Below are 56,815 nucleotides of genomic sequence, written 5' to 3' on the forward strand. Positions count from 1 at the left end.
GTTGGGGGTGTGTACTCGGGGGGTGCCCGGGTTTTTGTCCCCCTGTGTTTTCGTGGGTGAAAACCGGGGGGCCCGGCCCCCCCAACGCCCCGGGGCCCCGCTTCGAGTCGAGATCAGTCGTCGATCGCGCCCGGGGCAGTCTTCGAGACCTGCATGAGGAACTCGATGTTGCTCTTGCTCTTCTTGAGGCGGTCGATCAGCAGATCGATGGCCTGGTGCGAGTCGAGACCCGAGAGCACACGCCGGAGCTTGTGCAGCACCGCGGCCTCATCCGGACTGAGCAGCAGCTCATCCTTACGCGTACCCGAGGGGTTCACGTCCACGGCCGGGAACACACGACGTTCCGCGATCTTGCGGTCGAGCTTCAGCTCGGCGTTACCGGTGCCCTTGAACTCCTCGAAGATCACGGTGTCGCCGGTGGAACCGGTCTCGACCATGGCCGTCGCGATGATCGTGAGCGAACCGCCGTTCTCGATGTTGCGCGCAGCACCGAGGAAACGCTTCGGCGGGTAGAGCGCGGTCGAGTCGACACCACCGGAGAGGATGCGTCCCGAGGCCGGCGACGAGTTGTTGTACGCACGGCCGAGGCGGGTGATCGAGTCGAGGAGGACGACGACGTCCTTGCCCGCCTCCACCAGACGCTTCGCACGCTCGATGGCCAGCTCGGCGACCGAGGTGTGGTCTCCCGGCGGGCGGTCGAAGGTCGAGGAGATGACCTCGCCCTTCACCGAACGCTGCATGTCGGTGACCTCTTCGGGACGCTCGTCGACCAGCACGACCATGAGGTAGCACTCGGGGTTGTTGGTCGCGATGGCGTTCGCGATGGCCTGCAGAACGCTGGTCTTACCGGCCTTCGGCGGGCTCACGATCAGCGCACGCTGTCCCTTGCCGATCGGCATCACCAGGTCGATGACACGGGTCGTCAAGATGTTCGGCGTCGTCTCCAGACGCAGCCGCTGATTCGGGTACAGCGGGGTGAGCTTGCCGAACTCGGGGCGCTTCTTGGCCGCTTCCACGTCGCCACCGTTGACGGTGTCGATGCGGACCAGCGGGTTGAACTTCTGGCGCTGGTTGCCCTGTTCGCCCTCGCGTCCGATCCGGACGGCGCCGGTGATGGCGTCGCCGCGACGGAGACCGTTCTTGCGGATCAGGTTCATCGACACGTAGACGTCGTTCGGTCCGGCCAGGTAGCCGGAGGTCCGCACGAACGCGTAATTGTCGAGGACGTCCAGGATGCCGGCGACCGGCTGCAGGACGTCGTCCTCGCGGATCTCGGTCTCGCGGACGTCACCGCCACCGCCTTCGCCGCGGTCGCGTCCACGACGACGTTCGCGGAAGCGACGTCCGCGGCGTCCGCGACCGCCTTCCTCGTCGTCGCCCGGGCGGTTGTCGTTGTTGCGCGGGCCGTTGTTGCCCTGGCTGCGGTCGCCACGGTTGTCGCGATCGCCCCGGTCACCGCGTTCGCCGCGGTCGCCACGGGTGTCGCCACGGTCACCACGAGTGTCGGCACGGTCGCCGCCCCGCTCACGTCGGTTGCGGTCGCCGCCCTGTTCGCCGGAGCCGTCCTGTTTGGCCGGCTTCTCGGCGGAATCCTGACGGTCGTCGGCCTGCTTGCGCTCGGCCTGCTGCGTGTCGGTGGCATTCGCCGCGGCGGTGTCCTGAGCGTTGCTGCCCTGGTCACCCTGCTCGGGTGCGCCTGCCCGGCGCGCGGATCCGCGGCGCTGACGCCCGCGGCGGCCGCCTTCGGCGGTGTCGGTGTCGGCGGCTGCGCCGTCGCCCGTCGCGGGTTCGGCGGTCTTGGGCTCGGCGGCCTTCTCGGTGGTCTCCGTCTGGGGAGTCACCTCGAGTTCGGTCTGAGCGGACTGTTCGCGCTTCGCGCGCGTCGCCCGGGTCCGGGGAGCGGCTTCGGTCGCGGCAGCGGCCGGGGCGGAAGAGCCGCCCTGACGCTCCTTGATCGCGGCGATGAGGTCGCCCTTGCGCATCCCCGAGATGCCCTTGATGCCCAGCTCACCTGCGAGAGTGCGGAGCTCGGTGAGCACCATTCCGGACAGCCCGGCACCTCGGCGCGCCTCGGCGCGCTTGGTGGAGGCCGTCACTGCACCGGTGCCGGGTGCGGTCGATGACGCCTGTGAAGAGTCGCCTGCCTGCGCGCCAACGGTATCCACCGAGGAGGCGCGCACAGGAGCGGCGATGAGGTCCGTATCGGTCACGGAGGTCCTTTCCTTCCCTCACTCGCGCTGCGCAGAGTCGAGGGTTCGTCCCGTAATTCGGTTTCGAATACCGAATTCGGATGTGCCGTACGTAGTTGCATGTGAAGAACTGCCGGCTTGCCCGCCATCACATCACCTTTGAAACAGGCGCGTACTCGCAATCCCTACACGACAGATAGTGCGGAGGATCGTGCCAGGAGCCGTCAACCCCGATTGACCTGGAGTAATTGCCCTGGTGAAGCACCGGCGTCTGATGCGCACGATGTACGGACATTGCCCAGGATAGCTGTGAACGACCGTAGGGGCAAGGAGACGCCCCTACGGCGTGTCAGCTGGTCCGGACGCCGTCCGCCACGTCCAGTTCGAGAACCTGCAACCCCTCGGCCTCGGCCTGTGCTCGAAGATCCACGGGGAAAGGCTCCGTGGTCAATGCGAGTACGGTCGGTCCGGCTCCCGAGACGGCGGCGGCGATACCCGCCTTCCGGAGGACGGCGATCCATCGCGTCGTGAGTGGAAGGGCCGGAGCGCGCTGTGTCTGATGCAGTCGATCCTCGGTGGCCGCCATCAGGAGGTCGGGACGCTCTGTGAGCGCCACCACAGCGAGGGCCCCGCGGCTGACGTTGAATGCCGCGTCCCGGTGGGGAACCGTCTCGGGCAACAGACCCCGCGTGTGGGCGGTCGACGAGCGCTCGCCCGGCACCAGAGCGACGACGCGGATCGCGGGATGGACCTTCAGCGCGACGGCCGAGTAGATGTCGGTGGCCGCAGGCGCTCCGTCGGTCTGCTCGCCCGCGCAGCTCCACGACACCACGGCGCCGCCGAGCACGCTCGCCGACGCGTTGTCGGGGTGCCCTTCGAATTCGGACGACAGCTGGACGAGCTGATCGAGCGACAGCCCGAGTTCGGGGTCGAGCTTGATCGCCAGACCGTTGGCGGCCGCCAGTCCCCCGACGACGGCGGAGGCCGACGAACCCAGGCCCCGCGAATGGGGTATCGCGTTGCGGCACACCACGTCCAGGCCGTCGGCCCACACGCCCGCCGATTCCAGGCCGCGTTCGATGGCCCGGACCACGAGATGCGACGGACCCCACGGCACGTCGTCGGCACCCTCGCCCTCGACCCGGATGTTCAGCCCCGAAGCCGTGGTCGTCACGGTGATCTCGTCGTACAGCCCGAGCGCGATGCCCAGCGTGTCGAAGCCCGGGCCGAGGTTGGCGCTCGACGCAGGCACGCGGGCGGTCACGGTGAGGCCCGTGGGGAGGGTCTGTGTCATGGCAGCGGTGTGGTCCTGCGGCGCAGTGGGCGTGGGCGCCACCACTACGCCAGCTCGAGGGCCGACGCGACAGCGACAGGATCGACCGGGATCGGTTGAACCTCAGGCATACCCGCCAACGCCGTGTCGGGGTCCTTGAGGCCGTTACCGGTGACCGTGCAGACGACGGTCAGCCCCGAGTCCAGCCAGCCCTCCTTGCGGGCGGCGAGCAGACCCGCGACGCTCGCGGCCGAGGCGGGCTCGACGAACACCCCTTCGGTCCTGGCGATCAGCCGGTACGCCTCGAGGATCTCGTCGTCGGTCGCGGCCCGGAAGGCGCCGTGCGACTCTTCCTTGGCGTTGACCGCACCGTTCCAGGACGCGGGCGAGCCGATGCGGATCGCGGTCGCGATCGTCTCGGGGTGCTTCACCGGTGCGCCGAGGACGAGCGGTGCGGCGCCGGCGGCCTGGACGCCGAGCATGCGGGGCTTCACGCTGGTGAGTCCGTCCGCGTAGTACTCGGAATACCCACGCCAGTACGCGGTGATGTTGCCTGCGTTGCCGACCGGGAGCGCGTGCACGTCGGGGGCCTTGCCCAGCGCGTCGCAGATCTCGAATGCCGCGGTCTTCTGGCCCTCGATGCGGACCGGGTTGACCGAGTTCACGAGCCCGATCGTGGGGAACTCCGCGGTGGTCTTGCGGGCCAGTTCGAGACAGTCGTCGAAGTTGCCCTGCACCTGGATGATCCGCGCGCCGTGCATGACGGCCTGCGCGAGCTTGCCCATCGCGATCTTGCCCTGCGGCACCAGCACGGCGCAGGTCATCTTCGCCTTGGCGGCGTACGCGGCGGCGGAAGCGGACGTATTACCGGTGGACGCGCACAGGACGGCCTGCTGACCGCGGGCCAGCGCGTCGGTGACGGCCATCGTCATGCCGCGGTCCTTGAACGAACCGGTCGGGTTGAGCCCCTCGACCTTCAGGTAGACGTCGCAACCGGTGAGCTCCGAGAGGTGCCCGGCAGGCAGCAGCGGGGTGCCGCCCTCGCGCAGGGTGATCGTCTTCCAGTTCGGTCCGATCGCGAGGCGGTCGCGGTAAGCCTCGATCAGCCCCGGCCAGGGGGTGTGAACGGGGTTACGGGTGCCGGTCATTGTTCGGTGCCTTCCAGTCGCAGCACGCTGGTCACAGCGGTGACGAATTCGAGTTTGCTCAGTGCTTCAACGGTTTCCGACAGAGCAGAATCCGTCGCGACGTGGGTCACGACGACGAGGCGGGCACCGTCGCCGGCGCCTTCCTGCCGCACGGTGGAGATGCTGACGCCGTGCTGCGAGAATTCGGCAGCCACCGCCGACAGGACCCCGGCCTTGTCCGTCACCTGCATGTTGACGTAGTAGCGCGTGGGGATGTCCCCGATCGGCGCGATCTTCAGCTTGGCGTACTTGGACTCGCGGGGTCCGCGGCCACCGTTCACCTTGTTGCGCGCGGCCATCACCAGGTCGCCCATCACGGCCGACGCGGTGGGGGCGCCGCCTGCGCCCTGACCGTAGAACATGAGGCGCCCGGCGTTCTCCGCCTCGACGACGACGGCGTTGAACGCACCGTTGACCGAGGCCAGCGGATGTTCCAGCGGCACGAGCGCCGGGTAGACCCGCGCGGAGATCCGCTCCTTGCCCTCGGGGGTGGTGATCCGCTCGCAGATGGACAGCAGCTTGATCGTGCAGTCGAGTGCGCGAGCCGACGTCAGGTCGGCCGCGGTGATCTTGGAGATCCCCTCGCGGTACACGTCGGCGGCGGTGACCCGGGTATGGAACGCGATCGACGCGAGGATGGCCGCCTTGGCCGCGGCGTCGTAGCCCTCCACGTCGGCGGTCGGGTCGGCCTCGGCGTATCCCAGGCGGCCGGCCTCGGCGAGGGTCGCGGCGTAGTCCGCGCCGGTCTCGTCCATCGCCGACAGGATGAAGTTCGTGGTTCCGTTCACGATCCCGGCGACCTTGTTCACCCGGTCACCCGCGAGGGACTGGATGAGCGGGCGGATCACGGGGATCGCGCCGGCCACGGCGGCCTCGAAGTAGAGGTCGACGTTGTGCAGTTCCGCCGCCTCGGCCAGTTCACCGGTGTGATCGGCGAGCAGCGCCTTGTTGGCGGTGACGACGGACTTGCCGGAGTTCAGCGCCGAGAGGATCAGCTTGCGGGGCAGATCCATGCCCCCGATCACCTCGACGACGAGGTCGACGTCGTCGCGGGCCACGAGTGACTCCGCGTCGGTGGTCTGCAACTCCTCGGGAATTCCGCGGTCCTTACCGGGGCGGCGCACGGCCACTCCACGCAGTTCCAGCGGGGCACCGACGCGAGCCTCGAGGTCTTCGCTGTGCTCCCGCAGGATGCGCACCACCTCGCTCCCGACGTTGCCGAGGCCGAGGACGGCCACACCGATAGCGCGATGCGCCGATTCGCTCGTCACTCCTGTACCTCCAAGCTCAGCAGGTCTTCCACGGTTTCCCTCCGGAGGATCACGCGCGACTGTCCGTCGCGCACCGCCACCACGGCAGGGCGGGCGAGCAGGTTGTACCTGCTCGACATCGAATAGCAGTATGCACCGGTCGCCGCCACGGCGAGCAAATCGCCGGCGTCGATGTCCTCGGGCATCCAGGTGTCGCGGATCACGACGTCGCCGGACTCGCAGTGCTTACCGACGACGCGGGACACCACCGGTGCCGCGTCACTGACCCGCGAGACCAGTTTGGCCTCGTACTCCGCCTGATACAGCGCGGTACGGATGTTGTCGCTCATTCCGCCGTCGACGCTGACGTACCGGCGGGTGAGGTTGCTGCCCACGGTGACGTCCTTGATGGTCCCGACCTCGTACAGCGTCACCGTGCCGGGTCCGGCGATCGCGCGTCCGGGTTCGACGGCCAGCGTCGGCTCCGGCAGCCCGGCGAGCGCCGACTCGTTGCGCACGATGTCGCCGAGTTTGGCGGCGAGCTGATCGACCGGCGGCGGGTCGTCGGTGGGGACGTAGGAGATTCCCATGCCGCCGCCGAGGTCGATGATCGAGATCTGAGCGGTCTTGTCCACACCGAACTCCGCGACGACGTCCCGCAGGAGCCCGATCACGCGGTGCGCGGCCACTTCGAAGCCGTCGACGTCGAAGATCTGCGAGCCGATGTGGCTGTGGAGGCCCACCAGCCGCAGATTGCCGGCGGCGAAGACCCGGCGGACCGCGTCGATCGCCTTTCCGCCCGCGAGCGAGAACCCGAACTTCTGGTCCTCGTGGGCCGTGGAGATGAACTCGTGGGTGTGCGCCTCGACTCCGACCGTCACGCGGATCAGAACGTCCTGCACCACACCGGCTTCGGCGGCCACCTTGTCGAGGCGGTCGATCTCCGTCGCGGAGTCGAGCACGATGTGCCCGACCCCGGCCGATACGGCGGCGTTCAGCTCGGCGACCGATTTGTTGTTGCCGTGCATGGCAATTCGCTCGGCCGGGAAGCCGGCGTGCAGGGCAACCGCCAGTTCGCCGCCCGACGCGACGTCCAGGGAAAGGCCCTCGTCGGCGACCCAGCGGGCGATCTCGCCGCACAGGAACGCCTTGGACGCGTAGTGCACCTTGGCCGTGGGCCCGAACGCACGGGACATGTCGCGGCAGCGGGACCGGAAATCGTCCTCGTCGACCACGAACAGTGGGGTGCCGTACTTCTCGGCCAGTTCGGTGACCGGGATACCTGCCAGGCTGACGACCCCGTCCGCGGCGCGGCGCGCGTTGCGGGGCCACACCTCGGGAGACAGTGCGGCGAACGCGGCCGCGTCGGCGGGACGTTCGGGCAGACCGGGTGCGTGCAGCTGTTCGGCGTGCTTGGGACCTGCGGGGTGCGCGTTCACATCTGCTCCGGAGCGCCGACGCCGAGCAGGGCCAGTCCGTTGGAGAGGACCTGACGGGACGCGTCGCAGAGCGCCAGTCGCGCGATGTGCAGCGGGCCGACCTCTTCGTCACCCTGAGGCAGGATCCGGCAGGCGCCGTAGAACCGGTGGTAGGCGCCGGCCAGCTCCTCGAGATACCGCGCAATGCGGTGCGGCTCACGCAGATTCGCGGCACTGGTGACGACGCGCGGGTACTCGCCGAGGGTGCGGATCAAATCGCCCTCCTGCTCCGAGACGAGCAGCGAGAAGTCGGGATCCGTGACGGCGATACCGAGATCGGCGGCGTTGCGGGCGATGGCCGACAGGCGGGCGTGCGCGTATTGCACGTAGTACACCGGGTTCTCGTTGCCGGTGCTCGTCCACAGTTCGAGGTCGATGTCGATGCTCGAATCCACCGACGACCGGATCATCGCGTACCGCGACGCGTCGACGCCGATCGCCTCGACCAGGTCGTCGAGGGTGATGACCGTCCCGGCGCGCTTGCTCATCTTCACGGCCACGCCGTCGCGGACGAGGTTCACCATCTGGCCGATCAGCACCTCGACGGTGTCCGGGTCGTCGCCGAACGCGGCCGCGGCCGCCTTGAGCCGGCCGATGTACCCGTGGTGGTCGGCACCGAGCATGTAGATGCACAGGTCGAAGCCGCGGGAGCGCTTGTCCTGGAAGTAGGCGATGTCACCGGCGATGTACGCCGCGTTGCCGTCGCTCTTGATGACGACGCGGTCCTTGTCGTCGCCGAAGTCGGTGCTCTTGAGCCACCAGGCGCCGTCTTCCTGGAAGAGGTTGCCGGAGTCCTTGAGCGTCTCGACGGCCTTCTCCACCGCACCGGACTCGAACAACGAGTTCTCGTGGAAGTAGACGTCGAAGTCCACGCCGAACTCGTGCAGGGTGCCCTTGATGTGGGCGAACATCAGGTCGACGCCGATGGCGCGGAAGACTTCCTGCTGCTCGCCCGTCGGCAGTTCCAGCACGTCGGGACGCTGCTGTTGCACCTGGGCGGCGATGTCGGCGATGTAGGCGCCCGCGTAGCCGTCCTCGGGGGCGGGTTCGCCCTTGGCGGCCGCGATCAGCGAGCGGGAGAACCGGTCGATCTGGGCGCCGTGGTCATTGAAGTAGTACTCGCGGGTGACCGCCGCGCCCTGGGTGGACAGGATCCGGCCCAGCGCGTCGCCCACCGCGGCCCAGCGCGTTCCACCGAGGTGGATGGGCCCGGTGGGGTTGGCGGAAACGAACTCGAGGTTGATCTTCTTGCCGGCGAGCGTGTGGCCGGACCCGAAGGCGGCACCCTCTTCGAGAATCTTCGCGACGATCGCGCCCTGCGCGTCGGCGGCCAGGCGGATGTTGAGGAAGCCCGGGCCCGCGATGTCGGCGCTGTCGATGCCCTCGGCCGCGGTCAGCGCCTCGGCGAGCCAGCCGGCCAGCTCACGCGGGTTGGTACCGACCTTCTTGGCCACCTGCATCGCCACGTTGGTGGCGTAATCGCCGTGCTCGGGATTGCGCGGACGCTCGACCGTGAGAGTTTCGGGAAGCACGGACACGTCGAGTCCGCGTTCGGCGAGCACTTTCGCGGCGGTTCCGCGGAGCAGTTCGGCAAGGTCAGCTGGAGTCACAGGTATCTATCCTATGGCCAACGCGTCCCGAGCGGTGATCCGCCTTGCCGCGAGTCCCGCCGCGGGCCCGGCGACCGCGGGCGAGCGTGGCCGCGGCCACTCTCCCAGGTTGCGCTCAGGGTGGGAAAGTACAGTGGTGTCGCCCTGAGTCCCGGCCCTCAGCTTCCGGTTACCGGGGGTCGAGCGCCCGTAACCCACACACCGAAAGATCACAATCGATGCCAAGCGGTTCGGAAAGTCGCGGTCCCGATAAGAACTCGGGCGCGAAGTCGGCGAAGGCCATCAAGGCCGCCAAGAAGAAGAGCGGCGGCGCGAAAGTCTCGGGCGGCGTATCCGCTCCGCGGAACATTCCGTGGCTGACGATCGGCGCCGGAGCGGCCGTTCTCGCACTCGTGGCGATCCTCGCGATCAACCTGGTCCCCAAGTACCAGGCCAAGGAAGAAGCCGCGAAGTACGCGCCGAGCGCCGAGAATCCCGACCCGTCGGTCAACATCGACGGCGTCCTCAAGGTCGACTACCCGGCCGGCATCCACATCCAGCCGACGCAGCGCGTCGCGTACGACCAGTCGCCTCCGTTCGGCGGCCCGCACGACGCCATCTGGGCGACGTGCACCGGCACGGTCTACCCGAACGCGATCCGCACCGAGAACGCCGTCCACTCGCTCGAGCACGGCGCCGTGTGGATCGCCTACAACCCGGACGAGCTGTCCGCCGACCAGGTCGAGACGCTGAAGAACAAGGTGGACGGCGAGACGTACACGCTGCTGTCGCCGTACCCGGGCCTCGACAGCCTGGTCTCGCTGCAGTCGTGGGGCCACCAGCTGAAGCTGGACAGCGTCGACGACGAGCGCATCGACCAGTTCATCACCGCGCTGCGGATCAACAAGAACACCTACCCGGAGGTCGGCGCGAGCTGCTCGTCCATCCCGGGCTCCGGTTTCGACCCCGACAACCCGCCGCCGTTCGACCCGAGCGCACCCGGCGCGGACGCGGTCCCGATGGACGGCGGCGGCATCAGCCCCGACCAGTCGGAATCCGGTGGTGCGGGAGCGCAGCTGCCCAGCGGCATGCAGCTCCCGAGCGACCTGCAGCTGCCGTCCGATCTGCAGCAGGCGCCGGCCGAGGGCGGCAATGGCTAGTTCTGCCGAACCCGCAGACGAACCAGCCCCCTCCCGGCCCAGTCAGCGCACAGCGCTCCTGGTCATCGGGTTGATCGGTGCCATCGCCCTCGGATTCGCGCTCGGGTTCCTCGCCCGGCTCCCGCTCGAGGACTCCGGCGCGCCGGTTCCCGAGGCCGGTTCCGTCGATGTCGGTTTCGCGCAGGACATGAGCGTGCACCACAGCCAGGCGGTGGAGATGTCGGCGATCGCGCTGGCGGGCGCTACCGACCCGGCGGTGCGCGGCCTCGCGTACGACATCCTCACCACACAGCAGAATCAGCTCGGGCAGATGCAGGGCTGGCTCGCGCTGTGGGATCAGCCGGCGCTGCCGTCCGGCGGCTACATGGGCTGGATGGAATCCGAGCACTCCGACGGTCACGACCACGGGTCCGCCGACAGCGGGCACATGGGTTCGATGTCGAAGATGCCGGGCATGGCGTCCTCGGAGGACATGGCCGCGTTGCGTCAGGCCACCGGTCCGGCCGTCGACGTCCTGTACCTCCAGCTGATGCTGCGTCACCACCAGGGCGGACTCCCGATGATGGAGTACGCGGCCCAGCACGCGTCGGAAGACGCGGTCCGCTCTCTCGCGCAGACGATGGTGGACACTCAGCAGAGCGAGTCGACGGTGATGACGAACATGCTCACCGCGAAGGGTGCCGCTCCCCTCCCGATGAACTGACCTCCGGCCTCACGACCACGTCCAGTCGCGCACCTCGGGCATGTCCTCGAGGTGCGCGACGACGTATTCGCCGTGCCTTTCGAGTTGCCGGAGGCAGAAGTCGGCCAGTTCGCCGGCACCGGACGGTTCTCTGCGTGTGCGTCGCAGCGCCTCGAGGACCAGGTGATATCGGCTCATCCGGTTGAGCACGACCATGTCGAACGGTGTGGTCGTGGTGCCCTGTTCGCTGAAGCCGCGAACGTGGAACCGGTCCGGGGCGGGACGTCCGTGGATCAGCTCGTGGACGGCGCGCGAGTATCCGTGGAACGCGAACACCACATCCCTGTCCGCCGTGAACAGGTCCAGGAACGTGCGTGCCTCGAATCCGTGAGGATGTTCGGTGGGTGTGAGCAACCCCATCAGGTCGACGACGTTGACCACCCGCGTGACCAGGTCCGGGGTGTGTTCGCGCAGCAACTGCGCCGCGGCGAGGATTTCCTGGGTCGGGACGTCCCCGGCGGCCGCGAGCACGACGTCCGGGTCGGCGCCCGCCGCGGCTTCCGTCCCCGCCCACTCCCACACCGACGCCCCGGCCGCACAGTGCGCGTGTGCCTCCGCCAGGGTCAGGTACTGCAGGTGCGGCTGCTTGTCGACCACGATGAGATTGACGTGGTCGGTGCTGCGGAGGCAGTGGTCGGCGATCGACAGCAGGGTGTTCGAGTCCGGTGGAAGCCAGATCCGGACGACGTCCGGCGCGAGTGGGATGACGGCATCGATCATGCCCGGCCCCTGATGAGAGAACCCGTTGTGGTCGTTGCGCCAGCAGGTGCTGGTCAGCAGGACGTTCAGCGACGCCACCGGCGCCCGCCACGGCAGATCCACCGCGTGCTGCAGCCACTTCGTGTGCTGGACGAGCATCGACACACTCACCATCGCGAACGCCTCGTAGCTGGCGAACAGCCCGTGCCGCCCCGACAACAGGTACCCCTCGAGCCATCCCTCGCAGAGGTGCTCGCTGAGCACTTCCATCACCCGGCCGCGGGCCGAGAGTCCGTCGTCGTAGTCGGTGACCGGCAGCTGCCAGCAGCGGTCGGTCACCTCGAACACGGCGCCCAACCGGTTGCTGGACGTTTCGTCCGGACAGAACAGCCGGAAGTAGCCACCGCCGTCGGGCGTGGTGGTGGCGGCGTACAGGTCGCGGAGCAGTTCCCCGAGCACCCGGGTGGTCTCGTGGTGGGTGGTGCCGGGCTTCTCGATCGCGAGCGCGTACTTCTCCAGCGGCGGCACGGGAAGATCCGCACGCAGGCGGCCGCCGTTCGCGTACGGCGACGAACCCATCCGCTTGTCGCCCTGCGGCGCCAGCCGCTCGAGGTCCGGGACGAGTGCGCCGGCCGAGTCGAACAGTTCGCCCGGGCCGTACGACCGCATCCACTCCTCGAGTTGACGCAGATGCGCCTCGTTGGTCCGCACCCCCGACAGCGGAACCTGATGGGCCCGGTGCGTGCCCTCGACGAGCACGCCGTCGACGGTGCGCGGACCGGTCCAGCCCTTCGGGGTCCGCAGGACGATCGCGGGCCACTTGGCGGCGCCCCGCCGGCCGGCCCGCGCCTCCCGCCGAAGGTCGGAGATCGCGGTGTGCGCGTCGGTGAGGGCGTGATGCAGCGCCGGGAAGACCTGCCGCGGGTCGTCGCCGGAGACGACGACCGGCGCCCACCCCTGACCGCCGAGGAACGCCTCGATGTCCGCGTCGCTGCTGCGACCGTAGACGGTGGGTCCGGCGATCTTCGCTCCGTTGACGTGCAGGATCGGCAACACCGCTCCGTCTCGTTCCGGATTGAGGAACGCGGGGAGCTTCCACGAACCGGACAGGGGTCCCGTCTCGGCCTCGCCGTCTCCGATTACGCACGCCACCAACAGATTCGGGTGATCGAACGCCGCCCCGGCGGCATGCGCGAGGGCGTACCCGAGCTCGCCGCCCTCGTGGATGCTGCCCGGTGTCTGCACGCTGACGTGACTCGGGATGCCACCCGGCGTCGAGAACTGCCGGCAGAGCCGGTGGATACCCGCGGCGTCGCGGGACACGCCCGGATACACCTCCGAGTACGTCCCCTCCAGGTATGTGGCGGCAACGAGCGCGGGACCACCGTGCCCGGGACCCGTCACGTAGAGACAGTCGGCGTCGGTCCGGCGGACGAGACGGTTCAGCAGCGCGTAGATCATCGACAGACCGGGACTCGTCCCCCAATGCCCGAGCAGCCGGGGTTTGATGTGCTCGGGGCGCAGCGGCTCACGCAGAAGCGTGTTGTCCTGCAGGTAGATCTGCGCGACCGTCAGATAGTTGGCAGCCGCCCACCACCGCAGGTCCAGATCGAGGTCGGACTCGGAATAGTGCCCGTCGGAGTCCTTCGACCCAATCTGCCGTCCATCGGTCATTCTCGACCCCTCCCCGAGAGTTCGCGAGCGTCCACGTCCTCCCGACAGTAGGCGTGTCCGGGCCGCTACCGGGGCGAGTCCAGGAAGTAGGGGGACCGATTTGGTCGATCCCACTACCCATGCGCTACGATTGGCCAGCCCAATCGGCACACCGGTTTTCCGGTGCGCCCCCGTAGCTCAGGGGATAGAGCGTTCGCCTCCGGAGCGAAAGGTCGCAGGTTCGAATCCTGCCGGGGGCACCACGAGAAACTGCGTCGCCTGTCGCGGCGCAGCCTTTCTCTCTGGTGCTACCAGTCTTCCCCGAGTGATCTCCTCGGGCTTTGTCGAGAGCTGCAGCCGCGCCGGCCGATGCCGCGCCCATCGATCGAACGCTGGCCTCCTCCATTGCGGGTTCCGCGGCAACAACTCTCTGCCGAAGACTCTCTCCGGCAGTGTCGACCAAGGGACACCCCTGTGCAGCAACACCGCTCTCATCCACTCACCCTCGGCGTAGTCGCGCGCTCGAGCAAAACCGACGAACGCCGGCTCCCGATCCACCCGCTCCACTTCGACCGGATCGACCCCGACCTCCGTGGCCGCATCCATCTCGAGTACGGCTACGGCGAGCCCTTCGGTGTCTCCGACGAGCAGCTGGCCCTGTCGGTGGGAGGTCTGCGCACCCGGGAGCAGCTGATCGAGCACTCCGACGTCCTCCTGCTGCCCAAACCCCTCGCGAAGGATCTGGCGGATCTGCGTGACGGCCAGATCCTGTGGGGGTGGCCGCACTGCGTTCAGGACACGGAGCTCACCCAGGTGGCCGTCGATCGCCACCTCACGTTGATCGCGTTCGAGGCCATGAACCACTGGAGCGTCGAGGGGTCGTTCCAGCTCCATGTCTTCCACAAGAACAACGAACTCGCCGGATACAGCTCGGTGCTGCACGCCCTGTCGATCGCGGGTTCGACCGGCGACTACGGCCGCCGCCTCCGCGCCGTGGTCCTCGGCTTCGGCGCCACCGCCCGCGGCGCCGTGACCGCGCTGAACGCCCTGGGCATCCACGACGTCCACGTCGTCACGCAGCGCGGGGTCACCGCCGTGAGCTCGCCGATCCACTCCGCGGAGATCGTGCAGTTCGATCACGACGACGCCGATCCGCGCCGCAGCCACGTCACCACGGACGAGGGCCGGATGCCGCTCGCCGGGTTCCTCGCCCGGCACGACATCATCGTCAACTGCGTCCTGCAGGACACGGAATCGCCGCTGACGTTCCTGATCGACTCGGACGTCGAGACCCTCCTGCCCGGCAGCCTCGTCGTCGACGTGTCCTGCGACGAGGGAATGGGCTTCAGCTGGGCCCGGCCCACGTCGTTCGCCGATCCGACATTCATGATCGGTGAGAACACCCGCTACTACGCGGTCGATCACAGCCCGTCCTACCTGTGGAATTCGGCGACCTGGGAGATCAGCGAGGCCCTGCTCCCCCATCTGGGGACGGTCCTCGACGGACCCGCCGCCTGGGACCGCAGCGACACGATTCGGCGGGCCGTCGAGATCCGCGACGGAGTCGTGCAGAACCCCAGGATCCTGTCGTTCCAGCACCGCGCGGCGGAGTACCCGCACGCGGTCGTCGCCTGATCGACCGGACGGCTCAGGCCGGGGCGCCGCGGCGCATTTCGCGGCGGAGGATCTTTCCGCTGGCCGTCTTGGGCAGTTCGTCGACGATCTCGACGCGCCTCGGGGCCTTGTAGCTGGCCAGCCGCTCCCGGCAGTACTCGACGAGGTCGTCCGTCTCGGCCGTCTGCCCGGGGCGGAGGCTGACGAACGCGGCGACGGTCTCGCCGCGGTAGCTGTCCGGCTCGCCGACGACGGCGGCCTCCCGGACCGCCGGGTGCCGGTACAGCACGTCTTCGACCTCGCGGGGCCAGACCTTGAAACCAGATGCGTTGATCATGTCCTTCTTGCGATCGACGACGTACACCCAGCCCTGGGCGTCCATGAATCCCACGTCGCCGGTGAGCAAGCGGCCGCCCGGCAGCGACTGCGCCGTGGCGTCCGGTTTGTTCCAGTACGCGGGCACGACCATCGGCCCGTCGACGACGATCTCCCCGACCTCGAGCGGGTCGAGGTCGTGCCCGTCCTCCCCGACGATCCGGATCACGGCGGAGGGAAGGGGCAGGCCGATCGCCAGCGTGCCCGACGACGGATCGACCGGGGCCTCCAGGTTCGGCGGGACGACGACGCACGGCGCGCTGGTCTCGGTGAGCCCGTAGCCGTTGCGGATGTACTTTCCGGTCAGCTCCCGGAACCGTTCGACGATGGCAGGGGGCAGCGGGGCGCCACCGGACATCACGGCCTCCAGTGAGGCGAAGCGCTCACCGGAGAAGTCGGGGTGGGCCATCAGCGCCATGTAGGCGGTGGACGGGCCGACCATGAACACCGGCTGCTCCCGCTCGAGGGCGTCGAGCACGACCCCAGCGTCGAACCGGTACGCGAGGATCAGCGGCGACGCCAGGTCGATCGCGGTGAGCAACTGGCACACCATGCCGGTGATGTGGAACAGCGGTGCGAGCGCGAAGATCGGCGAACCGGCGGGCTTGCCCTCGTACAGGCGCAGGATCGAACTGTTGACGGTGAGATTCCGGTGGGTGTTGGTCGCTCCCTTGGGGACTCCACTCGTTCCGGACGTGTAGGACACGAGTGCGATGTCGTCCGGGACCAGCCCGGGATCCGGCACGTCGGCCCCAGCACGTGCCCGGGCCACCTCGAGCAGGTCCGGCACGCCCTCGGCGCGCACCCGGGTCACGCCCCCGAACACCCGTGCGTCGTCTGACGTCTGGATGTCGAGTTCGCTCGCGGTCAGCGCGATCCGCACACCCGCGGCGGACGCCCGCTCCGCCACCCGATCGGCCCATGCGTTCTCGCTGCACACGATCGCGGTGACTCCGGCGTGTCGGTGAGGATGTGGGAGAGCTCGTCCCGGTACATCGGGTTCAGCGGGACGACGACACCGCCTGCCTTCCACGTCCCGATCAACACAAGCACGAACTGCGGGATGTTCTGCAGGTAGATCGCGAGCCGATCGCCCTTCTCGAACCCGTTTTCGGTGAGGTAGGCGGCCACACCGTCGCTGAGTTCGTCGACCTCGCGGTAGTCGAGGGTGCCTCCGAGGTACCGGATGGCCGGCGCGTCCGGGGCGGATTCGACCGCGGCCGAGAACATGTCGAGCGCTGTCCGGGCGGGGATCTCCCCCACTGAACGCGTGTTCTCGTCGTACCGGTCCATCCAGGGCCTGTCGTCGTACCAGCTCATCGCCGCCGTACCGCCTCTCGCTCGTTCCGTGTTCCGACTGTGTGCCGCGCTGTTCAGCGTGTTCCCGAGATCCCGCCGTCGACGGGGACGACGATGCCGGTGAGGTATGCCCCGGCGCGCGAGGAGAGGAAGATCGCCGTGCCCGCGACGTCTTCCGGTGTGCCGACCCGGCCGAGCGGCACGGACCCCTCGACCGCCTCCTTCCGCTCCGGGTCGTCGAGGATGAACGCCATCATCTTGCTCGGAAATGGTCCCGGTGCAATGGCATTGACGGTGATCCGCTCGGCCGCCAGCGTCGCGGCGAGCTTGCGGGTGAGCAGGTGGACCGCGGCCTTGCTCGCCCCGTACGAGAAGTTGTCGGTGCCCGACACCACGAGTCCGTCGATCGAGCCGATGTTGATCACCCGGGCGGGGTCACCGTCCGTCGCCGCGGCCCGCAGACTCGGCAGCAACGCCTGGGTGAGCATGAACACGCCCTTGACGTTGATGTCGAAGATCTTGTCGAACCCGGCGGCGGGGAACTCGTCGATCGGCGCACCCCACGTCGCTCCGGCGTTGTTCACCAGGACGTCCAGCCGGGGCGAGATCTCGGCGACCCGTGCGACGAGGCCCTCGATCCCCTCCTCGGTGGATAGGTCGGCGGGGTGTGCGTGACACGTCCCCGGCCCGGCGGCGGACAGTTCGGCCGCGGACTTCTCACACGCCTCCGCCTTGCGGGCGGAGATGATCACGGTGGCCCCGGCCTCGACGAATCCCTGCGCGATCATCCGGCCGATACCCCGCGAACCTCCGGTGACCACCACGGTCTTGCCTGCGACGTCGAACAGTGAACCTACGTCCATGTGCGTTCCCTTCAGGGTTGGAAGACGAGACGGCCGACGGTGTTGCCGTCACCGAGCCGGCCGAGGCCATCGGCCACATCCGCGAGCGAGAGCCGCTCGCTGATGAGCGGCTTGATCGCACCGGAATCGGCGAGACGGGTCAGTTCCTCGTGACAGTCGGCGATCGCCTGCTGGTTGTACTGCGTGTACAGACCCCAGTGCAGTCCGATGATCGAGTAGTTCTTGATCAGGGCGTGATTGAGACCGGGTGTCGGGATGGTGCCGCCGGCGAAGCCGATGATCAGGATCCGGCCTTCGAACGCGATGCACTTGGTGGACTTCGCGTAGGCGTCGCCCCCGACCGGATCGTAGACGACGTCCGCGCCGCGTCCTCCGGTGAATTCCTTGACCAGCGGAACGAAATCGTCGGTGTGCCGGTCGATGACCAGATCCGCCCCCAGCCGGCGGCAGTACTCGACCTTGTCGGCGCCTCCGACGACACCGATCACCTTCGCTCCCGCGGCCTTGCCCAATTGCACTGCGGCGCTGCCCACTCCGCCCGCGGCAGCATGAACGAGCAGGGTCTCCCCCGGCTTCAGTTGGGTGCGCCGGTGGAGGGCGAACCAGCTCGTCTGGTAACCGATACTCAACGCCGACGCCTCGGCGTCGTCGAGCGCGGACGGGGCGGCGAACGTGTTGGCCTCGTCCATCACCGCCAACTGGGCGAATCCGCCGCCGGGCAGGTTGGGGTTGCCGATCACCCGGTCGCCGACGGCGAAGCGGGTAACGCCGTCCCCGACCTCCAGCACTTCACCGCACAGCTCGACTCCGGGTGTGAACGGCAGCGGCGGCTTGATCTGGTATTCGCCGCGGCACAGCAGCACGTCGGGGAAGTTCGCCGGGGCGGCGAGAACCTTCACCAGCACCTGGCCGGGGCCTGCCGTCGGGTCCGGGACCTCCTCGAGTTGCAGCGCGGTGCGCGGCTCGCCGAGTTCGTGGACACGCCATGCCTTCATGGATTGCTTCCTGACTGTCGGTGGTGTGGCTCGGGTTACGCGGGCAGGTCGATCAGGTCGGCGAGGCGCGCGCGGTGACGGTACGCGGTGCCGAACGCGAGCTGATCGCTCTTCGCCCTCTTCAGATACAGATGTGCGGGGTATTCCCACGTCATGCCGATGCCGCCGTGCAACTGGATGCACTCCTCGGCGGCGTGGACGGCGACGTCGCTGCAGTACGCCTGCGCGACGGCAGCCGCGACCTCGGCGTCCGCGTCGCCCCGGGCGGCGGTGTCCGCGGCGTAGCGGGCCGCGGCGGCCGCGGAGGTGACCTCGAGCCACAGGTCGGCGAGGCGGTGCTTGATCGCCTGGAACGACCCGACGGCGCGGCCGAACTGGGTTCGCTCCTTGACGTACGCCAGGGTCGTCTCGAAGCACCACTGCGCCAGCCCGAGCTGCTCGGAGGCGAGCAGTGCGGCGCCGACGACGAGGGCCTCGCGGACCGCCGCCGCGGCGTTGTCCTCGTCGATGCGGATGGACGCGGCGGCGTCGAACGCGACATCCGACAGTGGCCGCGTCATGTCGAGCGTGAGCACCGGCGTGACCGTGACGCCGGCGGTGCCCGCGGGCACCGTGTGCAGTTCGAGTCCACCCGGACCCAGGGCGGGCACGATCAGGATGTCGGCCTCCGAGACCCCCGCGACACTGGTCACGGTGCCGGTCAGGGAGTCGCCCTCCCGGCGCACGGTCGGGGCGAACAGGCCCGGTGCGGTCGCGAGCCCGACCGTGAGTGCACCGGTGGTCGTCCCGTCGGCGAGTCCGCCGACCGTCTTCGTGTCTCCCGCCTTCAGCAGCGCGACCGTCGCGAGTACGGCGCTGGAAAGGTACGGGACGGGCGCCACGGCACGTCCGATCTCCTCCATGACCACCGCGGCCTCGCGTGCGCTCGCTCCGGCGCCGCCCAGGTCCTCGGGCACGAGCAGGCCCGCCAGTCCGAGTTCGACGGCGAGGGATTTCCATACTCCGGAGAAGTCGGCGGGTGCCCGGTCGTACGCCCCGACCACCAGTTCCGGTGGGCAGCGGTCGGCGAGGAGGCGGCGGAGGGAGTCGCGCAGGGCGTCTTCCGTGTCGGAGTACAGCAGATCTGCGGTGCTCATCGGGGCAGGTCCTTCCAGGCGATGTCCTTGTCGACGCGGTGCTCCGGCGGGAGGCCGAGGACGCGTTCTGCGATGACGTTGCGCAGGATCTCGGACGTGCCGCCCTCGATCGAGTTGCCTTTCGCGCGCAGGTACCGGTAGCCGGGTTCGCGGCCGGTGAAGTCGACCTTGTCCGGTCGGCGCATGGTCCAGTCGTCGTACCGCAGCCCTGCCTCGCCGTGGAGTTCGATGTCGAATCCCGAGATGGTCTGCGCGAGCCGGGCGAAAGCCAGCTTCAGGCCGGATCCCTCCGGGCCGGGTTGCCCGGCCTCGAGTTGTTGCCGCAGGCGCTCCCCGGTGAGCCGCGCGACCTCCGCTTCGACCCACAGCCGGAGCAGTTCGTAGTGCATCGCGGGGTCGCGGAGTTCGGGTTGCTCCCGCCAGGCCTGGGCGACCGGACCGATCATCCCGCTCTCGCGGGCGGCCGCGGAACCGCCGATCGCCACCCGCTCGTTGTTGAGGGTCGCGGTGGCCACCCGCCAGCCCTGTCCCTCGTTGCCGAGCCGATCGGAATCGGGAATGTGGACGTCGGTGAGGAACACTTCGTTGAACTCGGCCTCACCGGTGATCTGCCGCAACGGCCGGACGTCGATACCGGGATCGGTCATGTCGCACAGGAAGTAGGTGAGCCCGGCGTGCTTGGGCACGGTCGGATCCGTCCGGGCCACGAGGATGGCCATCTGCGCGTTCTGCGCCCCCGATGTCCACACCTTCTGCCCGTTGACCGTCCAGCCGTCACCCTCACGGACCGCTCGCGTCGCGACCGCCGCCAGGTCGGAGCCCGCCCCCGGTTCGCTGAACAACTGGCAGTAGATGTGCTCGCTGGTGAAGATCGGCCGAAGGTACTTCTGCTGTTGTTCCTCGGTGCCGAACGCGGCGATGGTCGGCGCGGCCATGCCCAATCCGATCCCGTTGCGGCCCTTCGCCGGACCGGGCGCTCCGGCGGCCGCGAGTTCGGCGTCGACCTGCGCCTGGAAGGTCTGCGGCAGCCCGAGTCCGCCGCGTCCCGGCGGGAAGTGGACCCACGCGAGGCCGGCGTCGAACCGGGCCCCGAGGAACCCGGTCGGATCCGACAGGTCGTTCTGTTCGACGAGAGTCACGACGCGATCGCTGAGGTCGCGTGCGATCGCCTGTTCGTCAGTGGTCATGTTCCTCAGTCCTTCGGTCCGCCGGCCACGTAGATCACTTGCCCGGACACGAATCCGGCACCCTCACTCGCCAGGAACGACGCAGTGTTGGCGATGTCCTCCGGCTGCCCGACGCGGTTCACGGGGATCTGCGACGCCGCCGCCTTCTTGAAGTCTTCGAAGCCGACGCCCATGCGTTCGGCGGTGGCGGCGGTCATCTCGGTCTCGATGAAGCCGGGCGCGATCGCGTTCGCGGTGACGCCGAACTTGCCCAGTTCGATGGCGAGGGTCTTGGTGAAGCCCTGCATGCCGGCCTTGGCCGCGGAGTAGTTGACCTGCCCGCGGTTGCCGAGCGCGGACGTGCTCGACAGGTTCACGATGCGGCCGAACCCGGCGTCGACCATGTGCTGCTGCACGGCCCGCGACATCAGGAACGCACCGCGCAGGTGCACGTTCATGACCGCGTCCCAGTCGTCGACCGTCATCTTGAACAGCAGGTTGTCGCGGGTGATCCCGGCGTTGTTGATCAGAATCGTCGGGGCACCGAGTTCGGTCGCCACCCGCTCGACCGCCGCGGCCACCGACGCCTCGTCGGCGACGTTCGCACCCACGGCGAGTGCCCGGCCGCCGGTGGACTCGATGGCGTCGACGGTTGCCGCGCAGGCAGACTCGTCGAGGTCGAGCACGGCCACCGCGTCCCCGTCGCTCGCCAGTTTCTTCGCCACCGCGGCACCGATGCCCCGTGCCGCGCCGGTGACGATTGCCGTTCTCTTCATGAAGTTCTCCTTCGTCGTTCGATCAGATTCCGGTCCGGGCGGCGATGTCGCACGCCTTGGCCACGAGGTCGTCGATGCGCTCGACGGTCGGGGTTCCCGCGGCCGCCTTGTTCTGCGGTTCGTCCCGCGCGCGGCGCATGACGCCCTCCGCGATGACCGCGACCTTCCAGAGGCCGAGGACGTGCCAGAACGCCAGGGCTTCCGGGTCGCGCTTGGTCTCGTCGAGGTACACCCCGGCAATCTCCACCCGGTCCGGGAATCCGTCGAGGGTGGACGCGGGGAAGTCGCCGCCGGTGGTCTCGCCCGGCTCCGGCCAGTACGCGAGCAGGCTGCCGACGTCGGCGAGCGGGTCGCCGAGAGTGCACAACTCCCAGTCCAGGGCCGCGGTCACCTCCCCGGTCTCGTGGGACGTAATGACGTTGCGCAGATGGAAGTCGCCGTGCACCAGTGTCAGTTCCCGCTGCTCCGGCACCGAGGCGGCGAGCCGCCGCGTCAGGTCGTCGAGGGCGGGCAGCTCGCGGGTCTTCGACTTCTCCCACTGACCCGACCACCGCTTGAGCTGACGCTGCGCGTACGGCTTGTGACTGGCCAGGTCGGACAGCCCGGTCCGGTCGAGGTCCACCGCGTGGATCTTCGCCAGCGTCCGCGGCAGCGACAGACCGATCGCCCGGCGACGTTCCGGGGTCAGGGACTCCGCGATCGACATGCGATCGACGACCTGTCCGTCGACGAACTCCATCAGCAGCAGCGGTACCTCGGTCACCTCCGGGTCGTCGGTGAGCCCGAACACCCGTGGGGTGGGCACCGCGGTGCCCTCGAGGGCGGAGAGGATCCGCGCCTCGCGGGCGACGTCGTGGGCCGACGCCAGCAGGTGTCCGAGGGGTGGGCGCCGGAGCACCCACCTGCCACCCGCCCGGTCTTGGACCAGGTAGTTGAGGTTCGACTGGCCGAGTCCGATCCGGTCGAAAGTCAGCGGTCCGGCACTGTCGATACCGAGCGTGCCGAACCAGCGGCTCACGGCCTCGGTGTCGATGCCGACGACGTCCACGCTAGACACCGAGCTGGGCCCCCTGCCGGAACGGGACGGCGTCGCCGAGCAGTTGACCGCCGTCGATCACCATGGTTTCGCCGGTGATCCAGCTCGCGGCATCGGAGACGAGGAAGGCGACCGCGGCCGCGATGTCCTCGGGTTCGCCGATCCGCCCCAGCGCCGTGGACGCCGACACGGCCTGCTCGTGTTCCTTCCAGAGCGCCTCCGCCAGCTTGGTCCGCACCACACCCGGAGCGACGGCGTTGACCCGCACCTTCGGCGAGAGTTCCAGTGCCAGTTGCTTGGTGACGTGAATCAGTGCGGCCTTGGACGCGTTGTACAGGCCGATGTTCGCTTCGAAGGCCATGCCGCCGATCGAGGCGGTGTTGACGACGGCCCCGCCGTGCTCGCCCATCCACGCCTTCGTACCGAGCCCGGTCCACAGCACCGGCGCCCACACGTTCACGTCGAAGGTCTTCGCGAATCGTGCGTGGTCCTGGTCGATGATCGGCCCGAACGAAGGGTTCGTTCCCGCGTTGTTGACCAGGATGTCCAGGCTGCCGAAGCGTTCGAGGGTGATGTCGATGCAGCGCCGGGCGGCCTCTTCGTCGACGGCGTGGGCGGCAATTCCGATCGCGGTGCCCCCGACCTCGGCCGCGGCGGCGTCGGCCGATTCCTGCGACCGGGACGTGAGCACCACGTTGGCGCCGGCGGCCGCGATGGCCTGGGCGACGGCCAGGCCGATGCCCCGCGAGGCGCCGGTGACGATCGCGGTGCGTCCGGTGAGGTCGAGTCCGGCCATGTCAGCTCACCGCAACCTTGTGTCCGTTGGTGGAGGCGCTGACGGCGGCGTCGCGGTACTGCCGGAGTTCCTGCCGCGCGATGGCACGCTTGTGGACCTCGTCGGGACCGTCCGCCAGGCGCAGCGTGCGCAGGTGCGCCCAGGCCATGGCGAGCGGGAAGTCGTCGGTGACCCCCGCCCCACCGTGCACCTGAATCGCCCGATCCACAATCTTCAACGCAATATTCGGAGCCGCCACCTTGATCGCCGCGATCTCCGTCCGCGCCTCCTTGTTCCCCACCGTATCCATCAGATACGCCGCCTTCAGCGTCAACAACCGAATCATCTCGATCTCGATCCGCGCCTCCGCAATCCAATCCTGAACATTCGCATTCTCACTGACCGGCTTCCCGAACGTCACCCGCGACGACGCCCGACGACACATCAACTCCAACGCCCGCTCCGCCATCCCGATCGCCCGCATGCAATGGTGAATCCGCCCCGGACCCAACCGCGCCTGCGAAATCGCGAAACCCTCCCCCTCCCCCTTCAACACATCCACCACCGGCACCCGCACATCCGCGAAATCGATCTCCGCATGCCCCTCCCGATCCTGATACCCGAACACCGGCAAACCCCGCATCACCGTCACCCCCGGCGCATCGATCGGCACCACCATCATCGACTGCTGCCGATGCGGCGCCGCCGACGGATCCGTCTTCCCCATCACGATCAACACCCGGCAATTCCGGTGCAACGCATTCGACGCGAACCACTTCCGCCCGTTCAGCACATACTCGTCACCGTCCCGGACCATCGACAACTCCACGTTCGTCGCATCCGAACTCGCCACCGCCGGCTCCGTCATCGCAAACGCCGACGCCATCGTCCCCGCCAGCAACGGCGTCAAATACTTCTCCTTGTGCTCCGCCGTACCGAACAACTCGAGCACCTCCATGTTCCCCGTATCCGGGGCATTACAATTGCACGCCTCCGACGCAATATGGCTGCGCCCCATAATCTCCGCCAACGGCGCATACTCGAGATTCGTCAACCCTGCACCCGTCCCCGGATGCGGATGAAACAGATTCCACAACCCCCGACGCCGCGCCTCCGCCTTCAACTCCTCCAACACCGGCGGCTGGAAATGCGGATCCCCCGACTCCCGCATCTGCTCCTCGTACACCGCCTCCGCCGGATACACATGCGAATCCATGAACTCCAGCAGATCGGTCTGCAACTGCTGGGCGCGATCCGAGATGTCAAACAGGGACATGGGAACTCCTGACGGGTAGTGAGGGAAATGTGGGTGTGCGCTTGTCGAGGTGGCTCTGTACGCCCTCGACGAGGTCGGCCCCGCGGAACGCCTGCAACATCAGGCCTTCCGCGCGGGCCACGGACTCGGCGTAGGTGCCGTCCGCATCGTTCTGGAGTTGGTCCTTGATGACGGCCATCGATGTCGGGGAGCAGTGCGTCGACAGCTGTTCGGCGTAGGCGACCGCGGCGTCGACAACCGAACCGTCCGGCACGAGGTGGTCGACGAGTCCGATGCGCAGCGCCTCCTCGACGTTGACCATGCGGCTCGACAGCAGCAGGTCGGTGGCCCGGCTGGGTCCCACGAGCCGGGGCAGCAGCCAGGCGACGCCGTACTCGGCGATCAGTCCCCGCTTGGCGAAGGCGGTCGTGAACCGGGCGGACGCCGACGCGAACCGGACGTCGCAGTAGAGTGCCTCCACCATTCCGAGACCGGCGGCGACCCCGTTGATCGCCCCGATCAGCGGTTTACGCAGTGTCGCGGGAAGGTCGCGGGGGCGCGGCCGGAGGAGGTCCGCTTCGGAGACGTCCCCGACGGCCTGCAGGCGTCCGAGGTCGGCGCCTGCGCAGAACCCGCGCCCGGCTCCGGTCACGACGATCGCGCGGACGTCCGGGTCGTCCTCGGCGTCGCCGAGCAGCGTGAAGTACCGGTCCTCGAGGTCGTCGGTCCAGGCGTTCAGCTTGTCCGGCCGGTTGAACGTCAGCACCAGGACCGGTCCGCGTCGCTCGGCGAGGACCAGGTCTGCGTGCTCGGGTGTCACGCGTGCTCCAGCAGCGAACTCTGGTAGCGGCGCATCCCGCGGAGCCAGCGGTCGTAGTCGGACCCCTTCTGCCGGTACATGGCGAGGACGCTCTCGTGGGGCAGGATCAGGAACGTCTCCCGGTCCACGGCGTCGAGCACGATGTCGGCGACCTGCTCCGGCTGCAGCACGTCGCCTGCCGAGACGACGGCCCGGGTGGCCGCGACGCCGAGTGGATCACCCGAGTTCTCGCCGGAGCGCATCAACTTCGTCTCGACTCCCATCGGACAGAGGCAGCTGACCCGGACTCCGTTGTCCCCGTACGTGACCGACAGCCATTCGGAGAACGCGACAGCCGCGTGCTTGGTGACGGCGTAGGTGGCCGAGCCGATCTGAGTGAGGAGCCCGGCCGCGGACGCGGTCGACACGAAGTACCCCTCGCCCCGCTCGATCCACTTCGGCACGAGTTCCTGGGCGGCGCGGATGTGGGCGCGGACGTTGACGTCGATCGCGAGATCCCAGCCGGCGTCGTCGGCGTCGAGGCCTGGTGCTCCCGCGATGCCGGCGTTGGCGAAGTAGAGATCGACCGGGCCGAACTCGGTCTCCGCGCGCTCGATGATGCGCCGGATCTGATCGGTGTCCGCGACGTCGGCGCCGTCGGCGACGGCTGATCCGGGGTGGCGTGCGTTGATTCCGTCCGCAACCGCGGCGGCTGCGCTGGGGTCGAGATCGGCGACCAGCACCTTGGCGCCCTGGTCGGCGAGACGGTCTGCGATCGCCCCGCCGATACCGCCTCCACCGCCGGTCACGATGGCGACCTTCTGTGCAACCTTCACGAGGTGTCCTCTCCTTCGCCGTGCGTTGTGACTCGCGTCTCTCTTTTGTATAGTTGAATCCGTCGTCAAGTTCAAGTGTTGGAGTTCGAGAACACTGCGAAGTTCGATGCAGCCAACGTGACACATCCAGGCCCTGCACCACCCGGAATTGAGGGAGACAGATGACCGACACCACCGCACTGCCCGCTCGCCCCGCGAGCTTCGACGAACTCACGGCGTTGATCGGTAAGGAGCTGGGCCCCACCGACTGGCACGACGTCACCCAGGAACGAGTCAACGCCTTCGCCGACGCGACCGGCGACCACCAGTGGATCCACATCGATCCCGAGCGTGCCGCCGCCAGCCCGCTCGGCGGCACGATCGCGCACGGGTTGTACAGCCTGTCCCTCGGACCGGCGCTGTCGGCGACCCTGCTGCGGTTCGACGGTTTCGCCCACAGCCTGAACTACGGCTACAACAAGGTCCGTTTCCCCGCGCCGGTGCCGGTGGGTTCACGCATCCGGATGCGCGCCACCGTGCAGTCCGCCGAACAGGTCGGGGGCGGCATCCAGGTGACGATGAGCCAGGTCGTCGAGCGCGAAGGCTCCGACAAGCCGGTGGTCGTGTCCGAGTCCGTCGCCCGTGTCGTCGAGGCCGGATAACCGCCCATGCCGTCGAGGCCGGATAACCCTGTACCGCGTCGGAGGTTGACGACATGGCAAATGTGATCGATCCGGTGTCCCGCCACGCGGACGCCACTCCCGACAACATCGCACTCCGAGGCGCGGACAGCACCCTGACCTACGGACAGTTGCAGGCCGCGAGCACCCGGTATGCGGGAGCACTCACCGCAGCCGGCCTGTCCCCCGGCGACAGAATCCTCCTGGCCGCACCCTCCGTGCCCGAATTCGTGGTCGCGTATCTGGGAATTCAGGCGGCGGGGTGCGTCGTGGTCCCGGTGAACACGATGTCCACCCGGCCCGAGACCGAGTACGTCCTCACCGACGCCGGCGCCGCGCTCGCCGTCGTGTGGCACGAACTCGGGCCCGCGATCGGCGCCGCCGCGGCCGCGCTGGACATCCCAGTGTGGACGCTCGCACCCGACGCCGCGGCACCGGACGCCGAGCCGGCCCCCGTCGCCGAGCGTAACCGCGACGACACCGCCGCCATCCTCTACACGTCGGGCACCACCGGGCGGCCGAAGGGCGCGGAGCTGACGGTCGGGAACCTGTTGTCCGGCGGTGAGATCGGCGCCGAATGCAGTCGCGGTTCGGGTGCCGACCGGACGGGCACCGGACTGCCGCTGTTCCACGTCTTCGGCCAGGCCTCGGTCATGATGGCGACGTTCACGGGCGGCGGGTCGCTGTCGCTGCTGGCGCGGTTCGACCCGGCCGCGATGCTCGCCCTCCTCCGACGCGACCGCCTCACGATCATGGCCGGCGTGCCGACGATGTGGAACGCGATGCTGCACGCCGCGGACGGCGCCGACTCGCAGGACTTCACGCAGCTCCGCATCGCCATCTCCGGGGGCGCCTCGTTGCCGGGCGAAGTGGCCCGCGAATTCGAGTCCCGTTTCGGGTGCACCATCCTCGAGGGGTACGGGCTCACCGAGACCACCGCGTTCGGCACGTTCAACGACATCGACCGCGGCGGAAAGATCGGCTACACCGGACGCGCGGTGCCCCGGCTGGACGTCGAAGTGCGGGACCACGACGACACCGCCTGCCCTCCCGGCACCGTCGGCGAGGTGTTCGTGAAGGGGGCGACCGTGATGAAGGGCTACTGGAACCGGCCGTCCGACACCGCGGCCGTCCTGGACTCGGACGGGTGGCTGCGCACGGGCGATCTGGGCGAGATCGATGCGGACGGGGATCTGCGCATCGTCGACCGGGTGAAGGACCTCATCATCCGCGGCGGCTACAACGTGTACCCGAGTGAAGTCGAGGAGGTGTTGTACACACACCCCGACATCCTCGAGGCGGCCGTCGTGGGTGTTCCCGACGATCACTACGGCGAGGAAGTGGCCGCGGTCGTGGCCACCGTCCCCGGTTCCGATCTGGACGGCGGCGAACTGACAAGCTGGGCGCGGGAACGACTGTCCGCATACAAGATTCCCCGGATCGTCGCGATCGTCGATTCCCTCCCGAAGGGGTCGACCGGAAAGATCCTCAAGCGGTCGATCGACCGGACCGCACTGAAGAACCACGCACTGACCGCAGAAGTACTCGAAAGGTGAACACCGTGACATCCGTGAACAGGCAGGTCCGACTGGCGAAGCGTCCGGTCGGCCGTCCCGACGACTCCACCTGGGAGATCACGTCGGAACCGATCCCCGAACCCGCAGACGGCGAATTCACCGTCAAGGTGGACTACGTGTCCCTCGATCCCGCGATGCGCGGGTGGCTCGACGACGTGAAGTCGTACGTTCCGCCGGTAGCGATCGGTGAGGTGATGCGCACCCATGCCGTCGGCCGGGTGGTGACGTCGAAGAACGCGAAGTTCCCGGAAGGACAGCTCGTCTCCGGACAGTTCGGCGTGCAGGAGTTCGCGGTCTCCGACGGCCGCGGCGCTCTCGCCGTCGACGAGTCGCTCGCCCCGGCGCCGACGTGGCTGGGCGCGCTCGGGTTCCCCGGCATGACCGCCTACTTCGGCCTCACCGACGTCGGCAAGCTGGAGAAGGGCGACACCGTGCTCATCTCGGGGGCGGCGGGAGCGGTCGGGAGTATCGCCGGGCAGATCGCCAAGCTGAAGGGCGCCACGGTGATCGGCATCGCCGGCGGCCCGGAGAAGTGCGCATGGCTGACCGAGGATCTGGGTTTCGACGCGGCGATCGACTACAAGTCGGAATCGGTCGGGAAGGCCCTGCGTGCGGCCGCACCGGACGGGATCGACATCTACTTCGACAACGTCGGCGGCGAGATCCTCGACGCCGCACTGGCCCGGCTCCGCAAGAACGCCCGGGTCGCGCTGTGCGGCGCGATCTCCGGATACAACGCCACCGACCCGCAGCCCGGCCCGTCCCGGTACCTGTCGCTGCTGGTCAACCGAGCGTCGATGACGGGGTTCATCGTGTTCGACTACCTCGACCGGTTCCCCGAGGGCATGGAGGCGATGTCGGAGTGGATCCGCGCCGGGGAGATCGTGACCCGCGAACAGGTCGAGACCGGGGGCGTCGAGGCCTTCGGCCGCACACTCAATCTGCTGTTCGACGGCGCCAACACCGGAAAGCTCGTGCTGAAGATCAGCTGAACTCTTCCTCCTACGACGATGCCCACCGCCGAGATCCGGCGGTGGGCATCGTCGTGAATGGGCAGGATTGCTAGTAGAACTGCGCGCCGGGTACGGCGGTGGGATCGTTCCGGACCTCGGCGGTGTTGGTCTCGTGGAGCTTCCACGCGCAGAGGAACGTGACCAGCCCCATCAGTGCGACGAAGGCGGCGACGAACGTGGTGGTCCCGGTCTTGGCGATCAGGGCGGTCATGATGAACGGAGTGCCGCCGCTGACCGTGATCGCCGCCAGCTGGTATGCGAGCGAGGCAGCCGAGTACCGGACGCTGGGAGCGAACAGTTCACCCATGTACGCGGCGATCGGCCCGTACGTCATGGACTGGAAGACGCTACCGACCGTGACGGCGATGAAGAACAGCAGCAGGTTCCGGGTGTTGATCAGCCAGAAGTACGGGAACGCCCACACGATGATCATCGCCGCGCCGATCAGGATCATCGGCCGGCGCCCGATCTTGTCGGACATGTGCCCGGACCACAGCACGACACCGACCGTGAGCGCGGCGCTGAGCAGCGAGATCGCCAGCAGGTCGTTGCGCTTCAACCCCAGTTCCGCGGTGCCGTAGCTGAGCACACCGGCAATGGAGATGTAGAACAGGGAGTTGGTGGCCGCGAGCAGGCCGCAGCCGAGCAGGATCTTGCGCCAGTGTTCCTTGATCGCTTCGGTCAGCGGTGCCCGGACGACGGTCTTGTTCTTCTTCTGCGCCTCCTCCTGCAGGTCCCGGAATTCGGGGGTGTCCTCGACCTTGGTCTGGATGTAGAGCACGACCGGGAACAGCAGTGCACTCGCGAAGAACGGGATCCGCCAGCCCCAGCTGAGGAACGCCTCGTTCGAGATCGCCGCAGTGGCGCCGAGGAACACGAGGTTGCCGAGCAGGACGCCGAAGGAGACGCCCATCTGGCCGAAGGTCCCGGAGAATCCCCTGCGCTTCGGGCTCGCCGATTCGGTCAGCAGCAGGACGATCCCACCCCATTGACCACCACACGCGAGGCCCTGAACGAACCGCAGCGCCACCAGCAGGATCGGGGCTGCGACACCGATGGTTGCGGCACCCGGAAGGCAGCCGATGAGGAACGTCGCCAGTCCCATGAACAGCAGACAGGTGACGACTGCCGGCTTGCGGCCGTACTTGTCCCCGAAGTGACCGGCGACGAGGCCGCCGAGCGGGCGTGCGACGAAGCCTGCCCAGAAGGTGCTGAACGAGAGCAGGGTGCCCATCAACGCCGACGAGTCGGGGAAGAAGACGTGGGGAAAGACCAGTGCCGCAGCGGTTCCGTACAGGAAGAAGTCGTACCACTCGATCGAGCTGCCGACGAGCCCCGCCGCAAGCAGTTTCCGATGCGCACGCTTGCGCGAGACGACTGTGTCGCCGGTTGCGTCCTTACTCGGCTGCACCGCGGATGTAGTCATCCGATCACTCCTCGAAATAGGTCTTCGTGTGGATGTGGGAATGAGATTTTTCAGAACATGACGCCAACTTCAAGTCAGTGAGCGCTTGCTTAGCGTGCTTGAATAGCTGTGTGATGTCAATCACTCGAGGGGATTGATCTTGCCGAATCCCGCCGGTGCGGACGAAGCTCGATGCGGCGGAGAGGACCACCGATGACCGAACTGCGAGACAACGTGTCCGCGACCGAGGAGCCGAGCCCGGGTCCGCCGACATCCGAGGAACGCCTGCTCCGGGCGGCGACGACACTGTTCTCCGACAAGGGTTTCGAAGCCACCCGTACGAGGGACATCTCCACCATGGCCGGGATGAGCCCCTCCGCGCTGTACGTGCACTTCCCCTCCAAGGAGGATCTGCTGTTCCAACTCGTCCGCCGGTCGAATGAGCGCGCGCTCGCGCTGGTGCTGAAGGCCGTGGCGCCGTTCACCGACCCCATCGACCGCGTCCGGGCACTGGTCCGCGAATTCAGCATCATGCACGCCCGGAACTTCCGCCGCGCGCGCATTGCCCAGTACGAGAGCAGGCATCTCGACCCCGAACACCGCGAGGTGGTCGCCGAGACCCGGCTCCAGATCCGGGTCGCGGCAATTCGAGAGGTGCAGAACGGGATCGATCAGGGGGTGTTCCTGATCCCCGACCCCCGCGTCGCGGTTCTGGCGATCATGTCGCTCGCGGTGGACATCTGCCGGTGGTACAGCCCCGACGGCGAATTCACCCCGGAGGAGCTGGGCGACATCAACGCCGACCTCGTTTTGCGCATCCTCCACGCACCCGGCTACTGACGGGCCCTCACACGCGGTCGGGGACGCGCAGCGCGTTCGTCCACATCCGCGCAAGTCCGGCGGTCAACTGCTCGAACGTGAGCGATCTCCGCTCGCTCGGCGGTCCGACGAAATAGCTGTAGGCCATCCTTCCGACCATGGCGGACAACGCCTTCGACGTCAGCATCGGATCGAGCGACGCGTCGGCGAGACCGCGGTCCTGCAGATCGGCGATCGCCCGCGCGTTGCGCCGGTAGAACGTCTCGTCCCGCGAGCGTTCCAGTTCACGGAACGCGGGGTCGACGTGCGCGACCTGCTCGAGCAGGGCCAGCAGTCGCGCATTCCGGCGGCACGCGTGCAGGTAGGCGCGGATGCTCGCCTCCACGACCGCGTGCACGTCGCCTTTGTCCGCGACCCGTCCCATGCCGGGATGCAGCAGGTCGTTCTGCGTCACCTCGACGACCGCCGCGAACACCTCCTCCTTGTTGGTGAAGTAGGTGTAGAACGATCCGGTCGAGAGTCCGGCCTCCTTGCTGATGTCGACGAGACGGGCGTCGAGGTACCCCTCGCGCTCGAACACCACCCGGGCCGCGGCGACGAGACGATCGCGGGTGCGGACGCCTCGGGCCGTGACCGGTGGCGTGGGTGCGATTCGCGGGCGCGACATGTCAGTAGGGCTCGACGTTCTCGAAGTATCGCCGAGGCACCTCGACCAGCATCTCGGTGATCATCTTCTCGGTGACACCCCGCTCGCGGACATAGGGCAGCACGTCGTTCTCGATGTGCAGGTAGTGCCACTGCGGGAGCGCGGCCATCAGGTCGGGGTCGATCCAGTCGATGTAGCAGGAGGCGTCCTGCGACAGGACCATCTGCCCCGCGAATCCCCGGCGGCACATCTCGACGAGCGTGTCGGCGCGGGCTTCGAACGTCGTCTCGAGGTTGATCCCGAACCGATCCATCCCGAGGACGAAGCCGGCCTCGGCGAGGCTCGTCAGATGCTCGACGTCGGTGCTGTCTCCGCTGTGCCCGAGCACGATCCGGTCCGGCCGCACCCCCTCCTCGTCGCACATCACGCGTTTGACGTGCAATCCGGCCTCGCTGCCGGGGTGCGTGTGCACGGTGATGGGCACGCCGGTGCGCCGATGCGCCTTCGCGACGGCCCGCATCACCCGCTCGACACCGGGCGTCGGACCCTGGTGGTCGATCGCGCACTTGAGCAGTCCCGCGCGGACCCCGGTGTCGGCGATCCCCTCTTCGATGTCCTTCACGAACATGTCCACCATCGGGTCGGGGACCTCGGCCCCCACCATCGCGTCCAGCGCCGGACCGCGGTAGTGGAAGAAGAACGGCACGTCGTCGTAGGTGTACAGCCCTGTTGCGGCAACGATGTTCAGCTCGGGAAGCAGTTCCGCGACCCGCTGGATGCGCGGAATGTACCGGCCGAGGCCGACGACCGTGGGGTCGACGATGGTCCGGACACCCTGCTCCGCCAGCGCGCGCAGCTTGGTGACGGCGTCGGCGACCCGCTCGTCCTCGCTCCCCCACTCGTCCGGGTAGTTCTGCTGCACGTCGGGCGTCAGCACGAACACGTGCTCGTGCATGTACGTGCGTCCGAGTTCGGCGCTGTCGATAGGTCCGCGGACCGTGTTGATCTGGCTCATGCAGACTCGCCCTCTCCGGGTGTGACCGTCGTCATACCCCCGAGCCCAGCGTAGAGCTAACTTGAACCTGACGTCAACATTTAGTCAGGAGCGAATACACCCCGGGCGAGACGGAATCCGACGTCGTCGATCCGGTACGTCGGGTGACTGCGCCGGCGCACCGACGCACGGCAACTCCAGTGCTCGTCGAACCACCCACCGCCGCGCAGTACCCGGTACGGGCCGTACACCTCGGGGTCGTACAGATCCCAGCACCACTCCCACACATTGCCCAGGGTGTCGTGCAGACCCCAGGCGTTCGGCTCCTTGCCGCCGACTTCCTGTGGCCGGCCGCCGGAGTTCTCGCGGTACCACGCGATCGCATCGAGGTCGCCGTATCGCGGACCGGTCGTTCCCGCCCGGCAGGCGCGTTCCCACTCGGCCTCGGTGGGAAGCCGGAACCCGTCCGCGGCGGTATCCCACAGGACGTCGTCGCCGTCCGGCCGATAGGCGGCGGCGAGACCGGCCCGCTCGGACAGGGTGTTGCAGAAGAGGATCGCGTCCCGCCACGACACGCCTTCCACCGGCAGTCGCGAGCCCCGCGTCGTGCCCGGCCACTCGCCGGTGACGTCGGCGTACTCCCCCTGCGTCACGGGGTGGACGGCGATCTCGAAGGCACCCAGCTCGACGCTCCAGCTGCGGGTGGTTCGCCGATCCGACAGCGTGACCTGCCCGGCCGGGACGGCGATCATCGGGCCGCTAGCCACCGCCGGCAGCAGCCTGGATCGGTGCCATGTCGAAGTAGTCGCGCCAGGTGGTGATCTTGCCGTCGGTGATCTCGAAGACGCCGACGACGGGTAGTTCGACGACGTTGCCGTTGAGCGTGAACACGTCGATCCGCTCGTTCATCACCACGCCGCTCGATTCCTCGGCGTTGGGGCTCTGACCGCCGTCGGTGACCTGCCGGTGCACACGGAAGTCGATGCCGCCGAAGGCCGCGATGAATCCGGCGACGAACTCGCGGATCGCGTCACGCCCGATGACGGGTTCCATCGGAATGTTGTGGTAGACGGCGTCTTCCGCGAAGTACTCCGCGATCTTCGCCGGATCGGGCTCGATCCACTCGGCGCAGAATTGGGTGACCAGTTGATCCGGGGTCATCGTTTCTCCCTTTCGATCGCGGACGGTTCGATGATGGCCATGACGGACTGGATCGCCCCGGCCGGGATGTCGAAGTGTTCCGTGATCCGAACGGACGTAACCTCGGTGGGTGTGGCCCCGAGGTCGAGCACGAACCTTGCCACCACGTTGTCGCCCCACTCGTGGAAGGAGAGTTCGCGCACGGCCTGGATGGCCTGATATTGCAGGCCGTTCTCGAGTTCGTCCCGGATGAAGGCCCCCGTTTCGCCCGTGTGCTGCCCGTTCTCCACCCGCCATGCGTTGTCCGCGAGACGCACCTTGGTGGCGTCGTGGCTGACCAGCGCATCGATGTAGGCCCTGGCCATCGCGACCCGGCCGCTGTCGGCCGTGTCGGTGGCGTGTGTCGCGATCGCGGCGAGCAGCGGCCGCGCGAGCTCCGGCCGGCAGATCAGCAGGTCGGGCAGGTAGGGGTGAGACTCGTTGTAGTCCAACGGGGTTCCGTCGATTCGCGAGCAGTGCAGGCCCGCGGCCGCGGCGACGCCCACAGGTGCGGCCGAGTCCCACTCCCACTGCCCGCCCGCGTGGATGTAGGCGTCCACGTCTCCACGCAGCACGGCCATCGCCTTCGCTCCGGCCGAACCCATGGTGGTGACCTCGGCGCCGATCTCCGTCGCGACGGCGTCGACGAAGTCGGGCGGTCTGCTGGCGGACACGACGATCCGCGGGCGTGCCGGGAGCTGTTCGGCATGCACCGCGTGGCTGTCGTCGTCACTGGCATACACGGCGCCCAGCGCCGGTTGCGCGACCGCTGCCGCCGTGATGCCCCGACCGCGTTCCCACAGCGCGACGTGCACGGCCCAGTCCGAGTGACCGGGCAGTCCGTACTCCTTGGAACCGTCGAGCGGGTCGATGATCCACACCCGCGAACGCTCCAGCCGCGACCGGTCGTCGGCCGACTCCTCGGACAGGATCGCGTCGTCGGGTCGCTCCGCGGAGAGCTTACCGAGGATGAACGCGTCGGCGGCGACGTCGCCCCGCCTGCCCAGTTCACGACCGTCCGCCGATCCGAGTCCCGCCGTGCGGATGTCCAGCAGCAGGGCACCGGCACCGGAGGCGATGTCGGCCGCGAGTCGTGCGTCAGTGATCACGTCTCAACAATTCCATAATTCTCTCGGCTTGTTCGGTCGGCGTGCCGTCCCCGGGCCGGAGGACGAGTTCGGCGTTCTCCGGGGCCTCGTACGGGTCGTCGACCCCGGTGAACCCGGTGATCTCCCCCGCGCGGGCTTTCGCGTACATCCCCTTCGGGTCCCGTGCCTCGCACTGCTCCACCGGCGTGTCGACGAACACCTCGACGAAGTCGAGCCCGGCGGCACGATGCTGCTCCCGGACGCGGTCCCGGTCGGCCCGGTACGGGCTGATCAGCGACGCGATCGCGACCACCCCGGAGTCGGCGAGCAGTTGCGCCACGGCGCCGACCCGGCGCACGTTCTCGGCGCGGTCCTCCGCACTGAAACCGAGGTCGGCGTTCAGGCCGTGACGCAGGTTGTCGCCGTCCAGCCGGTAGGCAGGCACCCCGGCCGCGACCAGGCGGCGCTCGAGTTCCACCGCGACCGTCGACTTTCCCGACGCCGACAGTCCGGTCAGCCACACCGTGCGACCCCGCGTCGCCCGTTCGTCCCGCGACACGGCCGCGGCGTGCCACACCACTTTGGAACGCGACAGCGTCGGCCCGGTGATCATGCCGGCGGCGACGGTGTTGTGGGTCGACTCGTCGACGAGCACGAAACTGCCCGTCACGTGGTTGCGGCGGTACGGATCGAACATCAGCGGCTGCGACGTCCTCAACTGGATACGGCCGATCTCGTTGAGCGAGAGCGACTGTGCAGACTCGTCGCGGTGCAGGGTGTTGACGTCGAGGCGGTAGTCGAGCCGCACGACGGACGCCCTGGTGGCGCGAGTGGTGTGCAACAGCGTGTACCGCGCATCCGGCGTCAGCGAGGACTGTTCGCTGAACCAGCAGACCATGGCGTCGAGTTCCTGCCCGACGAGCGGACGGTTGTTGGGGCGGCACAGCACGTCTCCACGGCTCACGTCCAGCTGGTCGGCGAGCTGCACGCACACCGCCGACGGTGCGAACGCCTCGTCGAGGCGGGTTCCGCCGGGACCCCAGATGGCGCTGACGGTGGAGGTGAATCCCGACGGCAGTACCACCACCTCGTCGCCCGGCTTGAACACGCCGCTGGCGACCGTGCCCGCGTACCCACGGAAATCGTGCAGCGCGGAATCGGTCTGGCGCTGCGGCCGGACGACGTACTGCACCGGGAACCGCGCGTCGATCAGGTTGCGGTCGGATGCCACGTGGACCTGCTCGAGGTAGTGCAGCAGCGACGCGCCCTCGTACCACGGCATGTTGACGGTGCGTTGCGCGATGTTGTCGCCGCGCAGTGCCGACACCGGGATGAACGTGAGGTCGTGCACCTCGAGTTTGATCGCGAACTGCCGGAACTCCTCCTTGATCTCCTCGAACCGTTCCTCGGACCACCCGACGAGATCCATCTTGTTGACGCACAGTACGAGGTGGGGAATTCCGAGGAGGCTGGCGATGAACGCGTGACGGCGCGTCTGCTCGAGAATCCCCTTACGGGCGTCGACGAGGATCAGGGCCAGGTCGGCGGTCGACGCGCCGGTCACCATGTTCCGGGTGTACTGCTCGTGACCCGGCGTGTCCGCGATGATGAACTTGCGGTGCGGCGTGGCGAAGTAGCGGTGCGCGACGTCGATGGTGATGCCCTGCTCGCGTTCGGCGCGCAGACCGTCGGTGAGCAATGCCAGGTTGGCGTGCTCGTCGCCCCGTTCGCGGCTGGTGCGTTCGACCGCCTCGAGCTGATCCTCGAAGATCGCCTTCGAGTCGTACAGCAGCCGGCCGATGAGGGTGGACTTGCCGTCGTCGACGCTGCCTGCGGTCGCGACCCGGAGTAGCTGCGGCATCAGAAGTACCCTTCCTTCTTGCGGTCTTCCATGCCGGCCTCGGAGATCCGGTCGTCGGCCCGGGTGGCCCCGCGCTCGGTCAGCCTGCTCGCGGCGACCTCGGTGACCACGGCCCCGGCGGTGGTTGCCGACGATTCGACGCAGCCCGTGCACGTGGCGTCGCCGACGGTCCGGAATCGGACGAGGGTCTCGTACGGCTCGTCACCGGGAAGCAGGGTCAGGAACCGGGTGTGCGCCAACAGCATTCCGTCGCGCGGCACGACCTCCCTGCGGTGCGCGTAGTACAGGGGCGGCAGTTCGATCTTCTCCTCGCTGATGTACTGCCAGATGTCGAGTTCGGTCCAGTTGGACAGCGGGAACACCCGGATGTGCTCCCCCTTGCGGTGCCTGCCGTTGTAGAGGCTCCACAACTCCGGACGTTGCGCCCGCGGATCCCACTGCCCGAACTCGTCGCGGAAGCTGAACACCCGCTCCTTCGCGCGGGCCTTCTCCTCGTCGCGGCGGGCGCCGCCGAAGATGGCGTCGAAACCGTTGTCCCGGATCCCGCGCAGCAGCGCCGCGGTCTGGAGTCGGTTGCGGCTGGCCCGCGGGCCCGTCTCCTCGCTGACACGGCCGGCGTCGATGTCGTCCTGCACGCTGGACACCACCATCCGCAGGTCGAGGCGTGCGACGGTCCGGTCGCGGAACTCGATGACCTCGTCGAAGTTGTGACCGGTGTCGACGTGCATGACGGCGAACGGGAGAGGTGCGGGCCAGAACGCCTTGGCGGCGACGTGGAGCATCACCACCGAGTCCTTGCCGCCGGAGAACAGCAGAACCGGACGCTCGAACGTGGCGGCCACTTCTCGGAAGATGTGCACGGCTTCGGCTTCGAGCGCGCCGAGGTGGGACAACTCGTACACGGGCGGTGCGGTCATGGGCGACTCCTCGTCGCGAGTGCCTTGCCGGTCTCTGGTCCATATTTGGACCAGCCCGGTCGAAAATGATTGCACCTCCGAGAATAGAACGTGTTTCAGATTGCGGTCAATGCCCGTTCGTCACCGCGGCCGGCGGCCGCCCACCTCCGTCGTGATCGCGTCCGCGGCCGCGGCGAGAGCCTTGCCCCGCCGCGCGATCTCGGACGGCGCGAGTTCGGCGCCCACATAGAGCGTCAGGACCATCGCCTGATGGCCCTCGGCGTCGTACGTCGGCGCGGCGATGAGACTGACGGGGTGCGGCGCGGCGGGATCCGCGTGTTCGGCGTCCAGGTACACCCGCTCCCCCAGGCTGGACACCATCTCACCGAGCACGTCGCGCAACTCCGGAGGCAGGTCGTGCGCAGCGACCCCGGCCATCAGCGTGTGCAGGCGCTGACCGACCGGAGTGAGAGTCTCCACGAGATACCCGGTGCGGGAGCACTCGTCCACCACCGTGCGCAACCGGTCCCGGTCGAGGCGCACCGGCAGGGTCGGCTCCCGGCGCAACCACGACTGCAGCGCGTCGTCACCGTCCCACAGCACGTACATCAGGCCGACGGGCGGCGCGAACGGGTACATCTCCCCCACCTTGGCGGCGGCCCGCACGCCCGGCGGACTCGTCAACTCCAGGACGGCGATGCGGTCGCCGACCACCGCCGACGCCGTGCACGTGGTCCGGAACTCCTCGCTGAGCACGGCGAGATGCCTGCGCGCCACCGGCCCGGCCGCGAATCCCTGCTGCGCCGCGCGGCCTGCCGCGATCAGTGCGGGCCCGAGGCCGTACGCCTTCGTGGCGGGATCCCGGACGAGGTAGCCGCCACGGGCCAGTTCGGTGAGGATTCCCAGGCAGGTGGGCTTGCTGATGTCGAGTTGCCGGGCCAGCTCCGACAGCCCGAAGCGGTGCTCCTTGCGCGCCACCAGGAAGTCGAGCACCTGCACCACACGTTCGGTGGGCGGCGACCGTCGGCCCTGTGCCCGGTCGGGCGCCTCGTCCTCGTGCCCCATTGACCGCTCCTTAGAACACGTTCTATTGTCGGTTCATCAACGTTCTACCACGCAGGTACATATTTGTACCACCCCATCGTGAGGAGCACGGTGTGCTGACCGACCCATTCGCCGACGCCATGGCCGAGGCCGAGAAACTGATCGAGAGTGCCCCCCACATCCGCACCGAACAGGATCTGCTCGAGGGCTACCAGTACCTCGCCGGCGGCATTCTCGCCACCACGCACGCGGCCTGGGCCACCGAACAGTCGCACCCGACGTTCATCTCGGGCACCGGCCCATACATGAAGATGGGCCTCGACAACCCCGACACCCTGTACTTCGGCGCGCGCGTCAACGACGACGTCGAATACGTGGTCACCGGGCGGCGCGGTACGACAGCGGACCTCAGCTTCCAGGTGCTGAGCGGAAACTACACGGCCGCACACGTTCCCGGCAGCGTCACTGCGTTCGACGACCGGGAGATCGACATCGCCCCCGACGGCTCGTTCGAGGTGCGGTTCGGCCCCGCCGAGAGTGCCGGCAGGCGCAACTACTTCACCCTCGCACCGGGTTCGTCGCAACTGGTGGTCCGGGAGGTGTACAGCGACTGGAGTCAGCGGCGCGGCACCATCCGCATCGCCAGGGCCGATACGACGGGTACGGCCCCGGGTCCGCTCACGCGGGAAGCCGTCGAGAAGCGTTACGCCCGTGCGGGCAAAGCCCTGGTCTCGCGGGTCAAGACGTGGCTGCAGTTCCCGGAGTGGTTCTATCTGAACCTGCCGGTGAACACGATGACCGAACCGCGGCTGACACCGGGCGGCCTCGCCACGCAGTACTCGTCCGTCGGGCACTACGAACTCGACGAGGACGAGGCCATGATCATCACCGTCCCGAAAGCCGATGTGCCCTACCAGGGTTTTCAGCTGGGCAGCATGTGGTACATCTCCCTCGACTACGTCAACCACCAGACCTCGCTGAACGTCGCCCAGTCGCAGGTGGATCCCGACGACCACATCCGGCTCGTCGTGAGCGAACGCAATCCCGGCGTCGCCAACTGGATCGCCACTGTCGGGCACCTCCGCGGCTACCTGCAGTTCCGCTGGCAACGCGTCTCCCGCGAACTGACACCGGACGACGGACCCCGGATCGAGGTCGTGAAGTTCGACGAGATTCATCGGACACTGCCGTACTACGACTCCAACAAGATCTCGCCCGAGGACTTCGCCGAACGCATCGCCGCACGCCAGGCCGCGGTCGCCGACCGGATGCTGGGGTGACCGCCATGACTACTCCGCAACTCCTGCAGGACAGGGTGGTCGTCATCTCCGGCGTCGGACCGGCGCTGGGCCGCACCCTCGCCGTCCGCTGCGCCGACGCCGGCGCGGACGTGGTGCTGGCCGCCCGCACCGCATCGCGTCTCGACGAGGTGGCCAAGGAGATCATCGCCGTCGGCCGGCGCGCGGTGACCGTCCCGACCGACATCACCGATCAGGCATCGGCCGAGAACCTGGTGTCCGCGGCCGTAGACGCGTACGGCAAAGTCGACGTGCTGATCAACAATGCGTTCTCGGTTCCGTCGATGAAACCGCTGGCCCGCACCGAGTTTGATCACATCCGCAGCAGTTTCGAGCTGACCGTGCTCGGGGCGTTGCGGCTGACGCAGCTGTTCACCCCCGCGCTCGCCGATGCGAACGGGGCGGTGGTGAACATCAACTCGATGGTGCTCCGGCACTCCCAGGAACGGTACGGCAGCTACAAGATGGCCAAATCCGCCCTGCTCGCGACGTCACAGTCGCTCGCAACCGAGTTGGGCCCACAGGGAATCCGCGTCAATTCCGTTGCTCCCGGCTATATCTGGGGAGACACGTTGAAACAGTACTTCACGCACCAGGCCGAGAAGTACGGAACAACCGTCGAGCAGATCTACGAACACACCGCCGCGAACACAGATCTGAAGAGACTCCCCACGACCGAGGAAGTGGCCGACGCCGTGATCTTCCTGGCCTCACCGTTGGCGAGCGCCGTGACCGGCCAGTGCCTCGACGTCAACTGCGGCGAATTCCATCACTAGCGACGAGAACCGGAGCATCATGAGCGAGCGCACCACCGTCGGCACGGTCGAGGACCTTCACGCCTCGGCCACCCGCCTGACCGGCCTCACCGACTTCGGCGTGGACGACTACACCGAGGCCCTCGGCATCCTGCTGGACTCGTATCACGTCGACGAGCAGCTGACCCCGCTCGGGAGCAAGGTGTCCCGGGTGTTTCTCCGCGGCGCCCTGGTGGCGCGGCTGCTGAGCGAGGCGGCATGGAAGCAGAACCCCGAGCACGCGGACGTGCGGATCGAGCGGCCCATCTTCGTCACCGGGCTTCCCCGCACCGGGACGACGGCGCTGCACCGGCTGCTCACCGCGGACCCGTCGCATCAGGGCCTGGAGATGTGGCTGACCGAGATGCCCCAACCCCGGCCGCCGCGCGCGACCTGGGAATCGAATCCCGTGTTCCAGAAGATCGAGGAGGGCTTCAGCCGCCACCACATCGAACGCCCCGAATTCATGGGCGTGCACTACATGTCGGCGAGCGAGGTCGAGGAGTGCTGGCAACTGCTGCGGCAGACGTTCAAGTCGATCTCCTACGAGTGCCTGGCGTCTCTCCCGACATATTCCCGCTGGCTCGAAGGCCAGGACTGGACCAACGCCTATCAGCGGCACAAGAAGAACCTGCAGCTGATCGGGCTTCCCGATCGGGACCGCCGCTGGGTGCTGAAGAACCCCAGCCATCTGTTCGCGCTCGACGAGTTGCTCGCCGTCTATCCGGACGCCCTGATCATCCAGACCCACCGGCCGCCGCGCACGATCGTCCCGTCGGTGTGCAGCCTGGCGGAGCAGGCGACGGAAGGGTGGTCGGAGAAGTTCCGGGGCACCGTCATCGGTGAGAGCCAGCTCGAGCTGTGGGCCCGTGGACTCGAGCAGTTCACCGCGGCCCGCGCCCGGCACGACCCCGCTCAGTTCATCGACGTCGACTACCACGATTTCGTGGCCGACCCGCTCGGCACCGTCGAAGGGGTCTACACGCACTTCGGGCTCGATCTCAGCTCCTCTGCCCAGGCGGCGATGGAGTCGATGCACGCCGAGAGTCGCAGCGGCGACCGCCGCCCCTCGCACAAGTACACGCTCGAGGACTTCGGGCTGACGGCCGCGCAGGTGGACGAGAGATTCGCCAACTACCAGTTCAGCGCGACCAGCTGACGGGATAGTCGAGGATCGACGACGCCGCTCGCGCCGCGATCAACGGCCTCGGCGACAGCGGCAGGTGGACGACCGGGGACGGCGGCGGTTCGGGCTCGGGCTCGTGTTCGAGTTCGGGTTCGGGTTGCCGTTTCGTGCCGCTGCCGAGGTCGAGTGCGTCGAGCAGCGGTATCAGTTCGGCGGCGATCCGATCTCCCACCTGCGTGAACGCCGCCTCGCCGAGGCCGACGGGGTCGCTGATGTTCGCGTCGTCGATCGCCCCGTACTCCCTTCGGGCGACGGCGAGTTCGGCGACGGTGCGGACACCGGTGTCGGTGGCGATCCGGCGGGCCTCGCGAAGCGTGAACGTGCAGTGGCTCGTCCCGAGCAGCAGTTCCATCGAACGATCCCGGATCTGCTCGGTCATCGCGAGGACGAGGTCGGCGTGTTTGATCATCTCGGGCCGCAGGCGACGCGCCCGGAAACCGTCGGCGCTCGCGCCGAGGCCTTCGATGACGCGGGCGGCGACGGGTTCGATCGGAAAGCCCACGAGGGCGCGGACACCGGCGCTCTCCGCGGTGAGGTGCGGCAGGTCGCGGGCGAGCGCGTACGCGTGCGTCAGCCGCTCTGCGATCGGCGAGCGGCAGACGTTCCCGCTGCAGACGAACAGAACGTGCATGAGGGCAACCTAACCAGCGAGTTCGCTCTCGCGCGCGGGCAATTCCACTGTCCGAGCGGTCTGTTTCTGACGTTCATCTCCCCTTGGCAAGTCGTTCATCCCTTGGACTCCTCGTGGTCACCTCGAATCACGAACGCCCAGTTCACAGCGGTCGACGCTGGAGTAACGCCACGTACGCGATCTGCGTCACATTCCCAGGTGGGTGCGGCACCGTCGTCGGGGTTGCGAACCTCCCCGGCGCGGGTCGTCTGCCCACAGCAGACAATCGCCGGTCCGGCGCCGGCGCGGCGGTAGTAATGAGACATGACCACAGCCGCACTACCCGACCTGAACTACCGCGACCTGTTGGCGGACAGACTGTTTCGCCAGCGCACGATCCTCCTCACTGGCGAGGTGGACGACGCCATGGCCGAGCGGGCCTGCTCCGAACTGGTGCTGCTCGCGGCCGCCGACCCCAAACGCGAGATCGTGCTGTACATCAATTCCCCGGGCGGATCCGTCTTCGCCGGCCTGGCCATCTACGACACGATGAAGCTCGTACCCAACGACGTGGTGACCGTCGCCATGGGTTTCGCCGCCAGCATGGGCCAGGTACTGCTGTGCTCGGGCACCCACGGCAAGCGGATCAGTCTGGCGCACAGCCGCATCATGATGCACCAGCCGTCGGCGGGCATCGGCGGCACCGCCGTCGACATCGCCATCCAGGCCGAGAGCCTCGAACGGATGAAACGCCAGTCGCAGGAGATCCTCGCCGCCGAGACGGGGCATCCGGTCGAGCAGATCGCCGAGGACAGCGACCGGGACCGGTGGTTCACCGCCGACGAGGCCCGCGACTACGGGATCGTCGACCGCGTCGTGTCCTCGTTCGCCGAGATCGCCCCGCACACCACCGCCCCGAGAATTGGATTGTGAAGCCATGTCCCAATACACCATTCCCCACGTCATCGAGCGCACCCCGGCAGGCGAGCGGTCGTTCGACATCTTCAGCCGACTGCTGAACGAACGGATCGTCTTCCTGGGCACCGAGATCGACGACGGAGTCGCCAATGTCGTGATGGCACAGCTGCTTCACCTCCAGGCGGACAGTTCCGATCAGGAGATCGGGCTGTACATCAATTCGCCCGGCGGCTCCACGACCGCGATGCTCGCGATCTACGACACGATGCAGTTCCTCCGACCGACCATCGCCACCTACTGCATGGGTCAGGCCGCGTCCGCTGCCGCCGTGCTCCTGGCGGCCGGAACCAAGGGACACCGCCACGTCCTGGCTCACTCCCGGACACTGCTGCACCAGCCGTCCACCCAGGGCAACGGCACGATCTCCGACCTGGCGCTTCAGGCCGCGGAGATCATGCGGGTCCGTTCGCAGACCGAGGCGATCCTCAGCAAACACACCGGGCAGACCGTCGAACGCCTGCGGCGGGACACCGATCGGGACCGCATCTTCACAGCCGAGGAGGCCATCGACTACGGCCTGGCCGATACGCTCGTCGCGGCCTGACAGAAGACGCTACGCGGCGAGCAGCGTGGGCACCTGCCGGTTCAGGCTCCTCGTCGCGGGGTTCCGGTTCGCCGCGCCGAGCCGACGCCCGGACCGGAACAGCAGGTGTTCCACCGGCAGACCGAGCGCGCCACACACTGCGCGCAGCATTTCCGACGAAGGCTCCTTCTTCCCGCGTTCGATCTCGGAGAGGTACTGCTTCGACATGCCGACGGCGGCGGCGACGTCCTCGAGGCTCCGATCCTGGTCCCGGCGCGCCTCGCGGAGCACTCGCCCGTACAGCTCACGCACCAGCGGCTCCTCCCGTGATTGCTCGGGAGCGGCCGTCACCAGCGTCAGTCTGCGCTGAGCTTCCATACCTCCGGAGTCTTCCAGACGACGCACCCGGACGCGGCGGCGTTCACCGACAGCGGACAGCGAATTCAGTACCGCCCGACGGCGAGCGCGACGTTGTGCCCGCCGAAACCGATCGAATTGCTCAGTGCGTAGTCGATGCGCTGACGCCGGGGTGACCCGGCGACGACGTCCAGGTCGATGGCGGGGTCCTGGTTGTCGAGGTTGAGGGTCGGTGGGACGATCTGTTCGCGCACCGTCAGGACGGTGAGGATCGCCTCGAGGGCTCCGACCGCGCCGATGGAATGCCCGAGTGCCGATTTCGGTGCGTACACCGATGCCTGTCCGGCGACGGCGGCGATCGCGGTGGCCTCGGAGGCGTCGCCGATGGACGTCGAGGTGGCGTGGGCGTTGACGTGATCGACGTCCGCGCCGCTCAGTCCCGCCGTGTCGAGCGCCTTCCGCATGGCGCGCGCAATTCCGGCGCCCTGCGGATCGGGGGCGACGATATGGTAAGCATCCGAGGTAATTCCGGCCCCCAGAATCCGGCCGTGGATCTCCGCGCCGCGAGACCGGGCGTGCTCCTCGGATTCGAGTACGAGCACCGCGCCGGCCTCACCGAACACGAAACCGTCCCGGTCGCGGTCGAACGGCCGTGATGCCCGTGCGGGTTCGTCGTTGCGGGTGCTCATCGCGCGCATCATCGCGAAACTGGCGATGGGCACCGCATCGATCTGCCCCTCGACCCCGCCGGCCACCACCACGTCCGCCTCGCCGGTGGCGATCAGCCGCCAGGCGAGCGCGATCGCCTCCGATCCGGACGAGCACGCGGACACGGGCGCGAAGACCCCCGCCTTCGCGCCGATCTCCAGCCCGACGGTGGCGGCGGGACCGTTCGGCATGACCATGGGAACGGACATCGGCGAGACCTTGCGGTACCCGTTCGCGCGCATCGCGTCGACGGCGTCGACCAGGGCGTCCCCGCCGCCCAGTCCGGTGCCGATCGCGACGGCGAGCCGCTCGCCGTCGACGTCGGGTGCGCCCACACTCGCCCAGGCCCGCCGACCGAGGACGAGCGCGCTCTGCTCGACGAACGACAGGCGGCGCTGCTCCACGCGAGACAGATGCTCGGCCGGGTGCGCCGTCAGTTTGCCGCCGATCCGGACGGGAAGGTCGTAGTCGTCGACGAACGGCTCGTCGAGCGCACCGATGCCGGACTGGTTGCGCAACAACCCTTCCCACGTGCCGTCGACGTCGTCCGCGATCGACGTGGTGGCGGCGAACGCCGTGACCACCACCGGCCGCCCGAACTTCCGCATTCCTGAAGCAGTCGTTACAGTCATGCCGTCATGAATACCTGTACCGTCCGCTACAGTCAACCGCATGGCCCGCCCCCTCGACCACGCCAAGCGCGCGCAGCTTCTCGCCGACGTCGTCGGCTACATCGCCGGACACGGACTCGCGGACCTGTCGCTCCGGCCGCTCGCCGCCGAGCTAGGCACGAGCTCCCGCATGCTCATCTACTACTTCGGCACCAAGGAGGAGCTGCTGGTCCAGGCGCTGGCGACGCAGCATCCCGGGTTCTCGTCCCTGTTCTCCGGCGTTTCGGACCGGGACGGGCTGCGTGCAGGTCTCGCGGAGTTGTGGACGTCGACCACGCAGGGCGAGTCGTCCGTCAGCACGAAGATTCTGTTGCAGGTGATGGGGGTGGCGAGTGTGCAGCGGGGCCCATTCGCCGACTTCGCCACCTCGGCCATCCACACGCTGATCGACGCCGTCGCCGATGCGATGGTCCGATGCGGAACCTCTGCTCAGGACGCCCGCGAGAATGCGACGGTCGCGGTGTCCGGACTGCGGGGAATCCTCCTCGACCGCTTGGTCACCGGCGACGTGGCGCGGACGGATCGATCGGCGTCACGACTCATCGAGCAGGTGGTCGCCGAGTAGTTCGTCGACGCGTTCGGCCGCCTCGTCCGGGATCCAGTGGCTCACGCCGCGGAGCACCTCGTAGGTGTACGGGCCGTCGACGAAGCGCGAGGTCAGCTCCGGTCCGACCGGCCCGATCGCCGTGTCGCCGTCGCTCCACACGAAGAGCGTGGGCACCCGGACCTTCCGGGAGGCCGATCGGGGTGCGGTGAACGGCATGGCCCGATACCAGTTGAGGGCGCCCCGGGCCCGCGTCCGGTCGCGCATGGGCTGCATGTCGCGCTTCGCCCCGTCCGCGGACTGGCCGCTCGCGCGCAGCGCCCGGTAGCCGTAACTGTCCGAGGCAATCACCCGCTCCGGAATCCACGGCAGCTGGAAGGCGAACATGTACCAGGACTTCAGGATCTGGCGACTGGTGAGTATCGCCCGCACGAACGCCGCCGGGTGCGGCACCGACAGGGCCGTGAGCGTGCGGACCCGGTCGGGCCGTTCCGCCGCGAGACCCCAGGCCACCGCCGCGCCCCAGTCGTGCCCGACGACATGCGCGGGCCCGAGGCCCGCCTGGTCGATGAGCGCGACGACGTCCGCGACCAGTTCCGAGCTGCGGTACGCCCAGCGGGCGCGGGGCCGGGCCCCGGCCGAATAGCCGCGCTGGTCCGGCGCGAGGGTGCGGAAGCCCCGCCGGTGCAGCAACGGTGCCAGCGCGTCCCACGACCGCGAGTCCTGCGGAAATCCGTGCAACAGCACCACCGGAGTGCCGTCGATCGGGCCCTCGTCGCGGACGTCGAACACGAGCCCGTCACGGGTGAACGTGGTGATCCGCTCCGTGCCGCTCATCGGACAGCTGTCTCACGCTCGCTGCGGTCGGCGGCCGACGCACCGGCGCGGAGGAACCGTCCCGTCTTGGTGACGCCGAACCCGCCGGTGAACTCCCCGTCGCGGTAGACGAGCCTGCCGTTGATCACCGTCGCGACCGCCGCGCCGTCGCTGCGGTTCACCATCCGGCGCAGACCGCCGTACTCGGGGACCTCGGCCTCGAACAATCCGTCCACCGTGGCGTCGAGACCCGCCGGATCGATGACGACGAGATCGGCGCGGTCCCCTTCACGCAGGTGGCCGGCGTCGATGCCGTACCAGTCGGCCAGCTCTCCCGTCAGCCGGTGGACGGCACGTTCGACGGACAGGAACGGCTTGCGGTCGGACTGCGCGTCCTTGACCTTCTTCAGCAACCGGATCGGATAGTTGTAGAACGCCATGTTGCGCAGGTGCGCTCCCGCGTCGCCGAATCCCATCTGCACGCCGGAGCTGGCCGCGAGCTTCTTCGCGAACTTGGGACGATGGTTGGCGATGGTGGTCCGCCACCGCAGGTCGGTGCCGTACTTCACGACGAGATCGAGGTACGCGTCAACCGGGTGCACGCCACGCAGGTCGCCCACCGCTCCGAACGTCTTGCCGATCAGCGTCTCGTCGGGGCATCCGACGATCACCGCGTCGTAAAAGTTGCGGTGCCAGATGCGGGGGCTGAACTTGTTGTCGTAGTCCTTGCGGAACCGACGCCGGTAGGACTCGTCCTGCAGCAAGGCATTTCGCTCCACCTGGTCCTGGAGATGCAGCGCCGCCGCGCCGGCACCGAACTCCTCGAACACCACGAGGTCGATTCCGTCCGCGTAGACGGTGAACGGCACCGGGAGGTGCTGCCACTTGAAGTCGGTCTTGGCGAAGCGGTTCAGCAGCGGCGCCGCGGCGAGCATGAAGTACACGATTTGAGGGTAGGCCTTCGAGTCCGCGCCCGACAGCAGCGACGTCTTGAGGGGCTTGCGTCGTCCCAGACCCGAACTCTCCGCGAAGAAACCCGCGATGTTGGGGTGCAGGTTGATCGTCGGCGCGCTCTGCAGGATCTTGCCGCGCTCGCGCAGGATGCGGTTGAGGAAGCGGAACTCCTTCCACCGCGCATACGTGGACGGCAATGAGCGCGAACGGTATTCGTCGCCGTCGATCTTGTCGAGCGCATTGGTCATCGAGGAGAGGCCGAGGAAGCCGGCGTCCACGGCCTCGGTGAGCATCGCGCCCATCCGCTCGAGTTCGCGAGCACTCGGCTTGGTCCGTTTGTCGGTGCCCCGGCCGAGGCCGAGCACGTGGGTGCGGATGTCGGAGTGCCCGATGAAACCGGCGATGTTGGGACCGAGCGGCAGCGACTCGAGTGCCTCGACGTACTCCGCCGGACTCTGCCAGATCTTGTTCTCTTCCAGGATCCTGAGCACGGAGTCGTGCGGCACGGCCTCGACCCGGCTGAACAGGTCGGCGCACTCGCGCGGCGTCGAGTACACGGTGGAAAGGGAGCAGTTCCCGAGGACGACGGTGGTCACGCCGTGTCGCACCGACTCCGGCAGTCCGGGGCTGACGAGCACCTCGGCGTCGTAATGAGTGTGCACGTCCACGAACCCGGGGACCACCCATTTGCCTGCCGCATCGACGATCTCGGTGTCGGGTCCGACGGGCAGCGGACGATTCGAGGCGCGGACGACGACGCCGTCGCGAATGCCGAGATTGCGGCGCCGGGGCGCGGATCCGGTTCCGTCGAACCACAGCCCACCATTGACGACGACATCGAAATCCGACATTGTTGCGCTCCTCACACTCAGTATGTGTAACCCGAGGTTACGTATCCCGTTGAGTAAAAGTCAATGGACGGTTCGAACGTTCATCAATAGAGTGCAGAAGGTGGCCGCCGCACCCCGCTCTCCCGAAGATAGGCGCGCGCAGATCCTCGACGTGGCCGTCCGACTTCTCGAGACGGTGCCGTTCGACGACCTGTCGATGGACCAGGTGGCGGCCGAGGCGGGCGTCTCCCCACCGCTGCTGTTCCACTACTTCAAGAACAAGCTGGGCTTTCGCAACGCCGTCCTCGAGGCCTCGGCCTCCGAGCTGCAACGCCGGATGACACCCGATCCGACACTCCCCGTGTCCGGACAACTCCGAGCCGGCGTCGAAACATTCGCGGACGCGGTGATCGAGCACCCCACCATCTACCTGGCGGTCATGCGGATGGCCGGTAGTGGCGACGAGCGGATGCGGCAGATCTATCGCGGCATGCGGCGGACGTTCACCCACTGGATAGGCGCGTCGCTGGCCGCGTTCGGCGTGCCGACGACACCCGCACTCGAGGCCGCGATCTCGGGCTGGCAGGCGTTCATGGAAGAGATCGTGCTGTCGTGGCTCGACGAACCGACCATGGACCGCACGGACATGATCGATCTCTGCGAACGCGCTTTCTACCACCTGCTTCCGGCGGCAGGCGTCGACGTCGACGCACTCGACGTGACACGCTGATCCGAACCGCACGGGAACGACTCGAAGGGGTTCCACAGTGGGCGAGCTGATCTATGCTCCGATCATGTCGCTCGACGGCTACATCGCCGACGAGAACGGCAATTTCGACTGGGCCGCGCCCGACGAGGAGGTCCATACCTTCGTCAACGACCTTGAGCGGCCGGTCGGCACCTACCTCTACGGGCGCCGGATGTACGAGACGATGACGTACTGGGAAACGGTGCCCGGCCTCGCCGACGAGCCCGCCTGCATACAGGACTTCGCGGAGATCTGGCGGGCGGCCGACAAGGTCGTCTACTCCACGACGCTGGAGGTGGCGTCCAGCGCCAGGACCCGCATCGAGCGGGAGTTCGACCCGGCGACCGTCCGGCATCTGAAGGCGAAGACGGAACGGGACCTCACGGTCGGCGGCGCCGGACTCGCCTCCCACGCATTCGCGGCCGGGCTGGTCGACCGATGCCACCTGTTCGTCGCACCCGCCGTCGTGGGAGGCGGCACCCGAGCCCTCCCCGACCGCGTCCGGTGCAGGCTTAAATTGCTGGACGAGCGCCGTTTCGACAACGGCTTCGTCTTCCTCCACTACCGCGTCGCGAGCTAGGAATTCGGAGTGCGTCGGTGAATCCTAGGACTTACCGGATGTCACTGACCGGCACGCTGAGCCTCCAGGAAGCGCCGTCCCGGCGTCGGGTCGACGCCGAAGCGCTCGGCGTAGCGTTCGTGAACTTCCTCCCACTGGTCCCACGAACCGTGCGCCTCCGCCTCGGAGAGGTACCCGCCGGCGAGATGAGGCTCGAGCCGCGCGAAGTAGGTCTCCCAGCCGGCCGCGGTCTGCGCTGCGACCGCACGGTCGCCGAAGACATGGATGAAGATCAACCGGCAGCCGTCTCCCTCAGCGGTCAGATCGAAGCTGTACCGCTCGCCGCCGAAGTTCCACGCCAGCCGATGGGGCGCATCGACCTCGGTCACCTCGCCGGTCGCGCCGTAGGCCTCGAAGGTCTCCCCCGTCGCCGGCGTCCAGTCGGCAGCGGCGGGAAACCAGCGCTCGAGCTCTGCCGGCACACTGATTGCCCTCCACACGCGCTCGACCGAGTGCGCGAGCGTGCGCTCGAAGCGCAGTGCCGGGCGACCGTCGATCGTCTCCAGGGTTCCGTCGGTCATGGGTTCTCCTCCAGGTGTCGTTCGAGGGCGTCGAGGCGCCTCGACCAGAACGCGCGGTACGGCTCCAGCCATTGGTCGACCTCGGCGAGGGGTTCCGGGCGCAGCGCGTACAGACGTTGCTTGCCATCCGCGCGCACCACGACGAGCCCGGCCTCGCGCAGCACCTTGAGGTGCTTGGACACGCCGGGCTGGCTGAGCGCGATGTGCTCCACCAGATCTCCGGCGGGCCGCTCACCATCACGCAGCAGGTCGAGAATCTGTCTCCGGTGCGGCTCGGCCAGGGCGGCGTAGGCGCTCATAGCCTCATATTGCCAGACGGAAATATGAGTCGCAACCGTCGCCGAGGTCGTGCCGGAAACAGCAGTTCCCGCCGGGCGCCCGAGGGGCACCGACTTGACACGCCTCGTGTGACACACGACACTTGCCGACACCGACCGAACGAGTGATCGGTCGGCCGCTCGAATTCGGACATCCCGTTCGGACCGGAGCCGGAGAAAGGGGACATGCGGTGTCGTCGACGTTCACCAACGACGGAATCCAGGAGCCACCCGTAGTGACCACTCTCGACGCGTGGCGGTCGCGCGTGCAGGCGCATCCCGATCACCCCGCCGTGGCCTATTTCGATGGCGCCCTCACGGCGCGCGAGGTCGACGACCTGTCGGACGCCCTCGCCGTCGCGCTGGACGAGTGGGGTGTCGGGCGTGGTGATCGGGTGGGAATCTACCTGCAGAATGTGCCGCAGTACGCCCTCGCTCTGCTGGCGCTGTGGAAGGTCGGCGCGGCGGCGCTTGTGCTCAATCCGATGTACCGCGGAAACGAACTCCGCCGCCTCGTCGACGATGCCGAACCGATCGGCATCATCTGCGAAGACGTGAGCGCCGGGGCCACGGCCGAGACCCTGCGCGGCAGCAGCGTGCGATTCTCGATCAGCACCAGCGCCCTCGATTTCCAGACCCGCAACGATCCGCGGGTGTTCGACTCCACCGGGCGGGCCACGCCGGCGGCCGACGGCGACCTCGTCGAACTCCTCGCGCGCTTTCGCGGCAGGCGGCCTCCCCCGGTCGAACTCGGCGGAGACGACCTCGCGCTGCTCACCTACACCTCCGGGACCACCGGCCCGCCGAAGGGCGCGCTCAACTCCCACGCGAACGTACTGGCCACCGCCCTCGACTTCGGTCACTGCGCCGGCGTCGTCGACGGGGACGTCGTGTTCGCCGTCGCCCCGCTGTTCCACATCACCGGTGCCGTGCTCAATGCCGGCGTGGCCCTCGTCCGGGACTGCGTGCTCGTCTTCGCGAATCGGTTCAACGCGGCCGTCGCACTGGAGACTTTGGTGGAGCACCGGGTGACCTACACGATCGGCTCGATCACCGTGTTCAACGCACTCTCCGAGGTGCCGGGTGTGAGCGCGGACCACTTCGCCTCGGTCAAATCCCTCTACTCGGGCGGCGCGCCCATCCCGCCCGCCACCGTGGAGAAGTTCGAAGCCAGATTCGGCAAGTACATCCACAACGCGTACGGGATGACCGAGACCACGGCCGGAGTGATCGCGGTGCCACCCGGCCTGCGGGCGCCGGTCGACCCGACGAGTGGCTCACTGTCCATCGGTCTCCCGCTGCCGCGGGTGGACATCCGGGCGGTCGACCCGAATGGCGACCCCGTTCCGCCGCACACCGCCGGCGAACTGGAAATCGCCGGACCGCAGGTTGTTTCGGGCTACTGGCGCAACCCCGATGCCTCCCGGGACACACTGCCCGGTGGACGGCTGCGCACCGGGGACGTCGCGATCATCGACGAGGCGGGGTGGGTGTACCTCGTCGACCGGCTCAAGGATCAGATCAACGTCTCCGGCTACAAGGTGTGGCCCCGTGAGGTCGAGGACACCCTCTACGAACACCCGGCCGTGCACGAAGCCGCCGTCGTCGGGCAACCCGACGACTACCAGGGTGAATCGGTGGTCGCCTACGTCTCGCTCCGCAAGGGCGCGACCGCCACCGAGGACGAACTCGTCGCGTTCGCCCGCGACCGGCTCGCCGCGTACAAGGCGCCCCGGCTGGTGCACATCGTCACCGACCTCCCGAAGACGCAGACGGGCAAGATCCGTCGCAGCGACCTGCGCTGACGACTCCTCCCCTCGACCTTTCGACTCCGCGACCCCGACGAAAGTGACTGCACGTGAACGTCGACCTCACTCGCCAGGCGAAGCCTGACACCCATTCCGGCCCCACCCTCGCATCCCGCAAGAAATCGCTCCTCGCCAGCTCCGTCGGCAACGTCCTCGAGTGGTACGAGTGGAGCGCCTACGCGGTGTTCGCCCCGTTCATCGCGGCGGCGATGTTCAGCAACTCGGACCCGGTCTCCGCCCTGCTGTCCACGCTCGCGGTGTTCGCGGTCGGCTTCCTGATGCGCCCGCTCGGCGGGATCATCTTCGGCCGGATCGCCGACAGACGCGGGCGCAAGTTCGTCCTCGTCACGACCATGCTGATGATGGCCACGGGCAGCCTGATCATCGGCGTGATGCCCACCTATTCGACCATCGGCGCGTGGGCGTCGCTGATCCTGCTCGCGGCACGCGTCATGCAGGGTTTCGCGCACGGCGGCGAGTCCGCGACCGCGTATTCCTACGTCGGTGAGATCGCGCCTCCGCACCGGCGCGGTATGTGGGGCAGCGTCGCGTTCATCGCGATCTTCGGCGGTTCGGTGCTGGCCTACACCGTCGGCGGCGTCGTCACCTCCTCCCTGTCCGACACCGCGGTCGGTCAATGGGGTTGGCGTATTCCGTTCCTCATCGGCGCGCTTCTGGCACTGTTCGCCCTCTACCTCCGCCGCAGCATGGAGGAGAGCGACGTCTTCGACGCTGCGCAGAAGGAGGACGATCAGCCGGGCATCCCCCGCCGCGCCGTCGTCCGGGCGATCCTCCTGATGATCGGGATGACCTCGGGCATCACGGCCGCGCACTACACCTGGACGTCATACATCTCCACGTACGCGATCACGCAGCAGGGCATGAACCCCGACACCGCATACTGGATGCTGGTGATCGCTCAGCTGATCGCTCTGGTCTCGCTGCCGTTCCTCGGGTTGCTCTCCGACAAGATCGGCCGGCGGCCCATGCTGGGCGCCTTCGCGGTTCTGATGTTCGCCCTGCAGTTGCCGCTGACGATGATGATCACGTCCGACGGGTGGACCCTGCTCGTCGCCACCACCGCCGCCCTGCTGATCGTCGCGGTCCCGGCGTCGATTCTGTCCTCCACGCTGTCGGAGAGCTTCCCGACGCGGCTCCGCACCCAGGCGATCGGATTCGCGTACTCGTTCTCCGTCGCGGTGTTCGGTGGCACCGCCCCGTACCTGAACCAGCTTCTCCTCGGACTCGACCTCGGCTGGGTGTTCGGCGTCTACATCATGGTGCTGGCCGTCCTCACCGGCGTCGCGTGCCTGTTCATGAAGGAGACCAAGGGCATTCGCCTCGAAGACGTGTGAACACGCACAAGAGAACCGGCAGGTGCATCACCTGCCGGTTCTCATCGAGCGAGTGACGGGATTCGAACCCGTGTGAACGGCTTTGCAGGCCGGTACCTCAACCACTCAGTCACACCCGCATCGATGATTACTGTGCCCGGCCGGTGTCCCGGGCGCGAGGTTTGCGCTCACGGTGATTCTGAAACCGACACGCCGGGGCGGGAACAAACCAGGTGCCCTCGTTGCTGTGTTGCTTCATGACCGATACCGACGAACGCGCCGCGCCGACCGGCGACCGGACAACCACCCGTCCCAGCCTTCGGGTGATCCTGGTACTCGGCGCGATGGTGGCCCTCGGCCCCTTCACCATCGACATGTACCTGCCCGCGCTTCCGGACATCGGAACCGACCTCGGCGCATCCTCGTCCGCGGTACAGCTGACCATCACCGGCACCCTGCTCGGCCTCGCGCTGGGGCAGTTGATCGTCGGACCGCTCGCGGACGGCCTCGGGCGCCGGCGCCCCCTCATCGCCGGTATCGGTGTCCACGTCGTCGCGTCCGTGCTCGCGGTCTTCGCGCCGACCGTGGCCGTGCTGGGTGTGCTCCGCGTCTTCCAGGGCATCGGGGCCGCCGCCGCTGCGGTGGTCGCGCTCGCCGTGGTGCGCGACCTGTTCTCGGGGAACACCGTGGCCGTCGTGATGTCGCGACTGATGCTCGTCCTCGGCGTCGCACCCGTCCTCGCTCCGAGTATCGGCGGGGCGCTCCTCATCGCCGTCGACTGGCGCGGGATCTTCGTCGTCCTCGCCGTGATCGGCACGCTGACGGCGTTGATCGGTGTGTGGGGTCTGACGGAGACGTTGCCGCCGGAGCGGCGGCGCAAGAGCGATCTGCGCGCTGTGCTGGGCACCTACAAGAGTCTGCTCGGCGACCGGGCGTTCATGGTGCTCGCCCTCGTGTCGAGTGTGGCGATGGGATCGTTGTTCTCGTACGTCTCCGGTGCGTCGTTCGTGTTCCAGGACCAGTACGGCCTGGACGAGCAGCAGTTCGCGCTGCTGTTCAGCTCCGGCGCGATCGCTCTGATCGGCGCCTCGCAACTCAACGTCCGCGCCCTTTCACGCCGGTCACCGCTGCAGATCACGGTGGCTGCCCTCGCCTTCGCGACGGTGGCCGGGCTGGCGCTGATCACCACCGCCCATTTCGAGTTCGGCGGGCTCGTCGGGTTCGTCGTTCCGCTGTGGTTCCTCCTCGCCGGCGTCGGCTTCGTCCTGCCCAACGCACCCGCGCTGGCCCTCGGCCGCCACGGAGAGGCGGCCGGCACCGCTGCCGCGCTGCTCGGCGCCCTGCAGTTCGGTGTCGGCGCACTGATCGCTCCCCTGGTCGGCGTGCTCGGCAACACCGGCGTCGCACTCGCGGTCACGATGACGGCATGCGCGGGACTCGGTCTGGTGGCGTTGGCGGCCGCGGCGAAGGCGGAAGCGGAAGCGGAAGCGCACTGACGACACGCTCGGCAAACTTTCGCGGCCCATCACCCGACATGGGATGATCGACGCATGCCACCACCGTCACCACTTCATCTCGACCCCATCGAAGAGGCCCACCGGCAGTGGACGAAACACGGCTGGGGTGATGTCGCCGACGGCATGGCCGCGGTGACCTCGGTGATGCGGGCGCAGCAGATCATGATGGCCCGGGTGGAGGAGGTTCTGAAGCCGTCGGGGCTCACGTTCGCCCGGTACGAATTGCTGACACTGCTGACGTTCACGCGCACGGGCGCGCTCCCGATGGCGAAGGCCAGCGCGCGCCTTCAGGTTCACCCCACGAGCGTCACCAACGCCGTCGACCGGCTCGAGACGGCGAATCTCGTGCGGCGTGT

General features: G+C 68.1%; 52 protein-coding genes, 2 tRNA genes and 1 pseudogene (1 of these 55 cut by a window edge). 20 read left to right on the top strand and 35 right to left on the bottom strand.

The annotated features are described in order from the left end of the window. Positions 1–113 precede the first annotated feature (113 nt). The 6 genes from rho to argS form a co-directional block, all read right to left on the bottom strand. Complete coding sequence (gene rho / locus ACFWAY_RS35630) at positions 114–2,210, bottom strand: transcription termination factor Rho (RefSeq protein WP_378513827.1); 2,097 nt, start codon at positions 2,208–2,210, stop codon at positions 114–116. 328 nt (positions 2,211–2,538) lie between these two features. Further along, positions 2,539–3,483 (bottom strand): homoserine kinase, encoded by a 945-nt coding sequence (gene thrB, locus ACFWAY_RS35635; RefSeq protein WP_378513828.1) that lies wholly within the window; start codon positions 3,481–3,483, stop codon positions 2,539–2,541. 44 nt (positions 3,484–3,527) lie between these two features. Further along, entirely contained in the window at positions 3,528–4,610 is a 1,083-nt protein-coding gene (thrC, locus tag ACFWAY_RS35640; protein ID WP_378457723.1) for a threonine synthase, read from the bottom strand. Continuing rightward, positions 4,607–5,920, bottom strand: a complete 1,314-nt coding sequence (locus ACFWAY_RS35645) for a homoserine dehydrogenase (protein WP_005252944.1) — start codon at positions 5,918–5,920, stop codon at positions 4,607–4,609. The genes thrC and ACFWAY_RS35645 overlap by 4 nt, the downstream gene beginning before the upstream one ends. Further along, positions 5,917–7,338 (bottom strand): diaminopimelate decarboxylase, encoded by a 1,422-nt coding sequence (gene lysA, locus ACFWAY_RS35650; protein WP_378513829.1) that lies wholly within the window; start codon positions 7,336–7,338, stop codon positions 5,917–5,919. Before lysA ends, ACFWAY_RS35645 begins: the two co-directional genes overlap by 4 nt. Continuing rightward, positions 7,335–8,987 (bottom strand): arginine--tRNA ligase, encoded by a 1,653-nt coding sequence (gene argS / locus ACFWAY_RS35655; RefSeq protein ID WP_378513830.1) that lies wholly within the window; start codon positions 8,985–8,987, stop codon positions 7,335–7,337. Before argS ends, lysA begins: the two co-directional genes overlap by 4 nt. A gap of 218 nt (positions 8,988–9,205) precedes the next feature. Here argS and ACFWAY_RS35660 point away from each other — a divergent pair, with 218 nt between their 5' ends. Further along, positions 9,206–10,126 carry a DUF3105 domain-containing protein gene (locus tag ACFWAY_RS35660; protein ID WP_378513831.1) on the top strand — a complete coding sequence of 307 codons (921 nt, stop codon included), beginning with the start codon at positions 9,206–9,208 and terminating at the stop codon, positions 10,124–10,126. Then, positions 10,119–10,829 (top strand): DUF305 domain-containing protein, encoded by a 711-nt coding sequence (locus ACFWAY_RS35665; RefSeq protein WP_378457719.1) that lies wholly within the window; start codon positions 10,119–10,121, stop codon positions 10,827–10,829. The genes ACFWAY_RS35660 and ACFWAY_RS35665 overlap by 8 nt, the downstream gene beginning before the upstream one ends. Before the next feature lie 9 nt (positions 10,830–10,838). On the opposite strand, the gene ACFWAY_RS35670 is transcribed toward ACFWAY_RS35665, so the two are convergent. Then, the gene (locus tag ACFWAY_RS35670; RefSeq protein WP_378513832.1) at positions 10,839–13,241 is read right to left on the bottom strand and encodes a phosphoketolase; all 2,403 of its coding nucleotides are present in this window, start codon (positions 13,239–13,241) and stop codon (positions 10,839–10,841) included. A gap of 166 nt (positions 13,242–13,407) precedes the next feature. On the opposite strand from ACFWAY_RS35670, the gene ACFWAY_RS35675 reads away from it, so the two are divergent. After that, a tRNA-Arg gene (locus tag ACFWAY_RS35675) sits at positions 13,408–13,483 on the top strand. Positions 13,484–13,694: 211 nt separating this feature from the next. Then, positions 13,695–14,855, top strand: coding sequence for a N(5)-(carboxyethyl)ornithine synthase (locus ACFWAY_RS35680; RefSeq protein WP_378457717.1), 1,161 nt, complete (start codon positions 13,695–13,697; stop codon positions 14,853–14,855). 13 nt (positions 14,856–14,868) lie between these two features. Here the strand turns inward: ACFWAY_RS35680 and ACFWAY_RS35685 are convergent. The 11 genes and pseudogenes from ACFWAY_RS35685 to ACFWAY_RS35735 form a co-directional block, all read right to left on the bottom strand. Then, a pseudogene (locus tag ACFWAY_RS35685) lies at positions 14,869–16,529 on the bottom strand (AMP-binding protein). A gap of 53 nt (positions 16,530–16,582) precedes the next feature. Continuing rightward, positions 16,583–17,371 carry a RhlG family 3-oxoacyl-ACP reductase gene (locus ACFWAY_RS35690; RefSeq protein ID WP_378513833.1) on the bottom strand — a complete coding sequence of 263 codons (789 nt, stop codon included), beginning with the start codon at positions 17,369–17,371 and terminating at the stop codon, positions 16,583–16,585. A gap of 11 nt (positions 17,372–17,382) precedes the next feature. Next, the gene (locus ACFWAY_RS35695) at positions 17,383–18,366 is read right to left on the bottom strand and encodes an NADPH:quinone oxidoreductase family protein (RefSeq protein ID WP_378513834.1); all 984 of its coding nucleotides are present in this window, start codon (positions 18,364–18,366) and stop codon (positions 17,383–17,385) included. Between the two features lie 35 nt (positions 18,367–18,401). Beyond that, complete coding sequence (locus ACFWAY_RS35700; protein ID WP_378457713.1) at positions 18,402–19,502, bottom strand: acyl-CoA dehydrogenase family protein; 1,101 nt, start codon at positions 19,500–19,502, stop codon at positions 18,402–18,404. Further along, complete coding sequence (locus ACFWAY_RS35705) at positions 19,499–20,689, bottom strand: acyl-CoA dehydrogenase family protein (RefSeq protein ID WP_378513835.1); 1,191 nt, start codon at positions 20,687–20,689, stop codon at positions 19,499–19,501. The genes ACFWAY_RS35700 and ACFWAY_RS35705 overlap by 4 nt, the downstream gene beginning before the upstream one ends. A gap of 5 nt (positions 20,690–20,694) precedes the next feature. Beyond that, positions 20,695–21,444: a 3-oxoacyl-ACP reductase FabG gene (fabG, locus tag ACFWAY_RS35710; protein WP_378457711.1), complete on the bottom strand. Its 750-nt coding sequence runs from the start codon at positions 21,442–21,444 to the stop codon at positions 20,695–20,697. Positions 21,445–21,466: 22 nt separating this feature from the next. After that, positions 21,467–22,501, bottom strand: coding sequence for a phosphotransferase family protein (locus ACFWAY_RS35715; RefSeq protein WP_378513836.1), 1,035 nt, complete (start codon positions 22,499–22,501; stop codon positions 21,467–21,469). Further along, on the bottom strand, positions 22,494–23,276 hold the full coding sequence (locus ACFWAY_RS35720; RefSeq protein ID WP_378457709.1) for an SDR family oxidoreductase: 783 nt from the start codon (positions 23,274–23,276) through the stop codon (positions 22,494–22,496). The genes ACFWAY_RS35715 and ACFWAY_RS35720 overlap by 8 nt, the downstream gene beginning before the upstream one ends. A 1-nt stretch (position 23,277) precedes the next feature. Further along, a complete protein-coding gene (locus ACFWAY_RS35725) occupies positions 23,278–24,531 on the bottom strand; it encodes an acyl-CoA dehydrogenase family protein (protein ID WP_378513837.1) in 1,254 nt (417 codons plus the stop codon). Then, a complete protein-coding gene (locus ACFWAY_RS35730) occupies positions 24,518–25,330 on the bottom strand; it encodes an enoyl-CoA hydratase-related protein (RefSeq protein ID WP_378457927.1) in 813 nt (270 codons plus the stop codon). The genes ACFWAY_RS35725 and ACFWAY_RS35730 overlap by 14 nt, the downstream gene beginning before the upstream one ends. Then, complete coding sequence (locus ACFWAY_RS35735) at positions 25,327–26,145, bottom strand: SDR family oxidoreductase (RefSeq protein WP_378513838.1); 819 nt, start codon at positions 26,143–26,145, stop codon at positions 25,327–25,329. The genes ACFWAY_RS35730 and ACFWAY_RS35735 overlap by 4 nt, the downstream gene beginning before the upstream one ends. Positions 26,146–26,306: 161 nt before the next feature. Here ACFWAY_RS35735 and ACFWAY_RS35740 point away from each other — a divergent pair, with 161 nt between their 5' ends. From ACFWAY_RS35740 to ACFWAY_RS35750, 3 genes are read left to right on the top strand one after another with little or no spacing between them, the layout of a single operon-like run. Then, on the top strand, positions 26,307–26,786 hold the full coding sequence (locus tag ACFWAY_RS35740) for a MaoC family dehydratase (protein ID WP_378457929.1): 480 nt from the start codon (positions 26,307–26,309) through the stop codon (positions 26,784–26,786). Between the two features lie 53 nt (positions 26,787–26,839). Then, the gene (locus ACFWAY_RS35745; protein WP_378457930.1) at positions 26,840–28,360 is read left to right on the top strand and encodes an AMP-binding protein; all 1,521 of its coding nucleotides are present in this window, start codon (positions 26,840–26,842) and stop codon (positions 28,358–28,360) included. Between the two features lie 5 nt (positions 28,361–28,365). Further along, positions 28,366–29,373 carry an NADP-dependent oxidoreductase gene (locus ACFWAY_RS35750; protein ID WP_378457931.1) on the top strand — a complete coding sequence of 336 codons (1,008 nt, stop codon included), beginning with the start codon at positions 28,366–28,368 and terminating at the stop codon, positions 29,371–29,373. A 70-nt stretch (positions 29,374–29,443) separates the two neighbouring features. Here ACFWAY_RS35750 and ACFWAY_RS35755 read toward each other — a convergent pair whose 3' ends face one another. Then, a complete protein-coding gene (locus ACFWAY_RS35755) occupies positions 29,444–30,820 on the bottom strand; it encodes an MFS transporter (protein ID WP_378457932.1) in 1,377 nt (458 codons plus the stop codon). Positions 30,821–31,012: 192 nt separating this feature from the next. On the opposite strand from ACFWAY_RS35755, the gene ACFWAY_RS35760 reads away from it, so the two are divergent. After that, positions 31,013–31,639: a TetR/AcrR family transcriptional regulator gene (locus ACFWAY_RS35760; protein WP_378513839.1), complete on the top strand. Its 627-nt coding sequence runs from the start codon at positions 31,013–31,015 to the stop codon at positions 31,637–31,639. Positions 31,640–31,646: 7 nt separating this feature from the next. Here ACFWAY_RS35760 and ACFWAY_RS35765 read toward each other — a convergent pair whose 3' ends face one another. From ACFWAY_RS35765 to ACFWAY_RS35800, 8 genes are all read right to left on the bottom strand, one after another. Further along, a complete protein-coding gene (locus ACFWAY_RS35765; protein WP_378513840.1) occupies positions 31,647–32,285 on the bottom strand; it encodes a TetR/AcrR family transcriptional regulator in 639 nt (212 codons plus the stop codon). A 1-nt stretch (position 32,286) separates the two neighbouring features. Then, on the bottom strand, positions 32,287–33,279 hold the full coding sequence (locus tag ACFWAY_RS35770; protein ID WP_378513841.1) for a phosphotriesterase: 993 nt from the start codon (positions 33,277–33,279) through the stop codon (positions 32,287–32,289). A gap of 80 nt (positions 33,280–33,359) precedes the next feature. Beyond that, positions 33,360–34,010 carry a formylglycine-generating enzyme family protein gene (locus ACFWAY_RS35775; RefSeq protein ID WP_378513853.1) on the bottom strand — a complete coding sequence of 217 codons (651 nt, stop codon included), beginning with the start codon at positions 34,008–34,010 and terminating at the stop codon, positions 33,360–33,362. A 7-nt stretch (positions 34,011–34,017) separates the two neighbouring features. After that, positions 34,018–34,419, bottom strand: coding sequence for a nuclear transport factor 2 family protein (locus ACFWAY_RS35780; RefSeq protein WP_005252906.1), 402 nt, complete (start codon positions 34,417–34,419; stop codon positions 34,018–34,020). Continuing rightward, positions 34,416–35,546: a 3'(2'),5'-bisphosphate nucleotidase CysQ gene (locus tag ACFWAY_RS35785; protein ID WP_378457936.1), complete on the bottom strand. Its 1,131-nt coding sequence runs from the start codon at positions 35,544–35,546 to the stop codon at positions 34,416–34,418. The genes ACFWAY_RS35780 and ACFWAY_RS35785 overlap by 4 nt, the downstream gene beginning before the upstream one ends. Further along, positions 35,536–37,386 carry an adenylyl-sulfate kinase gene (cysC, locus tag ACFWAY_RS35790; RefSeq protein WP_378513842.1) on the bottom strand — a complete coding sequence of 617 codons (1,851 nt, stop codon included), beginning with the start codon at positions 37,384–37,386 and terminating at the stop codon, positions 35,536–35,538. Before cysC ends, ACFWAY_RS35785 begins: the two co-directional genes overlap by 11 nt. Further along, on the bottom strand, positions 37,386–38,303 hold the full coding sequence (gene cysD / locus ACFWAY_RS35795) for a sulfate adenylyltransferase subunit CysD (RefSeq protein ID WP_378457938.1): 918 nt from the start codon (positions 38,301–38,303) through the stop codon (positions 37,386–37,388). The genes cysC and cysD overlap by 1 nt, the downstream gene beginning before the upstream one ends. 120 nt (positions 38,304–38,423) lie before the next feature. Next, positions 38,424–39,347 carry a helix-turn-helix domain-containing protein gene (locus ACFWAY_RS35800; RefSeq protein ID WP_378513843.1) on the bottom strand — a complete coding sequence of 308 codons (924 nt, stop codon included), beginning with the start codon at positions 39,345–39,347 and terminating at the stop codon, positions 38,424–38,426. Positions 39,348–39,439: 92 nt separating this feature from the next. On the opposite strand from ACFWAY_RS35800, the gene ACFWAY_RS35805 reads away from it, so the two are divergent. From ACFWAY_RS35805 to ACFWAY_RS35815, 3 genes are read left to right on the top strand one after another with little or no spacing between them, the layout of a single operon-like run. After that, positions 39,440–40,606, top strand: a complete 1,167-nt coding sequence (locus ACFWAY_RS35805; protein ID WP_378457940.1) for a hypothetical protein — start codon at positions 39,440–39,442, stop codon at positions 40,604–40,606. Positions 40,607–40,611: 5 nt separating this feature from the next. Then, entirely contained in the window at positions 40,612–41,400 is a 789-nt protein-coding gene (locus ACFWAY_RS35810) for an SDR family oxidoreductase (protein WP_043778525.1), read from the top strand. A gap of 19 nt (positions 41,401–41,419) precedes the next feature. Next, the gene (locus ACFWAY_RS35815; protein ID WP_378457941.1) at positions 41,420–42,577 is read left to right on the top strand and encodes a sulfotransferase family protein; all 1,158 of its coding nucleotides are present in this window, start codon (positions 41,420–41,422) and stop codon (positions 42,575–42,577) included. On the opposite strand, the gene ACFWAY_RS35820 is transcribed toward ACFWAY_RS35815, so the two are convergent. After that, the gene (locus tag ACFWAY_RS35820) at positions 42,561–43,235 is read right to left on the bottom strand and encodes a low molecular weight phosphatase family protein (protein WP_378513844.1); all 675 of its coding nucleotides are present in this window, start codon (positions 43,233–43,235) and stop codon (positions 42,561–42,563) included. The genes ACFWAY_RS35815 and ACFWAY_RS35820 overlap by 17 nt on opposite strands. Positions 43,236–43,538: 303 nt before the next feature. Here ACFWAY_RS35820 and ACFWAY_RS35825 point away from each other — a divergent pair, with 303 nt between their 5' ends. Both ACFWAY_RS35825 and ACFWAY_RS35830 read left to right on the top strand, forming a co-directional pair. After that, on the top strand, positions 43,539–44,147 hold the full coding sequence (locus ACFWAY_RS35825) for a ClpP family protease (protein ID WP_378457943.1): 609 nt from the start codon (positions 43,539–43,541) through the stop codon (positions 44,145–44,147). Positions 44,148–44,151: 4 nt separating this feature from the next. After that, on the top strand, positions 44,152–44,736 hold the full coding sequence (locus ACFWAY_RS35830) for an ATP-dependent Clp protease proteolytic subunit (protein ID WP_005252895.1): 585 nt from the start codon (positions 44,152–44,154) through the stop codon (positions 44,734–44,736). A 9-nt stretch (positions 44,737–44,745) separates the two neighbouring features. Here the strand turns inward: ACFWAY_RS35830 and ACFWAY_RS35835 are convergent, their stop codons facing one another. Together ACFWAY_RS35835 and ACFWAY_RS35840 are read right to left on the bottom strand one after the other, a co-directional pair. Next, positions 44,746–45,093: a helix-turn-helix domain-containing protein gene (locus ACFWAY_RS35835; RefSeq protein ID WP_005568281.1), complete on the bottom strand. Its 348-nt coding sequence runs from the start codon at positions 45,091–45,093 to the stop codon at positions 44,746–44,748. Positions 45,094–45,158: 65 nt separating this feature from the next. Further along, positions 45,159–46,412 carry a KasA/KasB family beta-ketoacyl-ACP synthase gene (locus ACFWAY_RS35840; protein WP_378513845.1) on the bottom strand — a complete coding sequence of 418 codons (1,254 nt, stop codon included), beginning with the start codon at positions 46,410–46,412 and terminating at the stop codon, positions 45,159–45,161. A gap of 40 nt (positions 46,413–46,452) precedes the next feature. Between ACFWAY_RS35840 and ACFWAY_RS35845 the strand changes: the two genes are divergently transcribed. Then, entirely contained in the window at positions 46,453–47,016 is a 564-nt protein-coding gene (locus tag ACFWAY_RS35845; RefSeq protein ID WP_378457945.1) for a TetR family transcriptional regulator, read from the top strand. On the opposite strand, the gene ACFWAY_RS35850 is transcribed toward ACFWAY_RS35845, so the two are convergent. After that, entirely contained in the window at positions 46,984–47,832 is an 849-nt protein-coding gene (locus tag ACFWAY_RS35850) for an alpha/beta fold hydrolase (RefSeq protein ID WP_378513846.1), read from the bottom strand. The two genes, ACFWAY_RS35845 and ACFWAY_RS35850, sit on opposite strands and share 33 nt — an antisense overlap. After that, entirely contained in the window at positions 47,829–49,616 is a 1,788-nt protein-coding gene (locus tag ACFWAY_RS35855) for an amidohydrolase family protein (RefSeq protein WP_378513847.1), read from the bottom strand. Before ACFWAY_RS35855 ends, ACFWAY_RS35850 begins: the two co-directional genes overlap by 4 nt. A 100-nt stretch (positions 49,617–49,716) precedes the next feature. On the opposite strand from ACFWAY_RS35855, the gene ACFWAY_RS35860 reads away from it, so the two are divergent. Beyond that, the gene (locus ACFWAY_RS35860) at positions 49,717–50,325 is read left to right on the top strand and encodes a TetR/AcrR family transcriptional regulator (protein WP_378513848.1); all 609 of its coding nucleotides are present in this window, start codon (positions 49,717–49,719) and stop codon (positions 50,323–50,325) included. Positions 50,326–50,362: 37 nt separating this feature from the next. Next, positions 50,363–50,923 (top strand): dihydrofolate reductase family protein, encoded by a 561-nt coding sequence (locus ACFWAY_RS35865; protein WP_378457949.1) that lies wholly within the window; start codon positions 50,363–50,365, stop codon positions 50,921–50,923. Positions 50,924–50,964: 41 nt separating this feature from the next. Here the strand turns inward: ACFWAY_RS35865 and ACFWAY_RS35870 are convergent, their stop codons facing one another. Continuing rightward, the gene (locus ACFWAY_RS35870; RefSeq protein WP_378457950.1) at positions 50,965–51,483 is read right to left on the bottom strand and encodes an SRPBCC domain-containing protein; all 519 of its coding nucleotides are present in this window, start codon (positions 51,481–51,483) and stop codon (positions 50,965–50,967) included. Further along, positions 51,480–51,782 (bottom strand): ArsR/SmtB family transcription factor, encoded by a 303-nt coding sequence (locus ACFWAY_RS35875; RefSeq protein ID WP_378457951.1) that lies wholly within the window; start codon positions 51,780–51,782, stop codon positions 51,480–51,482. Before ACFWAY_RS35875 ends, ACFWAY_RS35870 begins: the two co-directional genes overlap by 4 nt. A 209-nt stretch (positions 51,783–51,991) precedes the next feature. Between ACFWAY_RS35875 and ACFWAY_RS35880 the strand changes: the two genes are divergently transcribed. Further along, positions 51,992–53,605, top strand: coding sequence for a class I adenylate-forming enzyme family protein (locus ACFWAY_RS35880; RefSeq protein WP_378513849.1), 1,614 nt, complete (start codon positions 51,992–51,994; stop codon positions 53,603–53,605). A gap of 53 nt (positions 53,606–53,658) precedes the next feature. Beyond that, entirely contained in the window at positions 53,659–54,963 is a 1,305-nt protein-coding gene (locus ACFWAY_RS35885) for an MFS transporter (protein WP_378513850.1), read from the top strand. A gap of 47 nt (positions 54,964–55,010) precedes the next feature. On the opposite strand, the gene ACFWAY_RS35890 is transcribed toward ACFWAY_RS35885, so the two are convergent. Then, positions 55,011–55,082: transfer RNA gene (locus ACFWAY_RS35890), tRNA-Cys, on the bottom strand. 93 nt (positions 55,083–55,175) lie between these two features. On the opposite strand from ACFWAY_RS35890, the gene ACFWAY_RS35895 reads away from it, so the two are divergent. Continuing rightward, on the top strand, positions 55,176–56,438 hold the full coding sequence (locus tag ACFWAY_RS35895) for a multidrug effflux MFS transporter (RefSeq protein WP_378457954.1): 1,263 nt from the start codon (positions 55,176–55,178) through the stop codon (positions 56,436–56,438). 54 nt (positions 56,439–56,492) lie between these two features. Further along, positions 56,493–56,815, top strand: partial view of a MarR family winged helix-turn-helix transcriptional regulator gene (locus ACFWAY_RS35900; protein ID WP_009474224.1) — the 5' portion only. Its footprint extends 211 nt past the window's final position; 323 of the gene's 534 nt are visible here — the first part of the coding sequence; the start codon lies at positions 56,493–56,495; its stop codon lies beyond the right edge, outside the window.

The sequence above is a fragment of the Rhodococcus sp. NPDC059968 genome, assembly GCF_042738615.1.
Taxonomy (GTDB): domain Bacteria; phylum Actinomycetota; class Actinomycetes; order Mycobacteriales; family Mycobacteriaceae; genus Rhodococcus_F.

Excerpts from the sequence above, each read along its gene's own strand:
- thrB (WP_378513828.1), bottom strand. The coding sequence starts at position 3,483 with ATGACACAGACCCTCCCCACGGGCCTCACCGTGACCGCCCGCGTGCCT.
- thrC (WP_378457723.1), bottom strand. The coding sequence starts at position 4,610 with ATGACCGGCACCCGTAACCCCGTTCACACCCCCTGGCCGGGGCTGATC.
- ACFWAY_RS35660 (WP_378513831.1), top strand. The coding sequence starts at position 9,206 with ATGCCAAGCGGTTCGGAAAGTCGCGGTCCCGATAAGAACTCGGGCGCG.
- ACFWAY_RS35665 (WP_378457719.1), top strand. The coding sequence starts at position 10,119 with ATGGCTAGTTCTGCCGAACCCGCAGACGAACCAGCCCCCTCCCGGCCC.
- ACFWAY_RS35670 (WP_378513832.1), bottom strand. The coding sequence starts at position 13,241 with ATGACCGATGGACGGCAGATTGGGTCGAAGGACTCCGACGGGCACTAT.
- ACFWAY_RS35690 (WP_378513833.1), bottom strand. The coding sequence starts at position 17,371 with ATGGACGTAGGTTCACTGTTCGACGTCGCAGGCAAGACCGTGGTGGTC.
- ACFWAY_RS35695 (WP_378513834.1), bottom strand. The coding sequence starts at position 18,366 with ATGAAGGCATGGCGTGTCCACGAACTCGGCGAGCCGCGCACCGCGCTG.
- ACFWAY_RS35700 (WP_378457713.1), bottom strand. The coding sequence starts at position 19,502 with ATGAGCACCGCAGATCTGCTGTACTCCGACACGGAAGACGCCCTGCGC.
- ACFWAY_RS35705 (WP_378513835.1), bottom strand. The coding sequence starts at position 20,689 with ATGACCACTGACGAACAGGCGATCGCACGCGACCTCAGCGATCGCGTC.
- fabG (WP_378457711.1), bottom strand. The coding sequence starts at position 21,444 with ATGAAGAGAACGGCAATCGTCACCGGCGCGGCACGGGGCATCGGTGCC.
- ACFWAY_RS35720 (WP_378457709.1), bottom strand. The coding sequence starts at position 23,276 with ATGGCCGGACTCGACCTCACCGGACGCACCGCGATCGTCACCGGCGCC.
- ACFWAY_RS35725 (WP_378513837.1), bottom strand. The coding sequence starts at position 24,531 with ATGTCCCTGTTTGACATCTCGGATCGCGCCCAGCAGTTGCAGACCGAT.
- ACFWAY_RS35740 (WP_378457929.1), top strand. The coding sequence starts at position 26,307 with ATGACCGACACCACCGCACTGCCCGCTCGCCCCGCGAGCTTCGACGAA.
- ACFWAY_RS35745 (WP_378457930.1), top strand. The coding sequence starts at position 26,840 with ATGGCAAATGTGATCGATCCGGTGTCCCGCCACGCGGACGCCACTCCC.
- ACFWAY_RS35755 (WP_378457932.1), bottom strand. The coding sequence starts at position 30,820 with ATGACTACATCCGCGGTGCAGCCGAGTAAGGACGCAACCGGCGACACA.
- ACFWAY_RS35760 (WP_378513839.1), top strand. The coding sequence starts at position 31,013 with ATGACCGAACTGCGAGACAACGTGTCCGCGACCGAGGAGCCGAGCCCG.
- ACFWAY_RS35765 (WP_378513840.1), bottom strand. The coding sequence starts at position 32,285 with ATGTCGCGCCCGCGAATCGCACCCACGCCACCGGTCACGGCCCGAGGC.
- ACFWAY_RS35770 (WP_378513841.1), bottom strand. The coding sequence starts at position 33,279 with ATGAGCCAGATCAACACGGTCCGCGGACCTATCGACAGCGCCGAACTC.
- ACFWAY_RS35775 (WP_378513853.1), bottom strand. The coding sequence starts at position 34,010 with ATGATCGCCGTCCCGGCCGGGCAGGTCACGCTGTCGGATCGGCGAACC.
- ACFWAY_RS35780 (WP_005252906.1), bottom strand. The coding sequence starts at position 34,419 with ATGACCCCGGATCAACTGGTCACCCAATTCTGCGCCGAGTGGATCGAG.
- cysC (WP_378513842.1), bottom strand. The coding sequence starts at position 37,386 with ATGCCGCAGCTACTCCGGGTCGCGACCGCAGGCAGCGTCGACGACGGC.
- cysD (WP_378457938.1), bottom strand. The coding sequence starts at position 38,303 with ATGACCGCACCGCCCGTGTACGAGTTGTCCCACCTCGGCGCGCTCGAA.
- ACFWAY_RS35800 (WP_378513843.1), bottom strand. The coding sequence starts at position 39,347 with ATGGGGCACGAGGACGAGGCGCCCGACCGGGCACAGGGCCGACGGTCG.
- ACFWAY_RS35810 (WP_043778525.1), top strand. The coding sequence starts at position 40,612 with ATGACTACTCCGCAACTCCTGCAGGACAGGGTGGTCGTCATCTCCGGC.
- ACFWAY_RS35815 (WP_378457941.1), top strand. The coding sequence starts at position 41,420 with ATGAGCGAGCGCACCACCGTCGGCACGGTCGAGGACCTTCACGCCTCG.
- ACFWAY_RS35820 (WP_378513844.1), bottom strand. The coding sequence starts at position 43,235 with ATGCACGTTCTGTTCGTCTGCAGCGGGAACGTCTGCCGCTCGCCGATC.
- ACFWAY_RS35825 (WP_378457943.1), top strand. The coding sequence starts at position 43,539 with ATGACCACAGCCGCACTACCCGACCTGAACTACCGCGACCTGTTGGCG.
- ACFWAY_RS35830 (WP_005252895.1), top strand. The coding sequence starts at position 44,152 with ATGTCCCAATACACCATTCCCCACGTCATCGAGCGCACCCCGGCAGGC.
- ACFWAY_RS35835 (WP_005568281.1), bottom strand. The coding sequence starts at position 45,093 with ATGGAAGCTCAGCGCAGACTGACGCTGGTGACGGCCGCTCCCGAGCAA.
- ACFWAY_RS35840 (WP_378513845.1), bottom strand. The coding sequence starts at position 46,412 with ATGACTGTAACGACTGCTTCAGGAATGCGGAAGTTCGGGCGGCCGGTG.
- ACFWAY_RS35845 (WP_378457945.1), top strand. The coding sequence starts at position 46,453 with ATGGCCCGCCCCCTCGACCACGCCAAGCGCGCGCAGCTTCTCGCCGAC.
- ACFWAY_RS35850 (WP_378513846.1), bottom strand. The coding sequence starts at position 47,832 with ATGAGCGGCACGGAGCGGATCACCACGTTCACCCGTGACGGGCTCGTG.
- ACFWAY_RS35855 (WP_378513847.1), bottom strand. The coding sequence starts at position 49,616 with ATGTCGGATTTCGATGTCGTCGTCAATGGTGGGCTGTGGTTCGACGGA.
- ACFWAY_RS35870 (WP_378457950.1), bottom strand. The coding sequence starts at position 51,483 with ATGACCGACGGAACCCTGGAGACGATCGACGGTCGCCCGGCACTGCGC.
- ACFWAY_RS35875 (WP_378457951.1), bottom strand. The coding sequence starts at position 51,782 with ATGAGCGCCTACGCCGCCCTGGCCGAGCCGCACCGGAGACAGATTCTC.